52 protein-coding genes and 1 tRNA gene (2 of these 53 cut by a window edge) are annotated in these 57,671 nt (G+C 31.9%); 23 read left to right on the top strand and 30 right to left on the bottom strand.

The window, feature by feature from the left end:
• The 4 genes from EAH69_RS04620 to EAH69_RS04605 form a co-directional block, all read left to right on the top strand.
• Window positions 1-187, top strand: partial view of a DUF3857 domain-containing protein gene (locus EAH69_RS04620; protein WP_121934016.1) — the 3' end only. 1,706 nt of this gene lie to the left of the window's left edge; only the last 187 of its 1,893 coding nucleotides appear in the window; its start codon lies off the left edge, out of view; the stop codon is at window positions 185-187.
• Window positions 188-191: 4 nt separating this feature from the next.
• A complete protein-coding gene (locus EAH69_RS04615) occupies window positions 192-2,216 on the top strand; it encodes a DUF3857 domain-containing protein (protein ID WP_121934015.1) in 2,025 nt (674 codons plus the stop codon).
• A gap of 95 nt (window positions 2,217-2,311) precedes the next feature.
• Window positions 2,312-2,638, top strand: coding sequence for a nucleotide pyrophosphohydrolase (locus tag EAH69_RS04610; RefSeq protein WP_121934014.1), 327 nt, complete (start codon window positions 2,312-2,314; stop codon window positions 2,636-2,638).
• A gap of 1 nt (window position 2,639) precedes the next feature.
• The gene (locus tag EAH69_RS04605) at window positions 2,640-3,869 is read left to right on the top strand and encodes a 3-phosphoshikimate 1-carboxyvinyltransferase (RefSeq protein ID WP_121934013.1); all 1,230 of its coding nucleotides are present in this window, start codon (window positions 2,640-2,642) and stop codon (window positions 3,867-3,869) included.
• Window positions 3,870-3,924: 55 nt separating this feature from the next.
• Here the strand turns inward: EAH69_RS04605 and EAH69_RS04600 are convergent, their stop codons facing one another.
• Window positions 3,925-5,760: an ABC transporter ATP-binding protein gene (locus EAH69_RS04600; protein WP_121934012.1), complete on the bottom strand. Its 1,836-nt coding sequence runs from the start codon at window positions 5,758-5,760 to the stop codon at window positions 3,925-3,927.
• Between the two features lie 143 nt (window positions 5,761-5,903).
• The gene (locus EAH69_RS04595; RefSeq protein ID WP_121934011.1) at window positions 5,904-6,329 is read right to left on the bottom strand and encodes a DUF2147 domain-containing protein; all 426 of its coding nucleotides are present in this window, start codon (window positions 6,327-6,329) and stop codon (window positions 5,904-5,906) included.
• A 300-nt stretch (window positions 6,330-6,629) separates the two neighbouring features.
• Between EAH69_RS04595 and epsC the strand changes: the two genes are divergently transcribed.
• The 6 genes from epsC (at window position 6,630) to eco (ending at window position 12,990) form a co-directional block, all read left to right on the top strand.
• Entirely contained in the window at window positions 6,630-7,406 is a 777-nt protein-coding gene (epsC, locus tag EAH69_RS04590) for a serine O-acetyltransferase EpsC (protein WP_121934010.1), read from the top strand.
• Window positions 7,407-7,421: 15 nt separating this feature from the next.
• Window positions 7,422-8,330, top strand: a complete 909-nt coding sequence (cysK, locus tag EAH69_RS04585) for a cysteine synthase A (RefSeq protein WP_121934009.1) — start codon at window positions 7,422-7,424, stop codon at window positions 8,328-8,330.
• Window positions 8,331-8,812: 482 nt separating this feature from the next.
• The gene (clpB, locus tag EAH69_RS04580) at window positions 8,813-11,425 is read left to right on the top strand and encodes an ATP-dependent chaperone ClpB (protein WP_121934008.1); all 2,613 of its coding nucleotides are present in this window, start codon (window positions 8,813-8,815) and stop codon (window positions 11,423-11,425) included.
• Window positions 11,426-11,529: 104 nt separating this feature from the next.
• A complete protein-coding gene (locus EAH69_RS04575; protein ID WP_121934007.1) occupies window positions 11,530-12,204 on the top strand; it encodes a TIGR02117 family protein in 675 nt (224 codons plus the stop codon).
• A 137-nt stretch (window positions 12,205-12,341) separates the two neighbouring features.
• Window positions 12,342-12,415, top strand: a tRNA-Asn gene (locus EAH69_RS04570).
• A 113-nt stretch (window positions 12,416-12,528) separates the two neighbouring features.
• Complete coding sequence (gene eco, locus EAH69_RS04565; RefSeq protein WP_121934006.1) at window positions 12,529-12,990, top strand: serine protease inhibitor ecotin; 462 nt, start codon at window positions 12,529-12,531, stop codon at window positions 12,988-12,990.
• 48 nt (window positions 12,991-13,038) lie between these two features.
• Here the strand turns inward: eco and EAH69_RS04560 are convergent, their stop codons facing one another.
• From EAH69_RS04560 to era, 3 genes are all read right to left on the bottom strand, one after another.
• Window positions 13,039-14,283, bottom strand: a complete 1,245-nt coding sequence (locus tag EAH69_RS04560) for a DUF445 domain-containing protein (RefSeq protein ID WP_121934005.1) — start codon at window positions 14,281-14,283, stop codon at window positions 13,039-13,041.
• Between the two features lie 87 nt (window positions 14,284-14,370).
• Window positions 14,371-15,159 (bottom strand): universal stress protein, encoded by a 789-nt coding sequence (locus EAH69_RS04555; RefSeq protein WP_121934004.1) that lies wholly within the window; start codon window positions 15,157-15,159, stop codon window positions 14,371-14,373.
• A 114-nt stretch (window positions 15,160-15,273) separates the two neighbouring features.
• Window positions 15,274-16,161 (bottom strand): GTPase Era, encoded by an 888-nt coding sequence (gene era / locus EAH69_RS04550; protein ID WP_121934003.1) that lies wholly within the window; start codon window positions 16,159-16,161, stop codon window positions 15,274-15,276.
• Between the two features lie 211 nt (window positions 16,162-16,372).
• Between era and EAH69_RS04545 the strand changes: the two genes are divergently transcribed.
• Complete coding sequence (locus tag EAH69_RS04545; RefSeq protein ID WP_121934002.1) at window positions 16,373-16,642, top strand: hypothetical protein; 270 nt, start codon at window positions 16,373-16,375, stop codon at window positions 16,640-16,642.
• Between the two features lie 40 nt (window positions 16,643-16,682).
• On the opposite strand, the gene EAH69_RS04540 is transcribed toward EAH69_RS04545, so the two are convergent.
• Window positions 16,683-17,717: an acyl-CoA synthetase family protein gene (locus EAH69_RS04540; protein WP_121934001.1), complete on the bottom strand. Its 1,035-nt coding sequence runs from the start codon at window positions 17,715-17,717 to the stop codon at window positions 16,683-16,685.
• 130 nt (window positions 17,718-17,847) lie between these two features.
• On the opposite strand from EAH69_RS04540, the gene scpA reads away from it, so the two are divergent.
• The 3 genes from scpA to EAH69_RS04525 all read left to right on the top strand — a co-directional run bounded on the left by scpA (window position 17,848) and on the right by EAH69_RS04525 (window position 23,374).
• Window positions 17,848-19,980: a methylmalonyl-CoA mutase gene (gene scpA, locus EAH69_RS04535; RefSeq protein WP_121934000.1), complete on the top strand. Its 2,133-nt coding sequence runs from the start codon at window positions 17,848-17,850 to the stop codon at window positions 19,978-19,980.
• Window positions 19,981-20,060: 80 nt separating this feature from the next.
• Complete coding sequence (locus EAH69_RS04530; RefSeq protein ID WP_121933999.1) at window positions 20,061-20,579, top strand: hypothetical protein; 519 nt, start codon at window positions 20,061-20,063, stop codon at window positions 20,577-20,579.
• 53 nt (window positions 20,580-20,632) lie between these two features.
• Window positions 20,633-23,374 carry an outer membrane beta-barrel protein gene (locus EAH69_RS04525; RefSeq protein WP_121933998.1) on the top strand — a complete coding sequence of 914 codons (2,742 nt, stop codon included), beginning with the start codon at window positions 20,633-20,635 and terminating at the stop codon, window positions 23,372-23,374.
• Window positions 23,375-23,419: 45 nt separating this feature from the next.
• Here the strand turns inward: EAH69_RS04525 and EAH69_RS04520 are convergent, their stop codons facing one another.
• A complete protein-coding gene (locus EAH69_RS04520) occupies window positions 23,420-23,932 on the bottom strand; it encodes a DUF2480 family protein (RefSeq protein WP_121933997.1) in 513 nt (170 codons plus the stop codon).
• 130 nt (window positions 23,933-24,062) lie between these two features.
• Between EAH69_RS04520 and lpxB the strand changes: the two genes are divergently transcribed.
• From lpxB to EAH69_RS04500, 4 genes are all read left to right on the top strand, one after another.
• Window positions 24,063-25,178 carry a lipid-A-disaccharide synthase gene (lpxB, locus tag EAH69_RS04515; protein ID WP_121933996.1) on the top strand — a complete coding sequence of 372 codons (1,116 nt, stop codon included), beginning with the start codon at window positions 24,063-24,065 and terminating at the stop codon, window positions 25,176-25,178.
• A 123-nt stretch (window positions 25,179-25,301) separates the two neighbouring features.
• Window positions 25,302-25,745, top strand: coding sequence for a hypothetical protein (locus EAH69_RS04510; RefSeq protein WP_147439086.1), 444 nt, complete (start codon window positions 25,302-25,304; stop codon window positions 25,743-25,745).
• A gap of 18 nt (window positions 25,746-25,763) precedes the next feature.
• Entirely contained in the window at window positions 25,764-26,330 is a 567-nt protein-coding gene (locus EAH69_RS04505) for an RNA polymerase sigma factor (RefSeq protein WP_121933994.1), read from the top strand.
• On the top strand, window positions 26,305-27,660 hold the full coding sequence (locus EAH69_RS04500; RefSeq protein WP_121933993.1) for a hypothetical protein: 1,356 nt from the start codon (window positions 26,305-26,307) through the stop codon (window positions 27,658-27,660). The genes EAH69_RS04505 and EAH69_RS04500 overlap by 26 nt, the downstream gene beginning before the upstream one ends.
• A gap of 16 nt (window positions 27,661-27,676) precedes the next feature.
• Here EAH69_RS04500 and EAH69_RS04495 read toward each other — a convergent pair whose 3' ends face one another.
• The gene (locus EAH69_RS04495) at window positions 27,677-28,114 is read right to left on the bottom strand and encodes a DUF2141 domain-containing protein (protein ID WP_230466703.1); all 438 of its coding nucleotides are present in this window, start codon (window positions 28,112-28,114) and stop codon (window positions 27,677-27,679) included.
• A 76-nt stretch (window positions 28,115-28,190) separates the two neighbouring features.
• Here EAH69_RS04495 and EAH69_RS04490 point away from each other — a divergent pair, with 76 nt between their 5' ends.
• A complete protein-coding gene (locus EAH69_RS04490; protein ID WP_121933992.1) occupies window positions 28,191-30,194 on the top strand; it encodes a ComEC/Rec2 family competence protein in 2,004 nt (667 codons plus the stop codon).
• Here the strand turns inward: EAH69_RS04490 and EAH69_RS04485 are convergent.
• The 5 genes from EAH69_RS04485 to EAH69_RS04465 form a co-directional block, all read right to left on the bottom strand.
• Window positions 30,184-30,627 carry a thioredoxin family protein gene (locus EAH69_RS04485; RefSeq protein WP_121933991.1) on the bottom strand — a complete coding sequence of 148 codons (444 nt, stop codon included), beginning with the start codon at window positions 30,625-30,627 and terminating at the stop codon, window positions 30,184-30,186. The two genes, EAH69_RS04490 and EAH69_RS04485, sit on opposite strands and share 11 nt — an antisense overlap.
• 16 nt (window positions 30,628-30,643) lie before the next feature.
• A complete protein-coding gene (locus tag EAH69_RS04480) occupies window positions 30,644-32,407 on the bottom strand; it encodes a peptide MFS transporter (RefSeq protein WP_121933990.1) in 1,764 nt (587 codons plus the stop codon).
• Window positions 32,408-32,439: 32 nt separating this feature from the next.
• Window positions 32,440-33,966 carry a peptide MFS transporter gene (locus EAH69_RS04475; RefSeq protein WP_121933989.1) on the bottom strand — a complete coding sequence of 509 codons (1,527 nt, stop codon included), beginning with the start codon at window positions 33,964-33,966 and terminating at the stop codon, window positions 32,440-32,442.
• 115 nt (window positions 33,967-34,081) lie between these two features.
• Entirely contained in the window at window positions 34,082-35,665 is a 1,584-nt protein-coding gene (locus EAH69_RS04470; protein ID WP_121933988.1) for a peptide MFS transporter, read from the bottom strand.
• Between the two features lie 16 nt (window positions 35,666-35,681).
• Window positions 35,682-37,844: a S9 family peptidase gene (locus EAH69_RS04465; protein WP_121933987.1), complete on the bottom strand. Its 2,163-nt coding sequence runs from the start codon at window positions 37,842-37,844 to the stop codon at window positions 35,682-35,684.
• A 180-nt stretch (window positions 37,845-38,024) separates the two neighbouring features.
• Here EAH69_RS04465 and EAH69_RS04460 point away from each other — a divergent pair, with 180 nt between their 5' ends.
• The 4 genes from EAH69_RS04460 to EAH69_RS04445 are packed head-to-tail and all read left to right on the top strand — an operon-like array spanning window position 38,025 to window position 40,634.
• Window positions 38,025-39,377, top strand: a complete 1,353-nt coding sequence (locus EAH69_RS04460; protein ID WP_121933986.1) for a hydroxymethylglutaryl-CoA reductase, degradative — start codon at window positions 38,025-38,027, stop codon at window positions 39,375-39,377.
• A gap of 1 nt (window position 39,378) precedes the next feature.
• Window positions 39,379-39,867: a YkgJ family cysteine cluster protein gene (locus EAH69_RS04455; protein WP_121933985.1), complete on the top strand. Its 489-nt coding sequence runs from the start codon at window positions 39,379-39,381 to the stop codon at window positions 39,865-39,867.
• Window positions 39,867-40,148 carry a hypothetical protein gene (locus EAH69_RS04450; RefSeq protein WP_121933984.1) on the top strand — a complete coding sequence of 94 codons (282 nt, stop codon included), beginning with the start codon at window positions 39,867-39,869 and terminating at the stop codon, window positions 40,146-40,148. Before EAH69_RS04455 ends, EAH69_RS04450 begins: the two co-directional genes overlap by 1 nt.
• A gap of 60 nt (window positions 40,149-40,208) precedes the next feature.
• Window positions 40,209-40,634, top strand: a complete 426-nt coding sequence (locus EAH69_RS04445; RefSeq protein WP_121933983.1) for a PH domain-containing protein — start codon at window positions 40,209-40,211, stop codon at window positions 40,632-40,634.
• A 137-nt stretch (window positions 40,635-40,771) separates the two neighbouring features.
• Here EAH69_RS04445 and EAH69_RS04440 read toward each other — a convergent pair whose 3' ends face one another.
• The 17 genes from EAH69_RS04440 to EAH69_RS04360 form a co-directional block, all read right to left on the bottom strand.
• A complete protein-coding gene (locus EAH69_RS04440; RefSeq protein ID WP_147439085.1) occupies window positions 40,772-41,812 on the bottom strand; it encodes a TonB-dependent receptor in 1,041 nt (346 codons plus the stop codon).
• Between the two features lie 27 nt (window positions 41,813-41,839).
• The gene (locus EAH69_RS04435; protein WP_121933981.1) at window positions 41,840-42,502 is read right to left on the bottom strand and encodes a hypothetical protein; all 663 of its coding nucleotides are present in this window, start codon (window positions 42,500-42,502) and stop codon (window positions 41,840-41,842) included.
• The gene (locus EAH69_RS04430; protein ID WP_121933980.1) at window positions 42,492-43,061 is read right to left on the bottom strand and encodes an RNA polymerase sigma factor; all 570 of its coding nucleotides are present in this window, start codon (window positions 43,059-43,061) and stop codon (window positions 42,492-42,494) included. Before EAH69_RS04430 ends, EAH69_RS04435 begins: the two co-directional genes overlap by 11 nt.
• Before the next feature lie 112 nt (window positions 43,062-43,173).
• Entirely contained in the window at window positions 43,174-44,217 is a 1,044-nt protein-coding gene (locus tag EAH69_RS04425; protein ID WP_121933979.1) for an acyltransferase family protein, read from the bottom strand.
• Window positions 44,217-44,990, bottom strand: a complete 774-nt coding sequence (locus tag EAH69_RS04420; protein WP_394338560.1) for a type III pantothenate kinase — start codon at window positions 44,988-44,990, stop codon at window positions 44,217-44,219. The genes EAH69_RS04425 and EAH69_RS04420 overlap by 1 nt, the downstream gene beginning before the upstream one ends.
• Window positions 44,990-46,846: a M1 family metallopeptidase gene (locus tag EAH69_RS04415; RefSeq protein ID WP_121933977.1), complete on the bottom strand. Its 1,857-nt coding sequence runs from the start codon at window positions 46,844-46,846 to the stop codon at window positions 44,990-44,992. Before EAH69_RS04415 ends, EAH69_RS04420 begins: the two co-directional genes overlap by 1 nt.
• Before the next feature lie 113 nt (window positions 46,847-46,959).
• A complete protein-coding gene (locus tag EAH69_RS04410; RefSeq protein ID WP_121934059.1) occupies window positions 46,960-48,348 on the bottom strand; it encodes an NADH-quinone oxidoreductase subunit N in 1,389 nt (462 codons plus the stop codon).
• A 19-nt stretch (window positions 48,349-48,367) separates the two neighbouring features.
• The gene (locus EAH69_RS04405; protein WP_121933976.1) at window positions 48,368-49,780 is read right to left on the bottom strand and encodes a complex I subunit 4 family protein; all 1,413 of its coding nucleotides are present in this window, start codon (window positions 49,778-49,780) and stop codon (window positions 48,368-48,370) included.
• Window positions 49,781-49,787: 7 nt separating this feature from the next.
• The gene (gene nuoL / locus EAH69_RS04400) at window positions 49,788-51,677 is read right to left on the bottom strand and encodes an NADH-quinone oxidoreductase subunit L (RefSeq protein ID WP_121933975.1); all 1,890 of its coding nucleotides are present in this window, start codon (window positions 51,675-51,677) and stop codon (window positions 49,788-49,790) included.
• Between the two features lie 4 nt (window positions 51,678-51,681).
• Entirely contained in the window at window positions 51,682-52,008 is a 327-nt protein-coding gene (gene nuoK / locus EAH69_RS04395) for an NADH-quinone oxidoreductase subunit NuoK (protein ID WP_121933974.1), read from the bottom strand.
• Between the two features lie 18 nt (window positions 52,009-52,026).
• Window positions 52,027-52,545 carry an NADH-quinone oxidoreductase subunit J family protein gene (locus tag EAH69_RS04390; protein WP_121933973.1) on the bottom strand — a complete coding sequence of 173 codons (519 nt, stop codon included), beginning with the start codon at window positions 52,543-52,545 and terminating at the stop codon, window positions 52,027-52,029.
• Complete coding sequence (gene nuoI / locus EAH69_RS04385; protein WP_121933972.1) at window positions 52,545-53,048, bottom strand: NADH-quinone oxidoreductase subunit NuoI; 504 nt, start codon at window positions 53,046-53,048, stop codon at window positions 52,545-52,547. The genes EAH69_RS04390 and nuoI overlap by 1 nt, the downstream gene beginning before the upstream one ends.
• A gap of 19 nt (window positions 53,049-53,067) precedes the next feature.
• Window positions 53,068-54,117 carry an NADH-quinone oxidoreductase subunit NuoH gene (gene nuoH / locus EAH69_RS04380; protein WP_121933971.1) on the bottom strand — a complete coding sequence of 350 codons (1,050 nt, stop codon included), beginning with the start codon at window positions 54,115-54,117 and terminating at the stop codon, window positions 53,068-53,070.
• Between the two features lie 26 nt (window positions 54,118-54,143).
• Window positions 54,144-55,229 carry a 2Fe-2S iron-sulfur cluster-binding protein gene (locus EAH69_RS04375; protein ID WP_121933970.1) on the bottom strand — a complete coding sequence of 362 codons (1,086 nt, stop codon included), beginning with the start codon at window positions 55,227-55,229 and terminating at the stop codon, window positions 54,144-54,146.
• A gap of 7 nt (window positions 55,230-55,236) precedes the next feature.
• The gene (gene nuoF / locus EAH69_RS04370) at window positions 55,237-56,592 is read right to left on the bottom strand and encodes an NADH-quinone oxidoreductase subunit NuoF (RefSeq protein WP_121933969.1); all 1,356 of its coding nucleotides are present in this window, start codon (window positions 56,590-56,592) and stop codon (window positions 55,237-55,239) included.
• On the bottom strand, window positions 56,592-57,083 hold the full coding sequence (locus EAH69_RS04365) for an NADH-quinone oxidoreductase subunit NuoE family protein (protein WP_121933968.1): 492 nt from the start codon (window positions 57,081-57,083) through the stop codon (window positions 56,592-56,594). Before EAH69_RS04365 ends, nuoF begins: the two co-directional genes overlap by 1 nt.
• Before the next feature lie 17 nt (window positions 57,084-57,100).
• On the bottom strand, window positions 57,101-57,671 hold the end of the coding sequence (locus EAH69_RS04360) for an NADH-quinone oxidoreductase subunit D (RefSeq protein WP_121933967.1). 677 nt of this gene lie beyond the right edge of the window; 571 of the gene's 1,248 nt are visible here — the last part of the coding sequence; the start codon falls outside the window, past its right edge; the stop codon is at window positions 57,101-57,103.

Here is a 57,671-nt window from a genome sequence, read left to right as displayed (position 1 = left end):
TTCAATTAAGTCTGAATTTGGTTCATATGATTTAACCGTTGAAAAAACAGCTAACAACAAATACATCTTAAAACGCACGTATCAACAAATTAAAGGAAGCTACGATAAAGAAAAATTCAACGATTATGTTGAATTTAGAAGACAAGTTTCTGCAAACGACAACATTAAAACTCTATTAGAATTCTAAATACATGAAACAATACTTTACTATAGGAATTGCAGCCATTACAGTTGTTTCTTCTCAAGCTCAGGAAATAAAATTTGGTAAATTTACGAACGAGGAAATAGCAAAAACAAAAAGTACAATTACACCTACTGCAGCTGCAGAAGTTTTATTTTCAAGTGCGAAACATAAAATTGATTGGGATCAAAGTACTGGTGATTTAATAAAAACATCAACAATTACCTATCGAATCAAAATTTATGATAAAGACAAAACTCCTGACCATTTACTAACTTTAGAAATTCCTTTAGGAAAAGGAAATTCTAAATCTGATATTGAAAAAATTCAATCTTTAAAAGCTTCAACTTTTACTCCGGAAGGAAATGGAATGAAAGAATTTAAAGTAGAAAAAAAGGATATTTTCACAAAAAATGTACACAATTACCTTGATGTACAAACCCTAACATTTCCTAATGTACAAAATGGCTCAATCATCGAATATACATACGAAATCAGATCACCATTTTACTACAATACAGATACATGGTATTTTCAAGAAAGTGTTCCTGTTGTAAAAAGCCAATTAACGTTAGAAACCAATGAAGTATTAAATTATAATGATGATTTTAGAGGTCAATATATTTTAAAACCAACAACATCAAACAGAAGACAATCTTTAAATTACACTACTGGAGGGCAAAAAAGTGGTGAGTTTATGCAAGGTTCATACGCACCTACAAAAGTACAACAACACACGGCAGAATACATAATGAATATAAAATCGTATTCTACCGAAAACTTACCTGGATACGAAAAAGAAGCTTACGTATTAAATCCACGTAATATTTTATCTTCTGTACGATTCGAGTTAGCTGCATACACACCAAAAAACGGAACTCCACAATATTTCTCTACTACGTGGGAAAAAATTGGAAAAGATTTAATGGATAGCGAAAGTTTTGGTCGTCAGTTAAACGGAAATTCATTTTTAGATGATAAAGTAAAAGAATTAATAACTGGCAAAACAAATGATTTAGAAAAAACTATTGCTATTTTTGACTTTGTAAAAACAAATTACAAATGGAATAATTACAGTGGTAAATCTACAGAATTAGGAATTCGTAAAACTTTCAATGACAAAACAGGAAATGTAGCAGATATCAACTTGATGTTAGTTTCTATGTTAGAGAAAGCTGGCCTTAAATCAAGTCCTGTAGTTTTAAGTACTGTTCAGAATGGGATGCTAAACTACGTTTTCCCTTCTATGGCAAAACTAAATTACGTTATTGCTTCTGTTAACATCAGCGGAAACGACATATTAATGGATGCTACAGAACCTAATTCTAAAGTAAATTTATTACCATTAAGAACATTAAATCACAGAGGAATTTTAATTTCGAAAAATGAGACTAGAGAAGTAAATCTTGTTAACACAATTATGTCAACAGACAAAACTCAAATTGTTGCGACTTTAACTGCTGACGGAAAAATTAACGGAACATTTAATAATTATCACGACAATTATTTCTACATCAACGATAAAAGTGAAATTCAACACGATCCAAAAGCATTCGAAAAAGAATTTATTGAAAATTACACGTTTGATATCGAAAATTTCAGATCAGTTGATAATAACGAAAATATGATTCGTCACTCGTTTAAATTTGCTGATTTACAAACTGATGTTGCAGGTAATAAAATCCTTTTAAATCCATTATTATTCACAGCTTTAGATAATCATAATCTAAACTACGAAACTAGAAATTATAACATCGAATTTGGAACACCAATGACGATTTCTAAAATCATCAAAATCAAAATTCCAGAAGGTTATAAAGTAGAAAGTTTACCGAAAGAATACCAAGAAAAGATTGTAAACGATGCTGCAGGTTTTGCTTATAAATACGAGGAAAAAGATGGATTTATCCAAATTACTTCTGCTCGTGTTTTACCATACAGTGTCTTACCTTCAGACTACTACAAACCATTCAAAGAATTCATGAATAAAGTTGTTGAAGCAGAGACACAGCAAATTGTTTTAGTTAAAATATAACTTACTCTATAAATTATTAATATTAGCCAATGGAATCTACCATTGGCTTTTTTATTTTGTACATTTACTATTCATAATATATAAAATCAGACGAAATGAGTTTAAAACAAGCACAACAAGACGTAGATAATTGGATCAATAACCACGGTGTTCGTTATTTTAACGAATTAACAAACATGGCTCAGTTAACAGAAGAAGTTGGAGAAGTTGCGCGTATAATCGCTCGTCGTTACGGTGAACAATCAGAAAAAGAATCAGATAAAAACAAAGATTTAGGTGAAGAATTAGCGGACGTTATCTTCGTTGCACTTTGTTTAGCGAACCAAACTGGTGTTGATTTAGAATCTGCATTCTACAAAAAATTAGACATCAAAACACAACGCGATCACGATCGTCATCAGAATAACGAAAAATTAAAATAAGATGATTTTAGTTTCGAAAGAAAACGCAATTATAAAAGATAACTTACAAATCACTGGTTCTAAAAGTGAGAGTAATCGCCTTTTATTATTAAATCAATTATTTCAAAACGCATTGACTTTAGAGAATGTTTCCAATTCAGAGGATTCTCAATTAATGCAAAAAGCATTGGCGAACACAACCGATTTAATCGACATTCATCACGCCGGAACTGCGATGCGTTTTTTAACGGCATATTACTCAATTCAAGAGGGCCGTTCAGTTACTTTAACGGGTTCTGATCGCATGAAACAACGTCCGATTGGTGTTTTAGTGGATGCTTTAAATCAATTAGGAGCTGATATTTCTTATCTTGAAAATGATGGTTTCCCTCCGTTAAAAATTAACGGAAAAAAGATAACAACATCTACAATTACAATTCCTGCAAATGTAAGTAGCCAATACATCACAGCATTGATGTTAATTGGTACACAATTAGAAAATGGTTTAACGATAACTTTAGAAGGAAAAATCATTTCGGTTCCATACATCCAAATGTCGATTCAATTATTGAACAGAATTGGTGTAAAAGCAGAAATGATTGGACAAGAAATAAAAGTTGAATATACGCCTACAATTTCATCAAAAACTTTGCAAGTTGAATCAGATTGGAGTTCTGCTTCTTACTATTATTCCTTAGTTGCATTAAGTCCAAATAGCGAAATTTCAATTTCAACCTATTTTGAAGATTCTTTACAAGGTGATTCTGCTTTGCAAACAATTTATAAAGATAATTTTGGTGTTGAATCCTCTTTCGATAATGGTAAATTAACGCTAAGAAATAATCCAGATTTCGATTATTCAGACGTGATCACTTTAAATTTAAACAACACTCCTGATATTGCGCAAACAATCGCTGCAACTTGTGTTGGATTAGGTTTAAAATGCCATTTAACAGGATTAGAAACTTTAAAAATTAAAGAAACAGATCGTTTACAAGCTTTACAAAACGAATTAACAAAATTCGGGGCAATCGTCGTAATTACGAATGACTCTTTAACGATTAAAGGATATAATATTTTTGAAGAAACGCCAATTTTAGCCACATACAACGACCACAGAATGGCGATGTGTATGGCACCATTAGCTGTAAAATTTCCGATTAAAATTGAAAACGAAATGGTAGTTGAAAAATCGTATCCTACTTTTTGGGAAGATTGGAGACAACTTGGTTTCGAAATTAAATCAATATAAATTAAAAAAGCATCGATTTAAAATCGATGCTTTTTTATTAAAATTTTAATCTGAATTATCCTCCAAAATTCTGCATGCTAACTAAACTTGCATACGCTCCTTTTTGAGCAATTAATTCTTCGTGATTTCCTTGTTCAATAATTTTCCCAGACTCCATCACAACAATTTTATCTGCATTCTGAATTGTTGATAAACGGTGCGCAATAACTAAAGAAGTTCTGTTTTGCATCATATTATTTAATGCTTTCTGAACTAACTTTTCAGATTTAGTATCTAATGCCGAAGTTGCCTCGTCTAACACCATAATCGGCGGATTTTTATACACAGCACGTGCAATTGATAAACGTTGTTTTTGCCCGCCAGATAGCTTGCTTCCTCCTTCTCCAACACCTTCGTTATATTGTTCAGGCTGCTTTACAATAAACTCTTCTGCATTGGCTATTTCAGCAGCTTTTTTAATTCCTTCTGTATTTGGATTTGCATCACCTAAGGCAATATTCTTTGCTATTGTATCATTAAATAAAATTGAATCTTGCGTAACTAAACCAAATAAATCGCGGTATTTCTTTAATTGAATGTCTTTAATATTAACACCATCAATTAAAATCTCACCTGATTTTACATCCCAAAAACGCGTCAATAAATTTGCTAATGTTGATTTTCCTGAACCAGATTGTCCTACTAATGCAACCGTTTCTCCTTTATTAATCGTTAAGTTGAAATTTTCAATTATTGACTCATCTCCGTAACCAAAAGTTACATTTTTAAACTCAATTTTATCTTCGAAAGCATCAATAGATTTTGCATTTTCGTTATCCTTAATTGAAACATCAGCATCTAAAACTTCAAATAAACGTTGTGCAGATACTTCACCTTTTTGTATATCTGATAACGCTTTAGAAAACTTTTTAATCGGATCTAATAACGTGTAGAAAGTTGCGATGTAAAAAATAAATTCAGAACCTGATAATCCATTACCTTCCAAAGACAATTTCCCACCAAAGAAAACGATTAAACCAATAGTAATTGCTCCTAAAAACTCACTTGTTGGCGATGCTAAAGCGCGTTTTTTCATTACTTTCTGAAGATATTTTCTATAACGATTGATCGATTGATTGAATCGTCCACTTACTTGTTCATCTGCGTTAAAAATCTTAATAATCTTTAAAGCTGATAAAGTTTCATCAACGTAAGTAATAATATTCGATAACTCTGACTGAGCATTTGCAGCAGATTTTTTTAAACTCTTACCAATTAAAGAAATTATTGTTCCCATAATTGGAAAAACCAAGATAGCGAACAACGTTAATTCCATACTTGTAACAAATAATACGGTTACAAACACAACAATCATAATTGGTCCACGAATAATCTCTACAATTGAATTTAAAATATTCGATTCAACTTCATTTACATCATTAGAAATACGAGTAATCATATCTCCTTTGCGCTTTTCTGTAAAGTAGGAAACTGGTAATTCTAAAATCTTATTGTGTAAATCGATACGTAAATCACGAGTAACACCCGAACGTAAATCGACTAAACATGTTTCTGATAAAAAACTAAAAATATTTCTAAAGAAAAATGCAATAATGAATAAAATACATGAAAATGCTAAAACATAAATTGGTCCTTCAGTTGCAGTAATTTCACTCATTAAATAAGATGAATATTCAGACAAATAAACTTTTAAATCTGCAATTTTTCCAGAAAATTCTGGTTTAGTGAATATTTTATCTTTTTCTTCTCCAAATAAAATACCCAAAACCGGCATTAAAAACGCAAGCGCTACAACATTAAAAATTGCATAAAGCACATTAAAAAATATTGCTGTACCGAACGAGGTTTTATATGGTTTGATGTATTGTAAAGCTCTTTTATTGAAACTCATTGAAATGAATAATTTATTAGTTGTTCAATTTATTTGAACATACAAATTTAGGCAAAAAATAATGACTATCTTCTAAATCGAAAATAGTCATTATTAAGAGTTTTGTTTTGAGTTTTTGTGGTTTGATTACTTGAGTAACCTTTTTATTTGACTTTATGCCAAGTTTGAGTTCTGCCGACTAATGAAATTCCGACATACCCTCTTACGTCTAATTTATCTTTTCCGTTTAATTTTAAAGATGCTTTATATTCTTTTCCACTGTTTGGATCGATGATTTTACCACCAGTCCATTCATTTCCGTCTTTTTTTAATCCATTTAAGATAACCATTCCATTGATTGGTTTTCCTTTTAAAGCTCCACTACATTTATCACATTTTGAGTCCTCTTTTCCCTTAGTTAAGATTTTAGCAACTTTACCATATAACTTTCCATCTTTTTCATAGATTTCAACATAAGATTTCTCTTTTCCTGTTTCATCATCTATTGTTTTCCAAGTTCCAATCGGAGATTGACCAAACGCGTATGTTCCTAAAAACATTAAGAATGTAAATAAAAATGACATTTTCATAAATAGTGATTTTGTTCTACTAAAATATAACATTTAAGTGTAAAAAAAACACCAGTAATAAAAAAAATAAATAATCACACAAAATTTAACATTTAAAACCATTTAAATTGAATATCAATTAAATAAATATTTCCGTTTTAAATAAATATATACTTATATTATTTTATCAAGAATTTAATAGTGTTCTAATTGTACTTAAATTTTTAGTCACTCAAATAAATTTCGCTTGATTTAAGTTTAATATTTAAAATTTATTAATTTTATCTATAAATATTATAGAGTTTATAGATTTAAATAAAAATGAGTCCATTTAGCAGATACAGTTTACCTTTTAACAAAAAGGAAGTAGAAAAAATAATAGAATCTATTGTTTATGATCTACTATTTAGTCAACCCAAAAAAAGATATACTCACGAAGAAGTTAAAACTTGTTTAAATGAAATATTAACTCGTATCGTACCTGATGAAAAAGCTAATTATATAACCAAAGAATTTTTTGAACGTTTAGAAGAAATCAAAACTGAATTAGAAAAATTAATATTTATTTTCTTTAATAATGATCCTGCTTCCAAATCAGAAATCGAAATTATAGTATCCTATCCTGGATTTTTTGCCATAGCAATTCATCGATTAGCAAATGTATTATTTCACTTAGATACTCCTATTCTACCACGTTTTTTTTCTGAATATGCGCATAAACAAACAGGGATAGACATTCATCCAGGAGCAACGATTGGTAAAAATTTCTATATCGATCACGGTACAGGAATTGTAATTGGAGAAACAACAACGATTGGTGATAATGTAAAAATTTATCAAGGAGTAACTCTTGGTGCGTTTTATGTATCTAAAGATTTAGCAGATCAAAAGCGTCATCCTACGATTGAAGATAATGTGACAATATATGCTGGAGCAACAATTTTAGGTGGAACTACTGTTATTGGTGCAAATTCAGTCATTGGAGGAAATGTATGGATTACGAAAAGTATTGAGTCTGACTCCATCGTATACCAAGAGTTTGAACCAACGATTAAACAAAAAAATAAAAACCAAACAGATGATTTTTACATCATCTAATCAAATATATACACAATGATTTTAAATAATATTTTAGAAGCAATCGGAAATACACCAATTGTTAGATTAAGTAAACTTTTCCCAAATAACGAAGTTTATATCAAATTAGAAAAACAAAATCCTGGAGGTTCTATTAAAGATCGTATTGCATTAGCGATGATAGAAGATGCTGAAAAAGCAGGAATTTTAAAACCTGGTGGAACTGTAATCGAACCAACTTCTGGAAATACCGGAATCGGATTATCATTTGTTGCTGCAGTTAAAGGCTATAAAATGATTATTACAATGCCAGAATCAATGTCGATTGAGCGTCGTAAAATTATGGAAGCATATGGAGCTGAATTTGTTTTAACTCCAAAAGAATTAGGAATGAAAGGTGCTATTACAAAAGCACAAGAATTAGCTGAAACGATTGAAGGTGCTTGGGTTCCTCAACAATTTGAGAATTCTTCTAATCCAACAATTCATTATAACACAACTGCTAAGGAAATTTTAGCCGATTTTCCTCAAGGTGTTGATTATTTAATTACAGGTGTAGGGACTGGTGGACATTTAACAGGAATCGGGAAAGCATTAAAAGAAGTAAAAGCTGATACAAAAGTATTAGCTGTAGAACCTTTAGATTCTCCAGTTATTTCGGGCGGAAATCCTGGACCACACGCGATTCAAGGAATTGGAGCTGGATTTATTCCAACAAATTTAGACACAACTATTGTTGACGAATCAATTCAAATTTCAAAAGAAGAAGCTTTTGAATATGCAAAGAAAGTAGCTAAAATTGAAGGTTTATTTGTCGGTATTTCAACAGGTGCATCATTAGCTGCAGTTGCTAAATCGTTAGAAAAAATTCCTACTGAAGCAAAAGTTTTAACCGTAAATTACGATACCGGAGAACGTTATTTATCAGTTGAGGGATTGTTTTAAAATTCTTGTTGTCAATACAATAATAATGCTACGTTAGCTGATTATATTTTTATTTTAGATATTTAATATAAATTTTATATAGTATAAATAAAACTACAAAAATTAAAACAATAGTTAAAGCTTGAAAAAGTAGTTCAATGTATTTTGGGTGTATAAAAAGTAAATTCATAATATTAGTAAGTTAAATAGTGATAGAAATTATTCAAATAAATATATTAATTTATCACTATATCAATTAAATTTTATTTTCATTCATTTTTATAATTTTTTAGTAACTATCTTTTTAAACATTATCAGCTAACACTCATGCTGGCGAAATTAAATTCTATTAATTATACAATCAAAGGAGATATTTGTCAAAATGTCTCTTTTTTTCGTTTTAAAACGACAAAAAGTCAGCATAACTAATTAATTTTCAGTTTGGAATTTAATTTGATTAATTAACCTCAAACAAACAAATCAACGAACAAAATAAAGAAAAAATGGATTTTAATCAGTTTACAATAAAAGGACGCGAAGCGATTCAGTCTGCACAACAAATTGCAGCTGGAAATCAAAATCAAGCAATCGAACCAAGCCATATTTTAAGCGGAATGTTCGACGTTGATGAAAACGTTATTTCATTATTATTAGAACAACAAGGTGCAAACCTTAATTATATCAAAATGGAATTGGATGCTGAAATTAAAAAGTATCCAAAAGTCCAAGGTCAACAAACGAATCATCTTTCAAATAGTGCAAATTCTGTTTTACAATCTGCGCAACAAATCGCAAAGGAAATGCAAGATGATTTCATTACGTTAGAGCACATTTTATTAGGAATTTTAAAGAATGTATCACCTACAAGTCAACTTCTAAAAGATCAAGGTGTAACATTCGAGAACACTAAAAATTTAACTTTAGAATTGAGAAAAGGAGAAAGAGTAACATCAGAAAATGCCGAAGGAACTTACAATTCCTTAAACAAATACGCGAAGAACTTAACTGAATTAGCCAAAGAAGGAAAATTAGATCCTGTAATTGGTCGTGATGAAGAAATTAGACGTGTATTACAAATTTTATCGCGAAGAACTAAAAATAATCCAATTTTAATTGGTGAACCAGGTGTTGGTAAAACAGCTATTGCTGAAGGTATTTCGCACCGAATCATTAATGGAGATGTTCCTGAAAATCTATTAAACAAACAAATCTTCTCATTAGATATGGGAGCTTTGGTTGCTGGAGCAAAATACAAAGGTGAATTCGAGGAAAGATTAAAAGCAGTTGTGAAAGAAGTAACTTCTTCTAACGGAGAAATTATCTTATTCATCGACGAAATTCACACCTTAGTTGGTGCCGGAGGTGGCGGTGAAGGTGCCATGGATGCAGCAAATATTTTAAAACCTGCACTAGCTCGTGGCGAATTACGTTCAATCGGAGCTACAACTTTAAATGAGTATCAAAAATATTTTGAAAAAGATAAAGCGTTGGAACGTCGTTTCCAAAAAGTAATGGTCGAAGAACCAGATGAAGAATCTGCAATTTCTATCTTACGTGGGATTAAAGATAAATATGAACAGCATCACAAAATCGGAATCAAAGATGAGGCGATTATTGCAGCTGTAAAATTATCTACACGCTATATTTCAGATCGTTTCTTACCAGATAAAGCAATCGATTTAATGGATGAAGCTGCTTCTAAGTTGAGAATGGAAATGAATTCTAAACCTGAAGAGTTAGATAAATTAGACCGTAAAATTGTTCAATTAGAAATCGAAATCGAAGCAATAAAACGTGAAGATGATGAGAAAAAACTGAATCTTTTAAGAGAAGAATTATCAAATCTTCAGGACGAAAGAAATCAATTCAGTGCGAAATGGCAAGACGAAAAAAATAAAGCCGATGAAGTTCAGGATTTACGCAAGATTATAGAAAATATAAAATTCGAAATCGAAAAAGCAAAGCGTGAATACGATTATGCAAAAGCATCTAAATTAGAATTTGAAGATTTAGTGAATGCAAAAAATGCTTTAGAATATGCTGAACAAAAATTAGAAGAAAATAAGCACAACAAATTGGTAAAAGAGTTTGTTGATGCAGATGATATCGCAGAAGTTGTATCGAGATGGACGGGAGTTCCGGCTCAGAAAATGATGCAATCAGAACGCGAAAAATTATTACACTTAGAAGACGAATTACACAAACGTGTACTTGGACAAGAAGAAGCGATTACTGCAGTTGCAGATTCTATTCGCCGTTCTCGTGCAGGATTAAGTGACGAAGGAAAACCTATCGGTTCATTCTTATTTTTAGGATCTACGGGTGTTGGTAAAACTGAACTAGCAAAAGCATTAGCCGAATTCTTATTCGATGATGAAAATGCTATGACGCGTATCGACATGTCCGAATATCAAGAACGTCACGCAGTTTCTCGTTTAGTTGGAGCACCTCCGGGCTACGTTGGTTACGACGAAGGTGGGCAATTAACAGAAGCGGTTCGTCGTCGTCCATATTCGGTGATTTTATTAGATGAGATAGAGAAAGCGCATCCAGATGTTTTCAACATTTTGTTACAAGTTTTAGATGATGGACGTTTAACAGACAATAAAGGTCGTGTAGTCAACTTTAAGAATACGATTATCATTATGACTTCTAATTTTGGATCGCATACGATATTAGAGAAGTTTGCTGATATTGATGAAAACAATGTTGCAGAAGTTTATGACGATACAAAAGCTGAAGTTTTTGATGAATTAAAACTAAACTTCCGCCCAGAGTTCTTAAATCGTATTGATGAAATTATCTTATTCCGTCCGTTAAGCCAAAATCAAATTGGTGGAATTGTAGGAATCTATTTAAATGCAGTTGCAAAAAAATTAGCGCAACGCGATATTACATTAGATATTACGCCAGAAGCATCAGCTTACTTAGCGCATAAAGGATATGATCCTCAATTTGGAGCAAGACCATTAAAACGAGTGATTCAGCAAGATATATTAAACGAATTATCAAAAGAAATTCTGAAAGGAAACATTAATGATAACGATGCAGTCTTAATCGATTACTTGGAAGAAAAACCAGGAACTAACAAATTAGTTTTTAGAACGAATGCTTAACATATAATCCAATTATGAAGTCGATTTCATATTAAATATTTTAGTTAATTGTGAATCCCGTCACGTGTGACGGGATTTTTTTATCTTTATGAAAATCAATCGCTATGAAAAGAATCTTCAAATACATCCTAAAATCAATTGGTTTATTGTTTTGCATCCTTTTATTATATCTTTTAGCAGTAATCATATTACCATTAATCCCTGTAAATAAAACAACCTCATCATCAGATGATTGGGTAGAAATATACATCCTAACAAATGGAATGCATACTGATATCGTCGTTCCTGTTGAAACAGATGTGATTAATTGGTCAGAAATCATCCCGTTTGATGATACAAAAGCGAAACAACCGATGAAGTATATTGCGTTTGGATGGGGAGACAAAGGTTTCTATTTAGATACACCAGAATGGAAAGATTTAAAGTTCTCAACAGCTTTTAAAGCTGCTTTTTGGTTAGGAGATTCTGCAATGCATACTACATTTTACAATTCAATATCAGAAAGTGAAGATTGTAAAAAAATGACCATCAGTAAAAATGAATATATTAAGATGGTTAATTACATTAAAAACTCATTTGAATTTGGTACCATCGGTAAAGTACAACTTATACCAACAGAAATGGTGTACGGAGATAATGACTCTTTTTACGAAGCAAGAGGAACGTACAATATTTTTTTTACGTGTAATGCATGGGCTAGTGATGCTTTAAAAGAAGCAAAACAGACCGCTCCGCTATGGACAGCAACTCAACAAGGGATTTTTTATCATTACAAATAAAAAAAGTTTAAAATTTTTCTAATTCATTTTCAATTAGTTGCCCTATTTAAGCGACTTTCAGTTAAAAAAAAGTTTTAAAAAGATTTGGAGATATAAAAATTCGCTCTATATTTGCAACACAATATCGATAACGATACTCCTCCTTAGCTCAGTTGGTTAGAGCATCTGACTGTTAATCAGAGGGTCCTTGGTTCGAGCCCAAGAGGAGGAGCAAAAAAGACATTCAAATTTTGAATGTCTTTTTTTTTGGCTATATTTTAACAAACTTCACACAACCATTGGCACTCCTTTTTCATCTTATTAGTATAATTCAAAATCTAAAAAATGAAAAAGATCTTATTATTTAGTATATTATCATTCAGTTCAATAACAAGTTTTGCACAGATGAAAGAAGATATCAAAATGTTTCCTAAACCAGAAAATGGTCAAGTTCAAAAAGTAATTCGTGTTGAACCTCGTGAAAACGAAAATGATTACATGGTTGAAATTTTTGTGGGTAAAAAAACAACTGTAGACGCTTGTAACAACCATTTTTTATTAGGTAAAGTTGAAGCCAAAGATCTACAAGGTTGGGGATATACGTATTACGATTTCACATCTGATGGAAATATCGCGGGAACTTTAAAAGCTTGTATAGATAATAAACAAGTTGAAAAAGTAGTTTATGCACAATCGGAAAAATTAAGATACAATAGCAGATTACCAATCGTAATTTACACGCCAGAAGGATATGAAGTAAATTACAGAATATGGTCTGCATCTACAGAAGTTAAAACAGCCGAATAACGATATTAAATAAAAAAGTACAACTTAGTAAGTTGTACTTTTTTATTTTTAATGAAAGAATAATTGAGTTACTGTATAAATTATCAATCCTACTATTCCACCTACTATTGTTCCGTTAATTCTAATAAATTGTAGATCTTTACCAACTTCTAATTCTAATTTATCACTTAATTCTTTTCCTTCCCAATCTCCTACTGTTTTACTAATTAAAGTTTCAACTTCTGTTACATTTCGTAAAATCATTCGGTAAAGAAAATGACGAATCCATCCATTTATTTTAAGAATCATATCCTCATTTTCATTCAAATTTTGTGATAGTTTCTCTATGTTTTTCTTAATATATTTCTGTAAAGTAGAATCGTCTTGATCAAAACTTTCAGTTAAATTCATTTTCAAAGATTGCCATAAATCCGAAGCATACTCTTCAATACGATCTGTTGTGACAAATTCATCTCGCATCGAATTAATTCTCTCTTCCCAATATGGATCTGTCTTCGCTTTTTCGGCAATTTTAAGTAATGAATCTTGTATATTTTTTCGAATCGGATGTTCTTTGTCTTCTTCTATCTCTTCAATAAAACTAATCACTCCACTTACAACTCCTTTCGATATTTTTTTCCCTGCAAAAAAAGAAATCACAGGATGTTTTTCATTAATTTTATCTTCGATTAAAACATCACTTTCTTCTATATATGCTTTTGCTTTTGGCAAAATAACATCTAAAATTTCACTGTGTTTATCTTTTTCAACCAAATATGTTACCGCAGTTGAGGCTAAATCTTTTAAATCAAATTGTTTAATAATCTCATCACCTTTATCGGATAAAAAATCTACAACTTCTTTGTCGTCTAAGTCTTTTATAATCTTTTTTACAAAACCTATAATCTCTTCTTGTAAAACCTCTTGATTTGATTTCTTATGCAACCATTCTGCTACAAATTTCACCACATCTAGTTTTTCTATATAGGGACGAATGTTAGACGGAGTTAAAAAATTATTTGTTACAAAACTGCCTAAGTTATCACCGATTGAATTTTTACTTTGTTCAATCAAATTAGTATGCGGAATTTTTAATCCCAAAGGATAACTAAATAATGCGGTAACTGCGAACCAATCAGCCAAAGCCCCAACCATTGCGGCTTCTGAGAAAGCTTCTACGTAACCAATCCATTTATCTTCAGACTTTGTACCTAAATAAACCATGACAGCATAAACGATCGCCATCAATACAAATAATCCTGTTGCTATGGTTTTATGTTTTCTAAGACTTTGTTTTTTTTGTTCTTCAGTCATTTGATCAAATTGTATTATAAATTTCGCAAAAATTTAGCCAATAAAAAAGCGATGTCAAACATCGCTTTAAAATCGAATAATTTGGAATTAATTTCGTCCTTTTAATACTAATATTGCAAAATTTGCACTTGTTAATAATTGTCGGCTGTGACTTTCTGTAAATAATCTTTGAAAAGGATTTAATTCACGATACAACATACCTAAAACATCTATATGATACATCTCGCAATAATCTAATAATGCAGTTTCTACATCTTTACTTTTAAGCACTGCAACTTTAGCTTCTGGATAATTTACTTCCAATTCACGCTTATTCATAATCATATCAATCGACATTGCCTTCTTCTCTACATGGACAATATCTAACGTTGAATTATGTTTTTTAGCAAAGCCTATCATTTTTTCAATTGCAGGTTTTTCTTTTGGATCGAACATTGATGCATAAGCAAACTTTCGATTTTCTTGAAAAACAACATTATGAGGAACTGCCAGAACCGGAATTGGCGAATTATTAATAACGGCTAAAGTTTGAGATCCGAAGAATTTTTGTCCAAAACTATTTTCTCCATTTGTACCCATTACGATATAATCGATATTTTCTTTTTGTACAATATCAAGTACAGTAATTAATAAGTCTCCGATTTCTAAAGAACTTTTAATTTTTACATCTTCTAATTCGTTGTCTTTGGCAATTGCCAGTAATTCATTCACCTTAATCTCAAACTCATCTTCTTGCATGTTTAAGTATTCTTTTAGATGAGTTTTTAGCGTAATCATTCTGATGTCCGCGTTGATTGCTTTCGCAAGGTTTAATGCATAAATAAATGCATTGTTAGCTGTGTTAGAAAAATCTGTTGGGAATAATATTGTAGCCATAAGGTTTTGTTTTAGAATGGTTTTTATCTCTATCTAAAATTACAAATTTTCAGAATTTAAAGCACAAAAAAAGCGTTGAAATATCAACGCTTAACTATTATTTAAAATGATTATTTAATAACCAAAACGACGTAAATCATTTTCTTTTTTACGCCAATCTTTTTTCACCTTTACAAACAGCTTTAAGAAAACCTTTTTATCAAAGAATTTTTCTAATTCTTCTCTGGCTTCTTTCCCTACTTTTGATAAAGATTCACCTTTATGCCCAATGATAATTCCTTTTTGAGAATCACGTTCAACAAAAATTTCAGCATCAATAGAAATTAAATTCATTTCTTCTTTGAAACGCTCTGTTACAACTTCAACAGAATAAGGAATCTCTTTTGTATAGTTTAATAAAATTTTCTCACGAATTACCTCATTCACAATAAAACGTTCCGAGCGATCTGTTAATTGCTCTTCTGGATAATATTGAGGTCCTTCTGGTAACATCTCTTTAATTTTATTCACTAACATATCAACATTTACATTTTCTTTTGCAGAAATAGGTAAAATTTGTGCATTAGGTAATAATTCGTGCCAATACTCAACAGCTTCATTCAGACGATCAGGCGTAGCTGTATCAATTTTATTTAATAATAAAATAATTGGAGTTGATGTTTTTTGAAGACGAGTAAATACTTCTTCATTTTTCAAACGTTTTTCTCCGATTTCTACAACATAAAGAATCACATCAGCATCAACCAAAGATTCGTTTACTGCTTCCATCATTTTTGCTTGCAATTCGTACGCAGGATCTAAAACTCCTGGAGTATCAGAAAATACAATCTGATAATCTTCCGTAGTTAAAATTCCTTTAATACGATGACGCGTAGTTTGTGCCTTGTGTGTTGCAATAACTAAACGCTCTTTCATCATTAAATTCATTAACGTTGATTTTCCTACGTTAGGATTACCAATGATGTTAACAAAACCGGATTTAAATTTCTTTTCGTCTGACATGGTGCAAAATTACGAAATTCAGATGAATATATTAGAATAAATAAATCTTGGTCAACTTTTTGAATACATATACACCACAGTGAAAACTCAAAATTAGACGGAAAATTTTTATTAAAATTTTAATGACTTTTGTTAGTTTTTTATTTACCGAATTTGTACATTCGGTAACGTGTGAAAGAACAAATATAATAAACCAAAAAAAGAGAGAACGATGATTAAAGCTGAATTAATTGAGAAGGAAGAAGTTCAAAACTATAAATTCTTAGATGCGCCAATAGATGAAGTTCACGTACAGAAAGAAAAATTGATAGGAGCTGTACGATTAGGAAATGAGTTTAAATCAAAAGCATATATTACTTTCCAAACAGATCAAGGACCAAAGAAAATTGAGACAACTGTTTGGACAGTTACTGAAAAATATTTACAAATTAAAAATGGCATATTAATCCCATTAACTTCATTAATAGATATTCAATATTAAAAAAAAAGAGCCGACTTAATTATTAAGTCGGCTCTTTTTTTTAACTCGTTGTTAGTAATCTCTTTACTTCTTTACGAATTGCTGCTTTGTCGTTATTTTCAGGGAATTCTCCTAAAAAATACGTTTGCTTAGGGACTTCATGTTCTTTTAAACCGTCAGTTAGATAACTAAATTCTTCCATATAACGTCTTTCAACAATCAAAGTAACCACATCTTGTCCTGTTCCTTTTTCTGGAAAATTTATTACTACAAATCGCGTATCGATAAAAGGCTTTAAAACTTCTTCGATATGATCAAAATTTATAATTGTATTACTATCATCATCTAAATATTCTCCAGATGTCAGCCATCTAAAAGTATTATCTTCATTAATTATAACTGCTTTTTGAGTATTAATTTGCTCTTGAAAATTAGGTGAATCTACAAGTAATTGTCCGTCATTTGATTGACTAATATTTACATTACCAATGAGTGAATAATTTTCTTCATTTAATCTTCTTACAGCAATCGGAAATGATTTTACACTAAAAACCTCGTAGACTGTTTGCTGCTGATTGTTATTAAATAACAATTCTTTAGTTTCATCTTTAATTCCATTAGTTTCAACAGCAATTTTTTCTATTCGATGCAGTACATCTTCCGATTGTTGTACTTGCGCCTCGGTTAAATATACATAATTCAATCCCCAGTGAATAGAATTTTGATCTTGTCCAGTGTACGGAATTTTAATATCATTCGTTGGCTCAACACAATACGCTTCCATTTTTCCTTCAATCGCTTGTGCTAATGCAATAACACCATCTTTCATAGTAATCGAATTTGCAATCAAAGTCGTATCTCCTTGCTCAACATTCGTGTATTTATTCAATTCTTTAACTGTGTTCTGAATATTTTCACGTTTCATTGCAATCGTAAAGATATTTTCACCTTGCATTTCATTGATTTTAATTTCGCTGTGTTGTTCTTGATATTTCCTCAAAAAATTTAAAATATCAATCTGCCATTCCATAGCTTTATTCTCATCAATAGATGCAATAATTTCATTAATTGTCTGATTATTAAAGTCTAATTTCATGTTGGTTGATTTTATGATTTGATTTAAAACTTCAATAATCCTACCAAAAAGCTCTTTATCATATAGTTGTAATATTCATTTTACATGAAAATTTGAAAATATATCTGTCGATATTTTTTATATTAGCGTTATGAATCACAAAACAAATTTTTCGAATCTTAGATTTGAAAGAAGATTAAGTTCAGTTCAACCAGAAATGGAAGAATTTGAATTAGATAGTTTACAAGTAAAAAACAATTATACTTTTGACGATATAAAAAATCTAAAACAAACAGATTTTTTACCAGGAGTTGCACCTTTTTTAAGAGGTCCGTACAGTACAATGTATGTTCGTCAACCTTGGACAATTCGTCAATATGCTGGTTTTTCGACTGCCGAAGAATCAAATGCTTTTTATAAAAGAAACTTAGCTGCTGGTCAAAAAGGACTTTCAGTTGCCTTCGATTTAGCAACACACCGTGGATATGATTCGGATCACGAACGTGTAGTTGGCGATGTAGGTAAAGCTGGTGTTGCTATTGATTCTGTTGAAGATATGAAGATTTTATTTAATGAAATTCCATTAGATAAAATATCAGTTTCTATGACAATGAACGGAGCTGTTTTACCAATCTTAGCATTTTATATTGTTGCTGCAGAAGAACAAGGTGTTACACAAGAGCAATTATCAGGTACAATTCAAAACGATATTTTAAAGGAATTTATGGTACGTAATACGTACATCTATCCTCCTACGCCATCGATGAAAATCATTGCAGATATCTTTGAATATACTTCTAAAAATATTCCACGTTTCAATTCTATCTCTATTTCTGGTTACCATATGCAAGAAGCAGGTGCTACGCCAGTTTTAGAAATGGCTTACACTTTAGCTGATGGATACGAATATGTAAAAACTGGTTTAGAAGCTGGATTAAAAGTAGACGATTTCGCTCCACGTTTATCATTCTTTTGGGCAATTGGAATGAATTTTACGCAAGAAATTGCAAAAATGCGTGCTGCACGTATGCTTTGGGCTAAATTGATGCAAGAATTCGAACCAAAAAATAAAAAATCATTAATGTTACGTACGCACTGTCAAACTTCTGGATGGAGTTTAACAGAGCAAGAACCTTACAATAATATTGGTCGTACAGCAATTGAGGCTTTAGCTGCTGCTTTAGGTGGAACACAATCGTTACACACAAATGCCTTAGACGAGGCTATTGCTTTACCAACAGATTTCTCGGCTCGTATTGCACGTAATACACAGATTATTTTACAAGAAGAAACTCAAATTTGCCGAACTGCCGATCCAATGGGTGGAAGTTTTATGATTGAAGCTTTAACTAATGAGATGGCAAATCAAGCTTGGGAATATATCCAAGAAGTACGTGAATTAGGCGGAATGACTAAGGCCATTGAAGCTGGAATTCCCAAAATGCGCATTGAAGAAGCTGCTGCTAAAAAGCAAGCTAAAATTGATTCTGGTGAAGATGCAATTATTGGTGTTAATGCTTATCAATCTAAATTAGATCAACAAGAATTCGATATTTTAGATATTGATAATACAGCAGTTCGTCAAAAACAAATTGATCGATTAGAGCAAATTCGCGAGACACGTGATCAAGTTAAAGTTGAAGAAATCTTAGCTCAAATTACTGAAGCTGCTAAATCTGGAAACGGAAACTTATTAGAATTATCTATTGAAGCAGCTCGTCGTCGAGTAACTTTAGGAGAAATTTCTGATGCTTTAGAAGCAATTTACGGAAGACACAAAGCGATTACAAGAGGAATACAAGGAGTTTATGCTATGGATGCAGGAAAAATGGAAAGCTTTGAAACAGCAAGAAAATTAGCAGATGAATTTGCTGAATTAGAAGGTCGACGCCCTCGTATTATGGTTGCAAAAATGGGACAAGATGGACACGATCGTGGAGCAAAAGTTGTAGCAACATCTTATGCAGATATGGGATTTGATGTGGATATTGCACCATTATTCCAAACACCTGCCGAAGTTGCAAAACAAGCCATTGAAAATGATGTTCATATTCTGGGAGTATCTTCTTTAGCAGCTGGGCACAAAACTTTGGTTCCAGAAGTAGTTAAAGAATTAAAAACTTTAGGACGCGAAGATGTATATATTGTAGTTGGAGGAGTTATTCCAAGACAAGACTATGATTTCCTTTTAGCTAACGGAGCTCATTCTATTTTTGGACCAGGAACTAACTTAGCAGAATCCGCTATTGAAGTTTTAGAAAATTTAATTAAAGAATATAAATAATAATAAACTGATTGATTCCTGTTAATTCCTTTTGATTAGCAGGAATTAATCTTTAATTTTACAGAAGCAAAAATCAGAACATGAACAGATCTCTACGATTAACCTTAAAAACTACCTTTATCCTTATTATTGTATGGTTTATCAGTTATTTCGTTTTTGGGGAACACATTAGTTTAGAGTTTTCTGATTATCGTTTTGCTCAAATATTCCCTAAAATTTTAACGTTCGCTACTGGTGCAAGTATTTACTTCTTATTTATGCTTAGCATCAAAAAAGCAGATGGTTGGAACATAAAAAATATCTTAAAATTTGTATTTGGAATCATCATCGGAATCATTCCATTCTTTCTTTTTAAGTATTATTCTTCTGTCGGAAATTGTCAAAATTGGGAAGTAACTAAAAAAGTAAAATCTACTTTATACGAATCCGTTTCATCTTCTTCTGAAACTATAAAATCTATCGAAACTTATTGTTTAGAAATGGATCTAAGAGAAGAAAAAACATATAGAGTAATGGCAATTACACCATTATTTAATACAATTTCTCCTATTGATACTTTAAAAATCAATGAGACAAGCTGGAAAAAAGTTACGAAGTAATTAAACTTTAGGTAAGATTTTTGGTCTAAATAAATAGACTATAAAATCAATTTATGCCAAAGATACTCTCGTTTCTACTTTTTACTTTATTTACATCTTATGCTTTTGCACAAGATAAAATCAGTTTAAAAGGAAAAATCCAAGATCAAATCCAACTTCCTTTAGTTGATGCGTCAATTATTATTGGTAATACTGCCGATTCTTTACAAATTGCTTCAACTTACAGTGATGAGAATGGAAATTTCAATATAGATATTCCCATTCAGGATAAACCTGTTTATGTTATCATCGAAGATCCTATTGAAGGAATTTACAAAAAAAGCTTCGAAAAATTAACTACGCCATATGATTTCGGAACAGTAGAATTAAGTATTCAACGTTACGAATTAAAAGAAGTTTTATTAACTGTTGATCCTGTAGTTGTTAAAAATGATACTATTGAATACAATGCAAGTTCTTATGCCGTAAAACCAAATGCAAATTTAGAAGCACTTTTACGCGAATTGCCAGGTGTTGATGTTGATGATGATGGAAAAATTACTGTAAACGGTAAAGAAGTTAACGAAATTTTGATTGATGGTGAACCATTTTTTGGTACAGATGGCAAAGTTGCTTTAGAAAATATTCCGGCTGATATCATCAAAAAAGTACAAGTTTCGGACTTCAAAACTCGTAATGAAAAATTCTCTGGAGAACGTTCTCGCTCAGATAAATCTTCGATCAATGTAACTTTGAAAGAAGACAAAAAACAAGGCTACATGGCTGAAGCTACAGTTGGTTACGGAACGGACAATCGTTACGAAGCAAATCTGATGGCAAATTATTTTAAAGGAAATAAAAAGTTCAGTTTAATTGGTTCTTCTAACGATATTGCAAGCACAGGATTATCAAACGGCGCAGGATCATTTGGGCGTGGTCGAATGGGACGTCGTGGTGGAAATGGTATAACAAACAGTTCGAATATCGGATTTAATTACAACGATAAATTAAACGAAAAACTTTCTGTTGGTGCTAATTACAACTTCAATCATACCTACAATAAAAACGAAAATTACACGCGTCAAGAGAATTTATTACCAGATAATATTTATACGACTGAATCTAATTCGTTATCAAAATCAGAAAATTTTGCACATAATTTTGGAGGAACTTTAGAATGGAATAACAACTTGACTAAAATATTTTTTGCTCCAAAATATACGCACACTGTAAACAATGCTTCAACATTAAGCGATAGCAAATCGATTGATGAAAATGGGCAATTACGAAATGAAAGTTTAGCAAATAATAGAAACGAATCAAAATCGGATAATATTGGTTCGGAAATAACTTTATACCAAGGTTTCAAAGACAAATCATACCTTAATGCAACGGCAGATTTATCTTTCGCTCAATCAAAACAGAATAACAGAATTAACTCGAGTACTGTTTTCTATAACAGCAATAATCCTGATGATATTCGTAATCAATTAGAGAATAATAATTCGAAGAATAACAACTTTAATTTTGATCTGAATTATACACGACCAATCAGTGATTCTTTAAAACTTGCAGTTGGTTCTCGATACAATTATAACTTTATCGAAAACGATGAAATTACGTGGGATTATGATGAAATAACAGGACAATTTGTAACTCAAAACGATTTATTTACACGTTTTACAGAAACAAATCTGAACAAAATTACACCGTATGCTGAATTACAATTAACGAAAAATAAAATTTCGGGTACGTTAAAAGCAGGTACAGATTTTTACAATCAAAGAAACTTTGGTTTATACAGAGGTGATAATTATAACCTAACTGTACAAGAGACTTTACCGATGATTGAAGCTAATATTCGATACAAATTAGACAATAATAATTTGTCTTTCAATTACCGTTACAATACAAGTTTAGCCTCTACAAATCAATTATTAGCCATTGAAAATTTATCAAATCCTTTAAATATTTTCGTGGGTAATCCTGATTTAGATCCAAATCGTGCGCACCGTTTATCATTAAATTTCTCGAATTTTGATCGTAAAACAAAGCAAGGATTTAATGTTAACTTAGGATATAATTACAATGAATCTAGCATTGTTAATTATTCTTCGGTTGATGAAAACTTAATTACACGTTCGACTTACACGAATATTGAAGGTAATTATAACGTAAATGCTGGTTTCTTTTATAGCAAACAATTAAGTAAAGCTGGAAACAAATTAAACCTTAATGCTGGTGTACAAACAAGCTATGCGAGACAACAAGCTTACAGAAACTCTAGATTATACACAGCATACAACTCAAGTATTTCACCAAACGTACGATTAACATATAAATGGAACGAATATTTAACCTTATCGCCATCGTATAATTTAAGATTCTCAAACTCGAATTATGAAAATTACACAATTGATCAACAATCAAACACAGTTCATAATTTTAGTTTAAGAACAATAACAACTTGGCCTAAAAATTTAACTTGGACAAACGAATTTTCTTACAACAACAATTCAAGAATGGCAGCTGGTTTCAAAAGAGATTTCTTCTTATGGAATATGCAAATGATGTATTCTTTCTTCAATAATAAATTAGAAGCCGGAGTTAAAGTATATGATTTATTAAACCAAAATAACAGTTATACAAGAACAATTTCTGATGAATATATTCGTGATGAAAGAAACAGTATTTTAACTCGTTTCGTGATGTTCTCAGTTACGTTTAACTTGAATCAATTTGGCGGAAAATCAAACAACAATCAAAACTTCGACCAACCTCGCGGTGGAGGAATGAGAAATCAAAGAGGATTTTAATTCGAAATATATAACTAAGAAAGCCACTCGATCGAGTGGCTTTTTTTATGCTTTTTTCTTTTTATAAAGTGGAACTGTACTACACGCCTCGCCAAACATAATAGAATTGGCAACAGGTTGTAATTTTTCTACTAACTGAATGTAAGCCGAATCTGGAACCGGTTTTTTAGAACATCCTTTTACGATAATACGTCCATCTACATACTCATCTGTCGGTAATGCATTAATTATTTCTGTATATAAAATCTGATCCAAATCTTGCAAACTTCCATGAATTACACGCTTTGCAATTGGCTGCAAATAAGTCGCAACTAATATATATGCCCACGACGGAACAATGGCATCAGCCGTATTTGTCATTGCAACATATTTCCCTTCGTATTGCGACCAATCGTGGTCTTTTAAATTCTGACGGAAGTCTTTTTCTCTCAAAATTAACTCCTCGTAAAGCCAATCTTTTAAATCAAAAACAACACGAGGACCTTCTGGATAAAAATCCTCTAAATCCAAATTGATTAAGCCACTATTGGCAATTTTATTTATTATTTCGTCTGACATTTTGTTCAAATTTGATTACGTAAAATTACAAATATTAATCAACATCTTGGATCTCGAAATTAGTGTTTCGATAATAACTAAATTCTTATTTGTAATTAATTATCTTTGTATCTAAGAAAAATATATTCCTTTGAAATATTATATCATTGCAGGTGAAGCTTCGGGCGATTTACACGCTTCGAACTTAATGAAAGAAATCAAAATCAAAGACCCAAACGCTGAATTTCGTTGTTGGGGTGGCGATTTAATGGAAGCTCAAGGAGGTGAAATTGTTAAACATTATCGCGATTTAGCTTTTATGGGATTTGCAGAAGTGATTATGAATCTTCGTACAATCACAAAAAACCTTTCATTCTGTAAAAAAGATATACAAGCGTATCAACCTGATTGTGTAATTATGGTTGATTATCCAGGCTTCAACTTACAAGTTGCGCCTTTTATCAAGTCTTTAGGAATTAAAATTTACTATTATATTTCTCCTCAGATTTGGGCTTGGAAAACTGGACGTGTACACAAAATCAAAAAATTAGTTGATAAGATGTTCGTTATTCTTCCATTCGAAGAAGAATTTTACCAACGTTACGATTATAAAGTAGATTTTGTAGGAAATCCATTATTAGATTCTTTGAATAATTTACCTAAGGTGAATAAAGAAGAAATTAAGGCTAAATATGGATTAGATGATCGACCGATTATTGCGGTTTTACCAGGAAGTAGAACGCAAGAAATTAAGGTTAAATTACCTTTGATGTTATCGGTAGAAAAAGATTTTTCGGACTTTCAGTTTGTTGTTGCAGGCGCGCCTTCACAACCAACTGAAAATTACAAAACCATCGCTGGAAATGATTTAAGAATTGTTGAAAACAGAACCTACGATTTACTACGAATTTCTCATGCTGCCTTGGTTACATCAGGAACTGCTACTTTAGAAACAGCTTTATTAAAAGTACCAGAAGTTGTTTGTTATAAAGGAAATGCGTTGTCTTACGAAATAGGAAAACGTGTCGTTAAAAATATTCGATTTATCTCTTTAGTGAATTTGATTATGGATCGTGAAGTGGTAAAAGAATTGATTCAATACGATTTAACGTACGAAACGATCAAACACGAATTGAATTTAATTTTAAATACACCTAAACGTGATCAAATCTTAAAAGATTACGAAGAATTGTATCACAAACTTGGTGGTGTTGGCGCTTCGGAACGAACTGCTAAATTAATTACAGACGATTTAAACTCTAAATAATATCAATCCTCTTACTTCTTGTAAGGGGATTTTTTCATGTCTAAATGTTAAAATTTAAATACTTACGCAACCTTTTCAATTTTATACATCTTATCTTTAAATAACTTTAAAAAAATTATGACTATGAAGATGACAAAATTATTCAGCTACTTATTAGCTTTAGTATTTGTTGGTTTAACAACAATCAGCTGTTTAGATGACGACTCAAACGAACCTTTCTACACTTATGGTTTTATACCAGCTACTGCAATTGATGTCAACTTAGATTCAATTCAACCTGTATCACAAACAACAAATGTAAAAGTAACATTTAATTTAGCGGGAAGCTGTCAAGAATTCGTAGAATTCAGAAGAATTTTACCAGCTGAAGTAAATGAACTTAAGGTAGGAATATTTGGATCACAAGAGAATAACGTTAGTTGTACTAATGATATTCGTCCAACAGTAAAAACATTAAAATTTACTCCAACTACTTCTGGTGAACAAACAATTAGAGTTTGGGCTGGTAAAGATCCAGGAGGTGCAGATATTTACATCTCAAAAACAATTACAATTCCAGCAGAATAAAATACGTTTATATAAGTTTTGGGAAACCCAATAGAAAAAATTGTACTGCTATGCAAAAAAAAGGATAGGAAGGCACAAGAACTACTATACAGTCAGTTCTCTCCTATTCTTTTTTCTATTTGTCTACGTTATTCAGACAACTACGAAGATGCGCAGGATACTTTTCAGGAGGGTTTCATCTTAATTTTTAATAAGATTGATCAATACAATTTTGAAGGTTCATTTGAAGGTTGGATGAAGAAAATTATGGTTAATCTTTCGTTAGAAAAATACCGCAAAAAACTTAAGTTTTTAAACGATGAAGTAGATCAAATTCCTGATATAACCGATATAGAAGATAACGACGAATTTGATTATGAATACGATGAAATTCTAACCATCATTCAGACTCTACCCACCCAATACCGACAGGTTTTTAATCTTTATGTTATTGAAGATTATTCGCATCAAGAGATTGCAGAATTACTCAAAATTTCTGTAGGCACATCTAAATCTAATCTCTCACGTGCACGAAGTATTTTAAAACAAAAATTACATCATCTAAAATCTCCAGTAGTAAATGAACAAATTCGATCAGCATATTAAAAAGAAACTCTCTCAACAACAAGCCCCACCACTTGATGCATGGAAAAACATTGAAGAAAAATTAGACGATAAGAAGAAAAAAAGAGCTGTTCCTTTTATCTTTTGGATTTCTTCTTCTGCCGCATGTATTGGAATTGCGAGTGTTTTTTACTTTTTAAACACAAAAGAAATAAACACCATTGATAATAATATAGTTAAAACAAAAACTATTGATAAATCATCACAAAAAAATAATATAATTTCTAAATCGAATACCCTATTTAAACCTGAGTCAACAGATACTAACAATGTTATTAACATTGTTAACAACACAAATAAATACTACAAATCAAATAGTTACACTCAATCAAATGATGATAACTTAGATCATAATACAGATATAATCTTTATTGAAGCTGAAAATAACATTTCTTTTTCTTCAATTCAATTACTTGATGAAAACAATAAATCAACACAAAATCAACAAGTTGAAGATAAACAGCATTTAACAGAGCAATATATCGCTAAAAATCAAACTGTTAAAAAAGAGGAAGTTATTGATGAGAAATCTATCGAAGAAATTATAAAAGAGGATGAAGAAAAAGTAAAAATTGAACCTAAACTTGATCCACAAATGAAGTTTGCAGTTTCTACTTTTGTTTCACCTACGATATTTTTTAAAGATGAATCTATACTTTCTAATTCATTTGATTCACACGAAATCGAAAATAAAATATCGATGGCTTATGGTGCTAAAATTGCTTACCAAGTAAACGATAAACTGAAAGTAAGAACTGGAATTTCTAAATTAGATTTTGATCAAAATACAAAAGATATTGTAACATCAAGGATTTCGACAACTCAAAATTCGTCTATAGAGCCGTTATCATCAGCTGTTAAATTGAATAAAAATAATATTAAATACAACGGGAATTTGCAAGTATTACCGAATCATGAAGCTTATCCGATTTCATTTTACGCTACGGAGGAAAATATAATGAATCAAAAAGTAGAATTCGTTGAAATTCCTTTAGAGATAGAATATCGATTAATAAATAATTCTCGTTTCAACTTCTCTGTTATTGGAGGTGGTAGCTATATGATTTTAACAAAAAATGATATTTATATTGACAATAATACATTTGGTAGAAATAAACTTGGAAAAGCTGAAAACTTAAATGATTTTAGTTATTCGGCTAATGCGAGTTTAAAATTTGAGTATTTACTTTCGCAGAAAGCAGGAATTAATCTTGAACCAAATTATAAATTTCTAATCAATCCTTTAAAAGATTTTTCAAATAAAGACAATTCTTTACTCGGAATTGGACTTGGATTTTCCTATAAATTTTAAATAATAAAGGCGAAGATTATTCTTCGCCTTTATTGTTATTTAACTCAATAATGATGTTATTATTCTGTTTAGTTGCGTATACTTTTGCTTCTTCAAAAGTAGGTTCTCGTAGGAAAGGTTCTGAATCTCCAGAGTAACCATAAGGCTCCTTACGAACACCAAGAAAACTCCTATCTAACGTTTTATTTCCGTTAGTATCTACAAATACTTTTACCGCATAATATGTTTCTTCAATGTTTTTAAAAGTTGTCTCATACTGATTCAAATCTTTTATCGGAACATATAATTTCTTAAATGCGTTTTGTCCTTTCGTATAATTTTCTACATTTCTATAGAACTCGATAGACAAATTTCCTTCAACTGATCTAAGGTTTTTAATTGTAAGTTTTACATCTGTTTGAGCCATAGATAACTGCGAAACAAACAATGTAATAAACAATAAAAAATTCTTCATATACATTTAATTTTAAATAAATGAATTTCAAATAGTTAAAACCTATTATTAGAGATTCATTTTGTAAATTATTAGCATGAAAAAATACTTATTTTCATATCTAGTAATTTGTTTTAGTCTAGGAATTTACTTTTCTGAAAATTTAATTCCTGCTGCAAATTTACGAATTTATTTTATCATTCTTTTCTTTTGCTTGTTTTTCAGCCAATTAATCAATAGCACAATATTAAAAACTTTAGGATTTTGTATTCAATTTATGATTGTAGGATTTCTTATCAATACGACTAACAAAACCACTCATACAAACACTTTCGAATTAGATGAGACAGCTAAAGTCTATCAAGTAATTTTAGATAATAAATACAAAACAACTCACAAATACTATAAATTTAAAACGAAAAATTTAACAAATAATCACACTGGTTTAATTCATATTCCTATAGATTCAACTAACTATTATCCAAAAGATACTTTGATTATTTATGGTAAAACTTACCCATTAACAACGCCTAAAAATCCTTATCAATTTGATTATTCTGCCTATTTAAATCGTCAAAATATTGATCATATGATTTATGCAGAACACGTTTTAAAACACAGTTCTAATCATAATCATTGGAAAAAGTTTACCGTAAAATCGAAAGATAATATCAGAGAAAAGATGAAAGAATTTGGCTATTCGACCGAAACAAGATCTATCATTTCCTCTATGCTTTTGGGTGATAGAAGCGAAATTACACAAGAGTTAAACGATAGTTATGTAGCAACAGGAGTTGTTCATATCTTATCCATTTCTGGACTACATGTCGTGATGATTTATATAATCTTACAATACATTTTAAAGCCAATTTTATGGTTGAAAAACGGAAAATATATACGAATAATCTTATCATTAATCATAATTTGGATCTTCGCTTTTTATGTAGATATGCAACCTCCGGTATTTCGTTCAGCATTAATGATATCTATTTATTACATATCAGAATTAATTAAACGACCAAAAAATATCTATCATACAATTGCGTTAAGTGCATTTATAATCTTAATATTTCAGCCTCAATATTTGTTTGATGTTGGATTTCAATTGAGCTTTTCTGCTGTATTTTTTATCGTTTGGTTGAATCCAATTTACAAGAAAATCTATCAACCAAAACATAAAATTAGTCGATATTTTTACGATTTATCTACTACAAGTATTAGTGCTCAATTAGGCACAATGCCTTTTGCAACTTACTATTTCAATCAATTTTCGGGGTTGTTTTTATTAGGAAATTTAGTCCTTATACCGGCTTCATTTTTCATGATTGTAGGTTCAATAATTGCCATTTTATTACTTAGTTTAGATGTCAATTTTTCATTATTTACTACCATTTTTAACTTCTATATCGAGGCGTGTAACTCATATATTAAATGGCTCTCAAATTTTGATTCATTTGTCTTAAAACAACTTTATATTAGTTCATTAACTGCTATCTTAATCTTAGTTATTTTACATCAATTAAGACCGCTTGTTCTCAAGAATTCAAAGATTTCCATTTTACTGATTTTGGGTTCTATATTGCTTATTCAAGCTTATCGATTTGTAGATTTAAATCGAATTAGAAAAAGTAAAGAAATCGTAATTTTTCAGCAATTTAAAGAGAGTTTAATCGGTGTTAGAAATGGACAAAATCTAAAGATTTTTAGTTCCGAAAACTTGGATTCAAGTCTAACAAAACAATATACAATTCGTCCTTTTGAAGTTCGAAATCGAATTATAAATACAGAATATTTTCATATTGATTCGGCTATCATTCATCCTGAATTGTATAAATCAAAATCGATTTTAAGAATAGAAAACATGTCCTTTTTTGTAGGTCAAGATTTGAATCAAATTCCAGAAAAAACAGATTATATTTTAGTTAGAAATTCAAGTTTTAAACCCGAAAATTTGGATAAATTACCCCAAATAAAAAGGGTAATTGCTGATGGAAGCAACTACCCTAGTTATGTTTTAGAATTAGAATCTATCTTGAAAACAGAATCCGATTCTTTATTATTTAAAACCTCTGAACAAGGTTATTTTCAGATTAAATTTTAATATCAGAACCAAAATCTGAAGGAGAACGATAACCAAATATTAGTTTTTCTGCATTTCCTTTGTTATCCATAATTACTGTAGCTGGGTAACTTAATCTTCCGTTTGTCATTACATAAGCCAAATAATTAGCTTTTGCAGCAGAAATATATGTAAAATTAATACCTAAAAACGATACCATTTCTTTTGTTTCTGCATTAAATTTAACCGGAATGTAGTTCTCATTTACATATTTTGCAACTGTTGGATCAACGAAAGTTTCTTTATCTAACTTTTTACAGTAACCACACCAAGACGTATAGATATTGAAAAGAATAGGCTTTTCTGGATTAGCATTACTCACTTTAGTAGCCTCATCCAAAGACAACCATTTTATCTCTTGTGCTAACGAAAAAGAAGATAAAAAGATAGTTAATACAGTGATTAAAATTCTCATATTAGTTCTATTAAAATTATTTAACTCCGTGCATTAATTTCTTCATTACTGGATTTAAACCAATAACGATTACACCTGCTACAATTGGTACAATTGTAAAAATTAAGAAGAATGTTGATAATGAATATGCTTCTGTAATTTTCTCAATTTGTCCTCCAATAATTGCTGCTAATTTATTACCAATTGCAATTGCTAAATACCACATACCGAACATGAATGCAATCATACGCGCTGGTACTAATTTAGAAACGTAAGATAAACCTACTGGTGATAAACATAACTCTCCTAATGTGTGGAATAGGTACGCTAAAATTAACCAAATCATTGACACTTTAACTCCTTCTTGAATTCCGTGAGATCCGAAAGCTAATAAACCGAAACCGATTGCCATAATGATTAAACCTAATCCGTATTTTACAGCTGCTGGTGGATTTAATTTAGAATCCCAAATCTTAGAAACAGATGATGCAAAAGCAATGATAAAGAATGAATTTAAGATAGAGAACCAAGATACTGTAATCTCAGAAGACTCTGCAGTAAACTCGCGGTATAACATCCATAATGCAATCCCCCATATACCAATGAAACAAATCATTTGAACAATATTCGTTAATGGTGCTTTGCCAAACGTTTGTTTGGTTAACATCGCTACTACATAAGTAATAATTGCTAATGGGATAATTGTTAAACCAGCATTTACGATATTGAAAATTGTTAACGAAGTTCCTTCTAATGTTCTATCTACATTATCACGAGCAAAAATAACTAATGATGATGCTCCTTGTTCAAAAGACATCCAGAAGAAGATTACGAAGAAAGCGAAAATAATTACTGCAATCATACGATCACGAACGATTTTCGTATAACGAGTTAAACGTGAAATTACAACGAATAAGAATAAAATTAAAGCTAATAAAATAGCGAAATCTTGCCCTTTTAATGGTCCAACTTCAAAGTTGAATAAGTTCATGTTACCCACTTTAGATAATGGATCATTAAATGCATATCCTAAACCTAAAACTGTCATTACTCCAATTAACACTTTGTCAATCATTGTAAATGGATTTGGTTTATCATTTGGATCCATTGATTCTTTAGCTGCTTTAGCTATTGCTTCTTTTTGTTCTGCAGTTGGAGGATCTCCAATTGTTCCAAAAATTGGTTTAGCAAACCAGAATTGTAAAGTTCCTAATAACATAAAGATACCAGCTAAACCGAATCCCCAGTGCCATCCAACTTTTTCGGCTAAATAACCACATAACATCATACCAAAGAACGCTCCTGCATTAACCCCCATGTAGAAGATTGTAAATGCACCATCCTTTTTCTCTGGATATTTCTTATACATTTCTGATAAAATAGACGTCATATTTGGTTTAAAGAAACCTGTCCCAATTACTAAACAGGCTAAACCAATGTACATAAAAATATGTCCATCTAAAGCCATCGAAGCGTGACCTAATGTCATAATTAAAGCTCCGATTACAACTGCCCATCTATATCCAATGTATTTATCGGCAATGATACCTCCAAAGATTGGTGTGATGTATAATAACATCGCGTAAGTACCATATAAAGCACCTGCTTGCTCAGCATTCCAACCCCAACCAGAGAACGGACTACCATTAATGATAGCTGATGTTAAAAAGTTAATTAATAATACACGCATCCCATAAAAAGAGAAACGCTCCCACATCTCTGTAAAGAAAAGGACAAATAACCCAGAAGGGTGTCCTAATACTTTCGAGTCGAAAAAGTCTTGTTCTTTAACCGCTCTCATTTTGTTTGTTTTATATTTATTTTTCGTTTTTATTATTTTACGTCTTGCATTAGTTTTCTAACCAATGGCGAGATAGCAATTAAAATCACACCTGCTACAATAGCATATAATGCAATGTCTTTATACCCTTCTGTATAAGACATTAATTTGTCTAAATTAGTTCCTCCTTCAACAACAGAATTCGACATATTAGAACCAATTATTCCGGCAACATATTGTCCATAAGCCGAAGCTAAAAACCACATTCCCATCATTACTCCTTGTAAATTATCAGTTGATAATTTCGTCATAATTGATAATCCAATAGGCGATAAACAAAGCTCTCCAAATGTAATAACTAATAACGCTAATGTAAAGAAGTCTAATGAAGTCATACCAGCTGCATCAGCAAATAATCTGGTTCCGAATAACACGTAATAACCTAATCCTAAAAAGATAAATCCTAAACCGAATTTGATTACTGTATTAGGATTTAACTTACGTTTTGCTAACCAAATCCATAACGCTCCGAATACAGGTGCTAGGAAAATAATGAATAATGCTCCACCTGAATTATTAACTCCATTAGGATCTAAATTAAAACCTAATAAGCTTGAATGAAGGTTGTTTGCTGCGAAAATAGTTAATGAACCTCCTGCTTGTTCGTAGATTCCCCAGAATAAAATAGAGAAGAATATAAATACTAAAGCTGCATATAATTTTTTACGTTCAGCGTTAGTAACTTTCGTCATTTCGTAGAATAAATACAATAATGTTAATGGTCCGATTGTATACATGAAGTAATCTGTATAATCTGTGTTCTGAACCATTGCCATGATTAACGGAATTGATAATAAAGACCCACCATATACAGCAATTTCTTTCCATAATGGCTTCTTAACTGATTCTCCATTTGCATTTACATCTTCTGGTTGTAAACCAATTGGACCTAAATTTTTCTTCGTGAAATGGAAGTTAATTAAACTCACCAACATCACAAAAGCAGCTAATCCAAAAGCAACATTCCAACGATGTGCAACATCGATAATATCACTAAAAATATGCCCTTTCCCTATTGCGATACACAAGTAACCACCAATAAAAGCACCAATGTTAATTCCTGCATAGAATAAAGAAAATCCAGCATCTGTTCTTTCGTCCCCTTTCTTATACAACTCACCTACCATTGTTGAGATATTTGGCTTAAAGAAACCTGTACCAACAACCGTAAAAGCAATTCCTAAGAAAAAGAGTGAATGTGGATCTGCAGAAAGTAAAATACTTCCTAAAATCATTAAAGAACCTCCCCAAAATAGTGATTTCCTGAATCCTAATATTTTATCAGCGAATAATCCTCCAACAAAAGTAAAAGCGTATACAAAAGCCTGTATCGCTGCGTATTGTAGCTGAGATTGTCCTTCTCCAAATTTTAATTGATCAATCATGAAGAAAACCAACATTCCTCGCATTCCGTAAAAACAGAAGCGTTCCCACATTTCAGAAAAGAAAAGACTCCAAATTTGCTTTGGATATTTTCCTTTAAAATTCTGAATTTCCTCTAAAGTTAATTGTTGACTCATTTGAATAAAATTAGCTAACAAATTTTTAAGATTTTGTTAGCAATCAACGAAAATAAAAAAAACCTCTGATAAAGCAGAGGTTTTTTTTATTTAATATCTTTTTTTTGAAGAATCATTAATTAATTCCATGCATCATACGTTTTAATATCGGATTTAATCCGATTAATATTAACGCTGTAACTGCTGGTATAATTGCAAAGATCATAAAGAAATAAGACATCGAATGTGTTTCTACGATTTGATCGATATATGATCCCAAGAAACCTCCAATGAAATTGGCGATAGCAGAAGCACAGAACCAAAATCCAAATAATAATCCGATAAATTTCTTTGGAGAAAGTTTAGATACATAAGATAATCCTACTGGTGATAAACATAATTCTCCTGTTGTATGGAAGAAATAAGCAATTACTAACCAAACCATACTTACAGATGCCGTTTTTGCTCCTTGTGGAATTTCCATTGCTCCATAAGCTAAAGCTGCGAATCCTAATCCAACTAAAATTAATCCTAAAGCAAATTTAACTGGTCCTGATGGATTCCATATTTTTTCCCAGAATTTACTGAATGATGAAGCTAATGCAATAATGAAAAATGAATTTAAAATTTGGAACCATGAAGCCGCAACTTCTGTTTCTACAGAATTAAACTCTCTAAAAATTTTCCATAATCCTAATCCCCAAATGATAACAAAAGAAATCGCTGTACAAATAATTGTTAAAGGATATTGCTTATAAATCTGTTTCGCTAACGCATATAAAACTACTGTTACAATTGCAATCGGAACTATTGTTAAAATCGTATCAATCCATTTAAAAGTTGTTGCTGCATTTCCTTCTAATACACGCTGTGTATAATCTTTCGCAAAAATTGACATTGAACCTCCTGCTTGTTCAAAGGCTAAGAAAAATACGACACTCGCTAACATTAGAACTCCAACTACAATTAAACGATCTCTTACCACGTTTGCAGGAATAACTTCTTCCTCTTCTTCATGATTCGCTACTTTTTTATCGTGGTATGCTTGAACATCTTTTGGAGATTCACCAATGATTCCGAAAATCTTTTCAGCAAAGTAAAATTGTAACATTCCAAAGAACATAAAAACTCCAGCTAATCCAAAACCATAATGCCATCCTACTTTTTCACCGATGTATCCACACAATAACATTCCTAAGAATGCACCTGCGTTAATTCCCATGTAAAAAATCGTATAACCTGCATCTTTTTTAGAACTTGTATCTGGATATAAATTTCCTACCATCGACGAAATATTTGGTTTAAACATTCCGTTTCCAAGGATCATTAAACCTAATCCTAAATAAAAGAACCAAGGAGCAAAGCCTTCAAAAGCCATGGATAAATGCCCTAAAGTCATAATCAAAGCTCCTATTAAAATCGCTTTTTTATAACCTGTGATTTTATCTGCAATTATACCTCCTAATAACGGTGTTAAATAAACTAAACCTGTGTAAGTTCCGTATAATTTCATCGCTTCAGAATTTGTCCAACCCCAACCACCATCAGCAATTGTACTAATTAAGAATAACGTTAATAATGCACGCATTCCGTAATAACTAAAACGTTCCCACATTTCTGTAAAGAACAAAACAAACAATCCAGCAGGATGTCCATTTACCATTTTGTCATCCATCCCCAAACTATGTAGATGGCTAACTAAACTTTTGTCTTGGCTCATATCTTGTGTAATTTTTTTATAAATTATCTTTTAAGAATTTCGTCATCTGACGGTATAAATGCACTCGTGTGTTACCTCCGTAAATTCCGTGATCTTTATCTGTGTAATACAACATTTGGAAATCTTTGTTCGCTTGGATTAAAGCTTCAGATAATTCGTACGCATTTTGTGCATGTACATTATCGTCTGCCGTTCCGTGAACCAATAAGAAACTTCCTTTATTGAATTTATCAACGTGATTAATTGGCGAATTATCATCATATCCAGAAGCATTTTCTTGTGGAGTTCTCATGAAACGTTCTGTATAAACCGTATCGTAAAAACGCCAATTTGTTACTGGTGCCACTGCAATTGCAGCTTTAAACACATCATTTCCTTTAAACAGAGCATTTGACGACATATAACCACCAAAAGACCATCCCCAAATTCCGATTCGGGCAGCGTCAACGTAAGGTAATTTTCCGATTTCGATAGCAGCAGCTATCTGATCTTCAACTTCGTATTTACCTAATTGCATATACGTAGTTTTCTTAAACGCTTCTCCTTTGTAACCTGTTCCACGACCATCAACACAGAAAACTAAATATCCTTCTTGTGCTAACATTTGGTGCCAATAATCGTTTGTAGATTGCCATGTGTTATTTACATTTTGAGAACCTGGACCAGAATATTGGTACATTAAAACTGGGTACTTTTTAGTCGGATCAAAATCTTTTGGTTTGATTACATAGGCATTCAATTCGTTTCCTGCAGCAGTTGTAATCGTGAATAATTCTTTCGTCCCGATATTATCTGCTTTTACACGTTCTTTTGTTTGCTCGTTGTTAATAATCACACCTAAATCTTTGCCAGATTTTGCATCAACCAAACTAATTGTTCGTGGCGTTTCGATATTCGAAAACGTATTGATGAAATAAGTAAAGTTTTTAGAAAATGCTGCATTGTTAGTTCCAGCATGTTTAGTTAACTGATTTGATTTTTTTCCGTCTAATGAAATTGCCGAAATTTGACGTTCTGTCGAAACTCGTTTTCCATTATTCGAATTCGATTGAATGTAGATTGTTTTGTTCACTGGATTATATCCGTAATATCTTGTAACCTCCCAATCTCCTTTTGTAATTTGACGAATTAATTTTCCATTTTCAGCATAATGGTAAATGTGGTTATTTCCGTCACGTTCAGAAGTCCATAAAAACGAATTATCGTTTAAGAATTCTAATGTAAAACTATCTGTTTCTATCCACGCTTTATTCGTTTCAGTAAATAACTTGTTTACTTTTTTTGAATTGATATCGTAAAAAGAAACATCTACATTATTGTGATGACGATTTGATGTGATAACTGTTAATAAATTCGATTTATTAGAGAATTTGATTTTCGGAATGTAATAATTCTGAACTCCACTTAAATCTACTTTATTTGTCGATTTAGTTTTTACATCAAAAACATTTAAAGTTACTTCAGAATTATCTTCACCTGCTTTAGGATATTTAAAACGTAATTCTTCTGGATATAAATTATTGTAGTAAATCGGAATATTGATTTCTTTTACTTTAGATTCATCAAAACGAACAAAAGCTAAAGCTGATCCGTCTGCATTCCAATCAAAGTGACGAACAAATCCAAATTCTTCTTCATAAACCCAATCACAAATTCCGTTGATGATTTCGTTTTTCTTCCCATCTTTTGTTACTTGTGTAACTTGATTTGATTTTAAGTCTTGGATATATAAATTGTTCTCGAAAGCAAAAGCTACTTTTGAAGCATCTGGAGAAAATAAAGGTTCTTGAATTGGTTTCCCATCAAATACTTTTACTTTAGATTTTGTTTGTGTATCGTACACTTCAAACGTTGCGGTATGCGAGTGACGATAAATACTATTGGTGTTGTTTTGTAATAATACATAACGCTCGTCCGACGAAAACTCATATCCTTCAAAACGACCAGGAACTAAAACTACATCTTTATCTATCGATTTATTTAATGTTGATTGGTATGTTTTTTTCACCAATCCTTGTTCATTAAGTATCGTATAATTTTCACCATCATTCATAGAGTTTACGCCGCGTAAAGATCGCTCACCGTATTTTCCTCCATAAATATTCTCTAAAGTAATTTTCTGCGCATAAGTATACATACTTACTGTACAAACCAGAAAACTTAATAAAGTCTTTTTCATAATCTTATCCTAAAACATGTGTATAAACTATCAAATATAATAAAAAAACTTCCTTATAAATGGTAAATCATTAGGTAGAGCTCAATTCAATGTTAAATAAATAGGCTTTTTAGGAATTTTTATACACCTTTATATATGAAACCTTATTAATTTTGCAATAAATAAACTTTAATCTCCAATATGAAACATCAACCCGTTGAAGGATTTTCGAAATTATCGAAAGAAGGAAAAATTGAATGGTTAGTTAATGAATACCTTAATGGTGATGAAAAAGCCATCCAAACTTTAAAACAATATTGGAACGACGATGCAGATTTACAAAAACTGCACGATGAATTCTCTGAAAATACAATTTCAAATTTCTATATGCCATTTGGTCTGGCGCCAAACTTTTTAATTAACGACGAATTATACACAATCCCTATGGCGGTTGAAGAATCTTCTGTTGTTGCTGCTGCTTCTAAAGCTGCTAAGTTTTGGTTAGATCGTGGAGGATTTAAAACAACAGTTATTTCAACAACTAAATTAGGTCACGTTCATTTTATGTACGAAGGTGATGTTGAGAAACTAAGAAATGCATTTGAAGCTACAATCAAAGCGAAATTAATTGAAGAAACTAACGATATCACAAAAAACATGCGTGCGCGTAATGGTGGTATTTTAAATCTTGAATTAATTGATAAAACTGCCGATTTAGAAAATTACTTCCAAATCAAAGGATCTTTTGAAACAGTAGATTCGATGGGTGCAAACTTTATCAATTCTTGTTTAGAGCAATTTGCTAAAACTTTAAAAAATGAAATTGATGCTGATGCAACTTTCAGTACTGAAGAAAAAGACTCTTTACAAATTGTAATGTGTATCTTATCTAACTTTACTCCAGATTGTATTGTTAGAGCTGAAGTTTCTTGTCCGGTTGAACAATTAGCGGAAGGAAATGTTTCAGCTGAAGAATTTGTAGAGAAATTCTCTCGCGCAGTTCGTATTGCTGAAATCGAACCATATCGTGCAACGACGCATAACAAAGGAATTATGAACGGAATTGATTCGGTTGTAATCGCAACTGGAAACGATTTCCGTGCAGTTGAAGCTTGTGCACATAGTTACGCGGCAAAAGATGGACAATATTCTTCTTTGACACATTGCGAAGTAAAAGATGGAATTTTCCGTTTTTGGATTGATTTACCAACTGCATTAGGTACAATTGGAGGTTTAACTTCTTTACACCCAATCGTAAAATTAGCGTTAGGAATTTTAGGAAAACCTTCTGCTGGCGAATTGATGGGAATTGTCGCAGTTGCAGGTTTAGCTCAGAATTTTGCAGCTTTACGTTCTTTAGTTACAACAGGAATTCAGAAAGGTCACATGAAAATGCACTTAATGAATATCTTGAATCAATTAGAAGCGACAGAAGATGAGAAGAAATATTTTGTAAACTTCTTTAAAGATAAAACGGTTACTCACCATTTTGTTATTGAAGAGTTCTGTAAATTAAGAGGTGTAAAATCTGTAGAAGAAATTAAAAAAGACTAGGTTGAATTTAGAAGAATATTTCAAAAAAGCGCGCGAAAAACAAAAAGAACATAAAGCGTTTTTAGCGAAGCTGAAGAAAAAACCACCTAAAAATTTAGACCAGCAAATGGAGGGAATTCACGAAGAAGTTTTCGATCGTATCGATTGTCTATCGTGTGCGAATTGTTGCAAAACAACTGGCCCTTTATTTACAAATAAAGATATTGAACGTTTGGCGCATGTATTTCGTTTGAAACCAAGTCAATTTATAGAGAAATATCTGCGTATTGATGAAGATAACGATTACGTTTTACAACAAACACCTTGTCCTTTTTTAGATTCGGATAATTATTGTTTAGTTTACGAAGATCGTCCAAAAGCTTGTCGCGAATATCCACATACGGATCGCAAAAAGTTTTATCAAATCAATCATCTCACAATTAAGAATACATTAATTTGTCCGGCAACTTACGAAGTGGTTGAACAAATGCAAAAAGAAATAAAATTGTAATGGTTTTAACATACACATTAATCGCGTTTTTTTGTCTTTTGATTCCAACAATTCATCAATTGATTTTTGGATTCTTGGCAAAAGATCGTTGGTCTATTAATAAAGTCGGAATTAGAAGTGCAACCATGCAGCTAGCAGGAACTGCAATTGCTTACATACTATTTATGAAAATGGAAGGTGCAAATCCTAGTTTGGCTTTTCAGACCGGAATTACATTCCTAATATCAGTTGGATTAGTTGTTGTAATTCAGCATTTATTAATGACGATTAGACAGAAATAAAACAAAAAACGCTATCCAAATTGGGTAGCGTTTTTTATCTTTATAGAAAATAAATGTATTATGACCACAAAATATTCCTCTAAAATTGGAATTGATCTTATTCTTATCGCTTATATCCCATTTATCTCTTTATTTTATTTTGTCTATAAAGAATTTAATCTTGTTGGAACAATCGTCATTGGGGTATTATTCATTTTCATAACTTACTTACTATTTTCGACCATATATACCATTGACTCCAATTCAAAAAAATTAGTGGTTCAATCTGGTTTTATATTTCATAAAAAAATTGAAATTGAGAAGATAAAAGAAATTAAATCATCTAAAAGCTTAATAAGTTCTCCTGCATTATCAATTCATCGAATCGAAATCTTATATAATACTTATGATTCTGTCCTGATTTCACCTAAAGATTTAGAGAAATTCATTCAAGAATTACAACAAATAAATCCCAATATCATTTACCTACAAAAAACGCGAAACTAAAAAGCTTCGCGTTTTTTAATGTTATAAAATTAGATTCTTCGAAAAGCTTAGAATGACAAATCATTATAGTCATCCTGAATTTATTTCAGGATCACATCATTAATTGATGAGATGTTGAAACGAGTTCAAAATGACGATTAGAATCCAAAATTGATTCCGAATTGAAACATCTTACGGTCATCAAATGTATTTTTATCAAAATAGTTCGAGAACTCTTTACGTGCGTAAATATTAACAGAATTTATCTTAAATGTTAATTGAGCACCGTAAACAAAAGGATTTAAATTATAATCTTTTTTGTCTCTTTGGCTAATATCATCCCCTTTTACAATGTTATTGTTCGATAACTTCACACCTCCATACACATTTGCAGTAATCGCCAAATCTTTCTCTTTGTAATATGTAAAATCATCAACTGTTACTTTGTTTCCAAAAGTATATTGCAAACCTAAAGGAACAATCAAATAAGAACCTCTTAATTTACTTTTATCTAAAGATGTTTCACTGTGCGCTAATGTTGTATTTCCGTTCGTATCTCTTACAAATTTATAATCATCATCTAAACGAGTCGTACGCCAAGAAAAAATCATTCCCGATTTTAAGGACCACGGACTAGCTGCATTAAATTGCTTTGTATACGTTAATCCTAGTTCAAAATTATTTGCAAATCCTAAACGATCATCTAAATTATCATCTGTTTTATCAGAGAATCCCATAAATCCATAACCAATGTATCCAGTTAAATTATGCGTTGCACGATGTTTCTTTTTTAAATCTTCTAATGTTGGAACTGCATCCGCATCGTTTCCGTTCAGAATCGCAAAAGCAACTTGTTTTTTAATCAAATCATCCAAATCAAAGTTAACTTTTTGGATCCTTTCATTGATAATTTCCGATGAAGCTTCAGCCAGTTGAACTTTCGTTTCTTCTGCCTCTTCTTTAGTAATTTTACCTTCAGCTACATCTTTATCTAATTTTTGAATTGATTCATCAAGCTTTGCTTTCTCTTCGTTGACAATTCCACGAATTTGCAATTGAAATTCGTCCATTTTCTCACGAACTTTTGGACTTACTTTATCTTGATCGCCCATTTTATTGAAATCAATTCCGATGCTTTGAGCGAAAGTTGGTGTAGCGAAAAGACACAGCATTCCTGCTACGATAATTCTCTTTATCATATGTAGTATTTTATTAATGGATGATGATTATTTTTTGTTCAGATCTATAACTGCGACTTTAGATTTCTGGTTATTCGATTCTTTCAAAGATTCTTTATTCTCTATAGAATACAATAACATGTTAGGATCTACGTAATTTCCTTTCTTCTTCGAATTCACTTTCACTGTATCTAAATTCGTTGCAATTTGAGTTTGATTTTGTTTAAAACCATTCGCCAAACTTGGAGTTGGAATAGGATTTGAAACTTTTGGTTTTTCTTGTTCTATTTCCTTAGTCGATTGAACAGCTATTTCTAATTGAGCTTCTGAATTTTCAGATTTTAAAGGTTCAACTTTAATATCTTCTTTTTCCTTTGAAGTTGATTTTTCTACCAACTGAACTTCATTTTCTATTTCAATTTTAGATTGATCTTCTATCGATTCTTTAGAAGTAATTGCATCATTTTTAGTTTCCACTTCTGTTGAAACAATTTCAGTATTCTGAGTTTTATTTTGAGTGAAAAATAAAGTTGTACAAACTGCTAAACCAACAATTGTTGCAGCAATAGCATACCATTTTTTAGTCGAAGATTTTTCAACTACAATTTCAGGTTGATTATTTAATCGAGCTTGAATACGATCGAAAGCATCGTGCGATGGCTCGACTTCCTTTTGATTAACTTCGGATTGTATGTATTCTTTAAATTTCATTTTGAACTCTTTTTTTAGTTAGGATGATTTCTTTTAGTTTGGCTTTTGCTCGAAACAATTGCGTCTTACTAGACGAAACCGAAATGTTTAAAGCTTCGGCAATTTCTTGATGCGAATAATCTTCCAAAATATGAAGATTAAAAACCAATCGATATGTTTCTGGTAATTGTTGCAACATTTCTTCAACATTAAACGTGAATTCTAATTCTTCTAATTCGTCATCAATATCATCGTAATTTGTAACTTTTGTATCGTCCAAATAAATCAATGTTTTGTTAGATCGAAGAAACGTTAAACATTCATTCACCATAATTCGTCTTATCCATCCTTCAAAGCTTCCTTTACTCTCGAATTTATTAATATGATTAAATACTTTACAGAATCCATTAATCATACAATCTTCTGCATAATGCGAATCTGCAATGTAACTTCTACAAACCGATAGCATCTTTTTTGCCGATAGATCGTAAATCTCTCGCTGTGCTTTTTGCTCTCCTTTTTTTAGTCTTTCGACTAAGAGATCTTCAGCTGATTTTTTGGTTCTGATAAATAAACTCATGTGTGTAATTATGGTTGCTTTAATAATAAGATGCAGCTTTCTAAAAAAGGTTACACTTAATAATGAAATATATTTAAAAATAAAAAAATCGTTCAATTGAACGATTTTTTTATTAATGTTTTAATCTTAAAAAATAACTCTCAAAATATTTATAAGAGAGAATTGAAATTATAATTGTTAATCCTATTACTGAAAAATAAAATAAGAATATAAATAAGATTTCATTTAAAAATGTAAGTTTTAAAAATACAAATCCGACAATTTGAAAAACTATCGCGTGATACATATATATACCATAAGATACGTTTCCTAAATAATTAAAAATTGGATTATCTAAACATTTTATAGGTTTTTTAGATAAACAATAAATAGTTGTAGAGAAAACAATGGTGTAAAGTAAATGCAATAAATACGAATCTAGATTATCCGAAAATATATTCGTAAAAAAGATTAAAATGAACAATAAAAATGATAAATACCTTAAGTGATATATTATTCTTGGAGCTTTTATTAATGAACAATAAGCTAAAATTCCTCCCGCAGAAAAGTAATAAAAATACATTTTATATTTAGCTAATAAATCAATAACATCTAAATGAAAGATCAAAAAATATAGTCCTGTAAATAGAATCAGAAACCGAAAAATATATTTCGTTTTAATCATGAAAAATAATGGAGCAATCAAAAGATAAAATTGTTCTTCAATTCCTATAGACCATAAAACTTCTAAAATTCCACCTGGCTGATATGTTGCTAAAACATTAGGGAAGAAAAATACACCTAACAAAAAACCATTTATAAGATTATATGAACTCTCGTAATCAAACCCAAAAAACTGTAAAATAAAGTTGTAATAAATAAATCCAAATATTAAAACGAGATAATACAAAGGAAAAATTCTGACAACTCTATTATTATAAAATTTGCGCAGATTTATCGTATTCGTTTTCTTTTTTTCTGAAATTAAATTCCGAATTATCAAAAAACCACTTAAAGTAAAAAAAACATAAACAGCTTCTGTTCCTTTAAAAAATAATGGCAAACCTTTATAAAAAGGAAAACCTCTATTTTCTGCAAATTCTGGCAAATGAAAAAGTAAAACAAATAGCGCTAGAAAGAATCTTAAAGGTGTTAAGTTTGGTAAGATCTTTTTCATTACTTTTCGAAAGAATCTTTATTCAATTCATAAAGAATTTTTAATCCCTTGATTGTATGTAAACGATCATCAAACTGGATTTTATCCGTCAATGGTTTATAAATCCCACCTAAACCACCAGTTGAAATTACAGTACAATCTTCATTTAATTCTTTATTGATTCGATCAATCATACCCTCAACCATCGAAATATAACCGAACACCATTCCCGATTGCATACAAGTAACCGTATCACGACCTAAAACTGTTTTTGGTGCTTTCAATTCGATTTCTGGTAACTGAGCAGTTTCACCGACCAACGAGTTTAAAGCTGTATTAATTCCAGGCGCAATAATTACACCTGTCACTTCTCCTACCTCATCAATCGCTAAGAATGTTAAAGCCGTTCCGAAATCTATGACAATCTTCTTTCCTTCGTAACCTAAATGATGTGCCGAAACTGCATTTGCATACAAATCGGTTCCCATTTGTTTCGAATACTGCACGATTCCTCCTGGCGTATCACGATCTACAATCATTGGATTGAAACCATGAATTTTCTTCATTGCTATTTTAACATTCATTGTTAAAGGTGGAACAACCGAACCAATTACAATATCTGTAATATCATCTTTGTTGATCCCGAATGGTTCGTACATATTACTAAACTTTGCAAAGAATTCATATTCTGTACGCGCTGGTTTAGAATTTATCGTCCATGTAACTACTGAATCGTCTGATTTAAAAACGGCAAAACGAATATTCGAATTGCCGATATTTACTGCTAATAACATTATTTGTTGTATACGTTATTTTTGTAATCTACGTCCGCTAAACGCTTAGTAGGATCTATTACAATAGTTTTAACTGTTTTAGAAGTTTTTACTTCATAAACTGGATTTGTCCAGAAAGCATCTGTTAAAACTGTGCGTTTAACTCCTTGGTATTCTACTAAGTTTTCTGCTGGTTTTTCTCCACGCATTTCTCGTAATGGAATATAGAATAACTCTTTAGTTCCGTCTGTATATTCAACTAAAACATCTAATGGCATTGCAAAATCTGATTTATTTACAACAGAGAAAGCATTTCCTTGAACATTTTCAATTGCATAATCGATCTTACGAGTTGTATTGATGAATAAGTTGAAATACCATTTTAAATTCACTCCAGAAACTTCCTCTGCTACACGCTTAAAATCGTTTGGCGTTGGGTGTTTAAACTTCCATTGTTTGTAAAATTCTTGGAAAGTTTTATCTAAATTTTCGTTTCCGATAATGTATCCTAATTGGATTGCTAAAACTTGTCCTTTGTAGTAAGCCTCTAAAGAATAAGCGTAGTTTGTATTATAATAATCTGCTAATAAACTTGCTGGTTCTTCTTTCCCTGATAATGCTAAATTAACGTAACCTTTGTAAGCTCCTAAATTTGGGTTTGAAGGTAAAGTCGCTTGTTTTTCGAATACTTGTAAAGATGCTAAATTTTCTACATAAGATGTAAATCCTTCATCGAACCATTCGTCAACTGTTTCGTTAATTCCGAATAAATGTTGATACCAAGAGTGCGCTGCTTCGTGGTAAATAACCCCAACTAAAGAAGATAAACTTCTTTCTCCTGTGATTAACGTAACTGTTCCGTATTCCATACCACCGTCACCACCTTGTACTACTGTATAAGTTGGCCAAGGATATGCTCCGAATTTGTTTGCTGCATAATCAAAAAACTCAGTTGTGTAAGGCATTGCCTCTTTCCAAACTTTCGTTGTTTTTTCACCAGGAATGTAAACTAAATAAACTTTAACTCCAGCTTTTGATGTTCCTTCGTCTACCACAAAGTTTTTGTCGGCTGCCCAAGCAAAATCGTGAATATTATTTGCTTTAAAATTCCAAGAAGCACGTCCGTTTTTCTCAACAATTTTCGCATTTTTATCGTATCCTTTTACTTCTTTCGCGTTTTGTAAAACTCCAGAAGCTCCGATTACGTAATCTTTTCCGATGTTAATTGTTACATCAAAATTTCCGAAAGGTGCAATAAACTCACGACCAACATATTCATCTAAATGCCATCCGAACTCATCAAACTGAGCCATTTTTGGATACCATTGTGTCATCGAATATGCAACTCCTTCTTTTGAGTTACGTCCTGAACGACGAATTTGTTCTGGAACTTGAGCTTCCCAAACCATATCAAATGTTGTTGATTTTCCTGGCTTGATTGGATTAGCTAATGTTACCTCTAAGATTGTTCCGTCAACTTTGTAAGAAGTAGCTTTTCCGTTCTGAGTTAAAGATTTAATTTTTTGGTAACCCATATTATCTTCACTCAAAGTAGCAATACGTGATTGCATCTTCGGATTTTCTTTTGTTCCAATGTTTGAAACCATACGCTTATCAGGATCAGCGATATTTGCTAAACGATAATCCATCATCGATTGTGGTTGGAATGCGTTGAAGTATAAATGAAAGTACACTTTATTCAAGTTTTGACCTGAATTATTAGTGTATTTCAACTTCATTTTTCCGTCGTATTGATATAAATCGTCTTTTACATCAATCGTCATTTTGTAATCTACCTTTTGTTGCCAATATCCTTTTCTTTGTCCAAATACGAACTGAACTAAGAATACACACAGCAGTAGTGCAAATTTCTTCATGTTAACTTTATATAAACTTTAGTATTTCAAACATACAAAAAAAGCCCGATTTCCTCTTTCGATTCAACCGAGCTTTTTCACTTTATAGGTGAGAATTTAGTGTTTTTCAGTTTTTACCACATTGGAGTTGGTAAGAATGATGGTAAAATGCCAGGAAAAATTCCCATCACAATTAAGACAATCACTCCTATAACTAACAATGCTGTTGTTAATCCGTCTTGAGATTTTATTGTTGAATTCCCATAACGGAAATACATCTGTACAATTACTTTAAAATAGTAGTACATTGATAATACTGCCATTACTAAAGCAATAACAATGATGATTAAGTTTTCTGAAATGGAACCTCCTATACTTAAAGCCATAAATTTTGCAATGAAACCACCTGTTAATGGAATACCAGCTAACGAAATTAAGGCTACAGATGTGGCTGCTGCTAATGTCGGATTTGATTTTCCTAATCCTACAAAATCATCATATTTTTCAGCTTGAGTTTGCTGAATCGTATAGAAAATAATAAAGTTAGCTACCGAATAAACTATCGTGTAGAACAATAAAGCTTCTTTTGATACAGAATTGATTTGGAATAAAACAAATAACATAAATCCAGCTTGAGCGATTGATGAATAAGCCATCATTTTCTTCACTGATTTTTGAGTTAATGCTCCAAAATTTCCAAGTACTAATGTTAATAAAATGATAGCACTTAATAGTACTCTTAGATAACCACTATATTCTATATCGGCAGGAAAATGTTGCATGATTAAGATAAATCCTAAAAATGAACCTCCTTTAATTACTGTAGACATGTATGATGTAAATACTGTAGGCGTACCTGCATATACATCTGGCGTCCACATATGAAATGGTGCCGCACCCACTTTAAAACAAAATGAGAAGATGATGAAAATCCAACCTAAGTAATAAATCATTTCAAAATTAGGATCAAATTTATCTAAGTTTTCAACCAAGAAAGTTCCAGTTGCACCGTATAAGAATGTGATTCCTAATAATAAGATTCCTGTAGAGAAAGCACCCATTAAAAAGTATTTGACAGAAGCTTCTGTACTTTTCATGCTTTCTTTATTTGTTCCAGCAATAATGTACATCGGAATTGACATTAATTCGATTCCTAAAAACATTAAAACTAAATTATTGAATTGCGCTAAAACTGCAATACCACAAAACGAGAAGAATATTAATGCAAAATATTCGGCCACGTGGTTTCCGACTTTCCCGAATTGATCTTTATTCATCAATAAATAGAAAACTCCTAAACTTGCTAACGCAATTAAAAACGAAACACCATACAGAGATTCACCAATCATATTTGGGAATCTACCATCTAACATTTTACATCCGTTTAATTCGAAAACTCCTCCTACAATGATTGCGATAAACATTAAGACGGATAAGAAAGTTAACGCACGACTGTTTTTGATGTAGAAACCACTAAACATTAAGATGATTCCTGAAAGTGCTGAGATTATAATCGTATTCATACTGTTTAATTCAAAATGTTTAACGTGCGATAATTTCAAAAACTGGAGTTGGATAAATACCTAAGAAAATAACTAATAATGCTACAAGAGCGATAATTATAGTTACTCCCGAAGTATCTTTCGAACGGTAGTTTAAGTCGATATTCGTAACTTCTCCAAAAAGGATTGCTCCTCCTAATCTAAGCGTATAAACTGCAGATAAGATAACTCCTAAACATGCAAATACTGCTAATACTGGATTATAGATGAATAAGGCATTCAACATCATAAACTCGCCAATAAAAGAACTTGTTAATGGTAAAGCCATATTTGCTAAAGCAAAAACCATAAATAAGATTGCTAATGTTGGATTTACAGTTGCTAATCCTTTGATCGAATTGATGTCTGTTACTTTGTATTCACGTTCTAAAACATCAACGATTAACCATAATCCTAAAACTACTAAACCGTGAGAGAACATTTGGAAATAAGCTCCTTCTGTTCCGATTTCGTTTCTTGTAAATAAAGCAACAAAAATTAACGCCAAGTGAGCAATAGAACTATAAGCAACAATTTTCTTGATATTAGTTGTGCTTAATGCAATTAATGAAGCATAGATTAATCCGAAAACTGCGATGTATAAAAAGTAATCGAATAATTCTGAAATCGCGGGAAATAATCCCAAGAACCATTGTACAATTGCAAATAATCCCATTTTTGCCATCAACGCACTTAATACTACAGTTACTGGAGTTGGCGATGTTTTGTAGGCTGTTGGTTGCCATGTATGGAACGGGAAAATTGGAATTTTAATTACAAAAGCAATCAAGAATAATAATCCTAAGAATGTATTAGTCGAGAAATATTCTGTTGTTACTTGCTGTACATCTGAAAGTAAGAATGAAATCGGTTTCAGATTAAAACCAATGTAAATAATTCCTGCTAACATAAACATCGATCCAAAAATTGTGTAAAGGAAGAATGTCATATTCGCTTGGATTTTTTCTTCACCTTTTCCCCAAACTCCAATTAAGAAGTAAATAGGAATCAAGACGATTTCCCAAAAGAAATAGAATAAGATTAAATCTTGCGCTAAGAAAACTCCATTTAAACCAGCTAATGCGATTAATAGTAAACCGTAAAAACTGTTAGAATATTTTTGATCTGATGATCCGATGTAAATAAATAAACCAGCATAAACTAAATTGGCTAATAATAACATTAATCCGCCTAAACCTGTTCCGTCTAAAGCAAAAAATGTTTTAATTCCGTTGAATGAAAACCAATCTATTTGGTACGACATTTCTTTTTGACCACATGTCAAATAGAAAAATAAACCAACTAAAATGCTACTTACAACTGCCCCAAACCACTTTTGTGGTTTTTGGTTATTCATTAATAGCATGAAAATACCGACTATTAATGGTAATATGATAAATAAAGGTAAAAGCATTTTGAATCTATTTTATAAAATAATCAATGAAAAATATCCCGATTCCTAACGTTACTCCAACGATAATCATTAGAATATAGAAACCAACATTTCCGTTTTGTAAAGAGCGAACACGTTCTGAAGCACGAGCAGAGAAAATTCCGATTCCTCCAACCAATGCAGCAATACCAGCATTCTCTACATATTTCTTTAAAACATCACCAATTTCTACGATTGGTTTCACAATTGCTCCATCATATACCTCATCGATATACCATTTATTCGCAAAGAATTTTGCAATTCCTGTTGGTTCTCCGTCTGTTGCTCCGCTGTATTTTTTGATTGCGAAGAAAATCGCTCCGATAACACAAGCAAATAAAGCAATCATCATAATCCATTCAGTCGAATGAGAAATGTGATGCGCTTCACCTAGATTAACAACTCCACTTAAAAAGGTTTGTAATTTATGTCCATCTTGCATAAATAAAGCTGGAATTCCGATGTAACCTGCAAAAACAGATAAAACTGCTAAGATGATTAATGGAATTGTCATTGGTGCTGGACTTTCGTGTGGATGAGCTTCTTTGTCTCTTAAATCTCCTAAGAACGTCATTGCATATAAACGGAACATATAGAAAGCTGTCATAACTGAAACAACAAATCCGATTCCGTAGATAATTGGATTAGAAATGAACATTCCTAATAACATTTCGTCTTTCGAGAAGAAACCTGATAAACCAGGAATTCCGGAAATTGCTAAACATCCAATTAACATGGTTAAATGTGTAATTGGCATATATTTTTTCAATCCACCCATCTTCGTCATATCTTGTTCGTGGTGCATTCCATGAATCACAGAACCTGCTCCTAAGAATAATAAAGCTTTGAAGAAAGCGTGCGTCATTACGTGGAAAACTGCTGCGATATAAGCTCCAGATCCGATTGCTGCGAACATTAAACCTAACTGAGAAACTGTTGAATAAGCTAACACTTTCTTGATATCGTTTTGTTGCATTGCAATTGTTGCTGTGATGAAAGCTGTGATGATTCCTACATACTGAATTACTTCTAATGTAAATGGAGCCATTTGGAATAATTCATTACAACGTGTAATCATAAAAATACCTGCTGTTACCATTGTAGCTGCATGGATTAATGCTGAAACTGGTGTTGGTCCAGCCATCGCATCTGGTAACCAAGTAAATAAAGGTAACTGTGCTGATTTTCCTGTTGCTGCTAAGAATAACAATAACGTGATTCCTACGATTATTCCAGAAGCGATTGCTTTCGTTGAATCTGATAATTGAGCAAAAACAACTTCGTATTCTAATGTTCCAAATTCGTTAAAAATCCAAAACATAGCTAATAAGAATCCAACATCACCAATACGGTTCATGATGAATGCTTTCTTAGCTGCTTTTACATAATCTGGATTGGTGTACCAGAATCCAATCAATAAGAATGAACATAAACCTACACCTTCCCAACCGATAAACATAATGAAGAAGTTATTCCCCATTACTAATAACAACATAAAGAAGATGAACAAGTTTAAGTAAGCAAAGAATTTACCGAATCCTTTGTCTTCGCTCATATACGCTGTACTGTATAAGTGGATTAAGAATCCAACTCCAGTAATAATTAACAAGAATAAACTTGTTAATCCGTCAATTTGGAATGCAAATGGAATTTTGATTGATGGTAAATTGATGATATCAAAATACTTTACAATAATTGGTTCTGCATCTGCTCCTGTAGGTACATTGAAGAATACGACAAGCGATAAAACAAAACTTGTTAAAACGGCTGCGCTTCCTATAAATCCTACTAAATTATTTGATAAAACTTTTCGTCCTAAACCGTTAATTAAAAATCCAATGAATGGAATTAACGGGATTAACCATAAATAACTTTCCATTCTATTATCCTTTTAAACGATTTAATACATTAATATCTACACTATAAAGTTTACGGAACAATAAGATAATTACAGATAAACCTACTGCAACCTCTGCTGCTGCTACAACCATAATAAAGAAAACTAAAAGTTGCGCATCTGTTCCGTTTTGTAACTCAGGATTTTTCATGTAGTGCATTTTAGAAAAAGCTACTAACAATAAATTGACTGAGTTTAACATTAATTCGATACACATAAAAATGATGATGGCATTACGACGAATCGCAACTCCAGTCATTCCTATCGCGAAAAGAACTAATGAGAAAATTATATAATAACTAATTGGTAACATGTCTTAATTTTTTAATTATTAACCTTCTAATTCTTCGTCCTTTTTCGATAAGATTACCGCTCCAATCATCGCAGAAATAAATAGAATACTACTTAATTCGAATGGTAACACATACTCTGAATACAACAACTGACCAAGGTTATTGATTAACCCAATCTCGCCTTCGTACAATTGTACTGCTTGCGTTGTTGCTTCTTTCTGTCCGAACATAATTCCTACCGTTAATGCAATAAATAAAGCACAGACTAAAGTCGCGGCTAATAATTTAGCAGGTGTCCCAAACGACTTTTTCTCGTGGTTTAAATTCATCAACATCACAACAAAAAGGAATAAAACCATAATTGCTCCTGCATACACGATTATATTTACGATTGCTAAAAATTGAGCATTCAATAAAATATAATGTCCACTTATGCAGAAGAATGTAATAATCAAAAATAAAATAGAATGAACAGCACTTTTACTGAACACCATTAGTAACGCACTCAACACCGTTAAGGCTGATAAAACGTAAAATAAAATTTCTGTTATCTCCATTATTCAGCAGATTTTGGGTGAGGAATTAATAAATCTTCTTTTGTATAAATGAAGTTTTTACGGTTAAAACTTGCTGGTGCTACCGTTTGCGATAAATAAACTGCATCCTTTGGACAAGCTTCTTCACAGAAACCACAGAAAATACATCTCAACATATTGATTTCGTATTTCGCTGCATACTTCTCTTCGCGGTATTTATTTTCTTCGCCAGGTAAACGTTCAGCCGCTTCCATCGTAATCGCTTCTGCTGGACAAGCTAAGGCACAGAGTCCACAAGCTGTACAGTTTTCACGACCTTCTTCATCTCTATTTAAAACGTGTAATCCTCTAAAAACAGGACTAAACGGTCTTTTTTCTTCTGGATAATTAATTGTCGCTTTCTTCATAAAGAAGTGCTTCAACGTAATCATCAATCCTTTTACGATTGCAACTAAGTAGATACTTTCCAAGAAAGTCATTGGCTTACGTTCTACTTGTTTTGCTCTATTTGTAATTCTTTCCATCTTTTTGAGGTTTTGATGATTAATTGTTCATTAATAAAATTACTAGTCCAGTGATCAACATATTAATTAATGCTAATGGCAATAACTTTTTCCAACCTAAATCCATTAACTGATCGTAACGGAAACGAGGCAATGTCCATCTTACCCACATGTAGAAAAAGATAAAGAAACATGCTTTTCCGAATAATGTAAAGAAGTGTAAAATTGCTAACCAATTTGCACCAATAGATTCTCCTAATGCTACATCATTTACAAAAGGAATATCATATCCTCCAAAATAAATTGTTGCGATAATTGTTGAACTGATGAACATGTTGATGTACTCTGCAAATAAGAAGAATCCCATTTTCATCGAAGAGTACTCAGAGTGGTATCCTCCAATTAATTCGTTCTCTGCTTCAGGTAAATCGAATGGTGTACGATTAGTTTCGGCAAACGAACAGATTAAAAAGATTAAGAATCCTATTGGTTGTAAAATCACAAACCAAAAATTATCTTGTTGTTGAGCAACGATATCACTTAATTTTAATGAACCTGTCATCATTAAGATTGTGATTAACGCTAATCCCATCGGTAATTCGTAAGAGATAATTTGTGACGCTGCACGTAAACCTCCCATTAACGAATATTTGTTATTCGAAGCCCAAGCTCCAATCATAATCCCATAAACACCTAAACTTAAAACACCTAAAATGTATAAGAATCCGATATTGATATCTGCGATTTGTGGAACGATTACACGATCTCCAATCTCAAAAGCTGTTGACCAAGGAATTACTGCTCCTGTCATACAAGCAACAATCATTGCCAAAGCTGGACCTAAGATGAATAAAAATTTATTGGCATCTTTTGGTGTGATTTCCTCTTTCGAGAATAATTTTAAACCATCGGCAAGTGGTTGTAATAAACCAAAAATACCTGCACGGTTCGGACCTAAACGATCCTGTAAAAAAGCAGCAACTTTACGTTCTGCCCAAGTTGAATAAGCAGCAACTGCAAGCGAAAAACCAATCATTACGCCTACTAAAGCTAACTTTTCTAAAACAAAAGCGATATTTTCTTCCGTCATGTTGTGTTAATTTTATTTACGAATGATTAATCTTTTTTATAATCTTGACTTGTTGCTGGACCATCTATTTTAGATAAATCTCTGTTTGGATCATTGACCTCAGAAACCGAATGAATGTCTAATAAGATTTTTGGCTCTCGTTTAACAACTTTCGGGAATGTTTCTTCTGGTTGAATTTTATTTTCAAAATAATGTCCTTGTCTAATTACAGATGATTTAGATACTTCAGCTGGTTTTTCTAACGTCCAATCGTTGATATCTTTCTTATCAAAACGACATGTGTTACAAATCCAATCTTCCACCTCGTTCCATTCATTTTTACGAGCAGTTACACGGAAAACTTCGTTTCCACGGAACCAAATCTGCGCTTTACCAGAACAAGTAGGACAATCGCGATGTGCATCAACTGGTTTTAAAAACCACACACGATTCTTGAAACGGAACGTCTTATCTGTTAATGCGCCAACTGGGCAAACATCAATTACATTTCCGATGAATTCGTTGTCTAATGCTTTATTGATATGAGTTGAAATTTCTGCGTGATCTCCTCTGTACATTACACCATGCTCACGACAACCTGTAATTTGGTCTGCCGTTTTTACACAACGATAACAAAGAATACAACGATTCATATTCAACTCGATGTTTGGACCTAAATCTTCTTTTGGGAATGTACGACGATCAAATTCGTATCGTGTAGCTTCAGCACCATGTTCGTATCCTAAATCTTGTAATTTACATTCACCTGCCTGATCACAAACTGGGCAATCTAACGGGTGATTAATCAACAACATTTCAACAATACCTTTACGAGCTTCAACAGCTTTTTCAGACGATTTATTTCCGACAACCATTCCGTCCATCACTGTTGTACGACAAGATGGAACTAACTTAGGCATCGGACGTGGATCAGCCTCGCTTCCTTTCGAAACCTCAACCAAACACGTTCTACAGTTTCCACCAGTGTTTTCTAATTTTTCGTAGTAACACATCGCTGGCGGAGCAATTTCTTTACCAAGCATACGAGCGGCCTGAAGGATCGTTGTCCCCGCAGGAACTTCGACCGTTTGGTCATCTATGGTAACTTTAAATAATGGAGTTTCTTCTGCCATCTTCGTATTAATTTGTGGTTTGAATTATTTCTCTTGGCTTCGCATAATCTGCTAAACCATAATTACGAACTAAACATTCAGGATTATCAATGTGCCATTCGAACTCGTCACGGAAATGACGAATAGCTGCTGCAACTGGCCATGCCGCTGCATCACCTAATGGACAAATTGTATTTCCTTCAATCTTACGTTGTACATCCCATAATAAATCAATGTCAGACGATTTTCCTTGCCCTTCGTGAATACGTTTTAGGATTTTTTCCATCCAACCTGTTCCTTCGCGACAAGGCGAACATTGTCCACATGATTCATGGCGATAGAAACGCGCTAATGTATAAGTATGATAAACAATATCTTGATCTTCATCTAAAACAATAAATCCTCCAGAACCTAACATAGTTCCGGTTTGGAATCCACCTTCTGATAAACTTTCGTAATTCATCAATCGAGGTGATCCATCAGAAGTCGTTAACAATAAGTTTGCTGGTACAACTGGTACAGAACTTCCTCCAGGAATACACGCTTTTAATCGTTTTCCATCAGCAATTCCGCCACAATATTCTTCAGAGAAAATGAATTCTTCAACTGATAAATCAAAGTCAATTTCATACACGCCTGGTTTATTAATATTCCCACAAGCTGAAATTAATTTTGTTCCTGTTGAACGACCAACTCCTCTTTCTGAATAAGCTTTTCCTCCTATTTCAATAATTGGAACAACTGCTGCAATTGTTTCAACATTATTTACAACTGTTGGTCTTCCCCATAAACCTTTTACGGCTGGGAAAGGTGGTTTAAGACGAGGATTTCCACGTTTACCTTCTAACGATTCCAATAATGCAGTTTCTTCACCACAGATGTAAGCTCCACCTCCACGTTGAACTACGATGTCTAAATCGTAACCCGAACCTTGGATGTTTTGCCCTAACCAACCTGCTTCTTTTGCTTCGGCAATTGCTTCTTCTAAAATTTCAGCAACCCAAGCATATTCTCCACGGATATAAATAAATGAAGTGTTTGAACCTAAACAGTACGATGAAATTAAAATTCCTTCAATCAATAAATGAGGAATATATTCCATCAAGAAACGATCTTTGAAAGTTCCTGGTTCCGATTCGTCCGCATTAACCACTAAGTGTCTTGGAACACCTTCTGGTTTAGCAAGGAAACTCCACTTCATACCTGTTGGGAAACCAGCGCCTCCACGTCCACGTAATCCAGAAGTTTTTACTTCTTCTAAGATTTCGTCGGTTGTCATTTTTAATGCTTTTGCCGCATTATCATAACCACCATTATCGAAGTAAGTTTTAAAATATCGAATCCCTGGAACATCAATATTTTTCAATAGTAATTTTTGTCCCATTAGGCTAATTTTTTCAATTCTTCTATTAATTCATCAACCTTCTCTATCGTTAAATTCTCACGATAAGTTTTACCTAATTGCATCATTGGCGCATATCCACAAGCGCCTAAACATTCTGCTGGCTTTAATGTGAATAATCCATCGGCAGATGTTCCGCCTTCTTTAATATCTAACTTCGTCTTAATGTGCTCGATAATTTTGTCCGAACCACGTAACATACAAGGTCCCGTTTGACAAACTTCTAACACAAATTTTCCGACAGGTTTTAAATTAAACATCGTGTAAAACGATGCTACTTCGTACACCTCTACTGGTAAAATATTTAAAACTTGAGCGACATGATCTAAATGAGGCGTATCTAACCAACCGCCAAACTCTTCTTGTGCAACGTGTAAAATTGGAAGTAATGCACTCTTTTGTTTTCCTTCTGGATAACGAGCGATAATTTCTTCTACTTTACGTTGTGTTTTCTCTGAAAACTGAATACTCATTTTCTTTGTAGTTTTAGTTATGCATCAAGTTCTCCTGCGATTAAATTTAAACTACTCATTGTGATGATTGCATCTGAAATCATCGAACCAGTAATTAATTCAGGATAAGCTTGATAATATATGAAACAAGGACGACGGAAATGTAAACGATATGGTGAACGACCTCCATCAGAAACTAAATAGAAACCTAATTCTCCATTTGCTGCTTCGATTGAGTTATAAATTTCGCCCACTGGCATTTCTACCTCTCCCATAATAATTTTGAAGTGATAGATTAACGCTTCCATTTTAGTATAAACGTCCTTTTTCTGTGGTAAATAATATTCTGGAGCATCAGCATGATGAACTTTTGCTTCATCACCTTCTAATGCGTTAATTTTTTCAATTGCTTGATTGATGATACTTAACGATTGCCACATTTCTTGATCACGAACCATGAAACGATCGTAACAATCACCTGTTGTTCCAACCGGAATCTCAAAATCAAATTCTTCGTATCGGCAATATGGTTTTGCTACACGTAAATCGTAATCTACACCAGCTGCACGTAAATTTGGACCTGTAAATCCATAGCTTAATGCACGTTCT

The sequence above is a fragment of the Faecalibacter macacae genome (genome assembly GCF_003687725.1).
GTDB lineage: Bacteria > Bacteroidota > Bacteroidia > Flavobacteriales > Weeksellaceae > Empedobacter > Empedobacter macacae.
The sequence above is the reverse complement of the archived record's forward strand: the minus strand, read 5'-3'. Positions and strand labels throughout refer to the sequence as shown.

Coding starts and splice junctions, on each gene's coding strand:
- EAH69_RS04470 (WP_121933988.1), bottom strand. CDS start 35,665: ATGAGCCAAGACAAAAGTTTAGTTAGCCATCTACATAGTTTGGGGATG.
- EAH69_RS04390 (WP_121933973.1), bottom strand. CDS start 52,545: ATGGAGATAACAGAAATTTTATTTTACGTTTTATCAGCCTTAACGGTG.
- EAH69_RS04480 (WP_121933990.1), bottom strand. CDS start 32,407: ATGAGAGCGGTTAAAGAACAAGACTTTTTCGACTCGAAAGTATTAGGA.
- EAH69_RS04575 (WP_121934007.1), top strand. CDS start 11,530: ATGAAAAGAATCTTCAAATACATCCTAAAATCAATTGGTTTATTGTTT.
- EAH69_RS04525 (WP_121933998.1), top strand. CDS start 20,633: ATGCCAAAGATACTCTCGTTTCTACTTTTTACTTTATTTACATCTTAT.
- EAH69_RS04595 (WP_121934011.1), bottom strand. CDS start 6,329: ATGAAAATGTCATTTTTATTTACATTCTTAATGTTTTTAGGAACATAC.
- EAH69_RS04560 (WP_121934005.1), bottom strand. CDS start 14,283: ATGACTGAAGAACAAAAAAAACAAAGTCTTAGAAAACATAAAACCATA.
- EAH69_RS04430 (WP_121933980.1), bottom strand. CDS start 43,061: ATGAGTTTATTTATCAGAACCAAAAAATCAGCTGAAGATCTCTTAGTC.
- EAH69_RS04615 (WP_121934015.1), top strand. CDS start 192: ATGAAACAATACTTTACTATAGGAATTGCAGCCATTACAGTTGTTTCT.
- EAH69_RS04495 (WP_230466703.1), bottom strand. CDS start 28,114: ATGAAGAATTTTTTATTGTTTATTACATTGTTTGTTTCGCAGTTATCT.
- EAH69_RS04610 (WP_121934014.1), top strand. CDS start 2,312: ATGAGTTTAAAACAAGCACAACAAGACGTAGATAATTGGATCAATAAC.
- clpB (WP_121934008.1), top strand. CDS start 8,813: ATGGATTTTAATCAGTTTACAATAAAAGGACGCGAAGCGATTCAGTCT.
- EAH69_RS04445 (WP_121933983.1), top strand. CDS start 40,209: ATGACCACAAAATATTCCTCTAAAATTGGAATTGATCTTATTCTTATC.
- era (WP_121934003.1), bottom strand. CDS start 16,161: ATGTCAGACGAAAAGAAATTTAAATCCGGTTTTGTTAACATCATTGGT.
- EAH69_RS04415 (WP_121933977.1), bottom strand. CDS start 46,846: ATGAAGAAATTTGCACTACTGCTGTGTGTATTCTTAGTTCAGTTCGTA.
- EAH69_RS04365 (WP_121933968.1), bottom strand. CDS start 57,083: ATGAGTATTCAGTTTTCAGAGAAAACACAACGTAAAGTAGAAGAAATT.
- EAH69_RS04520 (WP_121933997.1), bottom strand. CDS start 23,932: ATGTCAGACGAAATAATAAATAAAATTGCCAATAGTGGCTTAATCAAT.
- EAH69_RS04545 (WP_121934002.1), top strand. CDS start 16,373: ATGATTAAAGCTGAATTAATTGAGAAGGAAGAAGTTCAAAACTATAAA.
- EAH69_RS04460 (WP_121933986.1), top strand. CDS start 38,025: ATGAAACATCAACCCGTTGAAGGATTTTCGAAATTATCGAAAGAAGGA.
- nuoH (WP_121933971.1), bottom strand. CDS start 54,117: ATGACGGAAGAAAATATCGCTTTTGTTTTAGAAAAGTTAGCTTTAGTA.
- nuoF (WP_121933969.1), bottom strand. CDS start 56,592: ATGGGACAAAAATTACTATTGAAAAATATTGATGTTCCAGGGATTCGA.
- EAH69_RS04375 (WP_121933970.1), bottom strand. CDS start 55,229: ATGGCAGAAGAAACTCCATTATTTAAAGTTACCATAGATGACCAAACG.
- EAH69_RS04555 (WP_121934004.1), bottom strand. CDS start 15,159: ATGGCTACAATATTATTCCCAACAGATTTTTCTAACACAGCTAACAAT.
- EAH69_RS04485 (WP_121933991.1), bottom strand. CDS start 30,627: ATGAGAATTTTAATCACTGTATTAACTATCTTTTTATCTTCTTTTTCG.
- EAH69_RS04420 (WP_394338560.1), bottom strand. CDS start 44,990: ATGTTATTAGCAGTAAATATCGGCAATTCGAATATTCGTTTTGCCGTT.
- EAH69_RS04405 (WP_121933976.1), bottom strand. CDS start 49,780: ATGCTTTTACCTTTATTTATCATATTACCATTAATAGTCGGTATTTTC.
- EAH69_RS04530 (WP_121933999.1), top strand. CDS start 20,061: ATGAACAGATCTCTACGATTAACCTTAAAAACTACCTTTATCCTTATT.
- EAH69_RS04500 (WP_121933993.1), top strand. CDS start 26,305: ATGAACAAATTCGATCAGCATATTAAAAAGAAACTCTCTCAACAACAA.
- EAH69_RS04490 (WP_121933992.1), top strand. CDS start 28,191: ATGAAAAAATACTTATTTTCATATCTAGTAATTTGTTTTAGTCTAGGA.
- EAH69_RS04605 (WP_121934013.1), top strand. CDS start 2,640: ATGATTTTAGTTTCGAAAGAAAACGCAATTATAAAAGATAACTTACAA.
- EAH69_RS04440 (WP_147439085.1), bottom strand. CDS start 41,812: ATGATAAAGAGAATTATCGTAGCAGGAATGCTGTGTCTTTTCGCTACA.
- EAH69_RS04475 (WP_121933989.1), bottom strand. CDS start 33,966: ATGAGTCAACAATTAACTTTAGAGGAAATTCAGAATTTTAAAGGAAAA.
- EAH69_RS04540 (WP_121934001.1), bottom strand. CDS start 17,717: ATGAAATTAGACTTTAATAATCAGACAATTAATGAAATTATTGCATCT.
- cysK (WP_121934009.1), top strand. CDS start 7,422: ATGATTTTAAATAATATTTTAGAAGCAATCGGAAATACACCAATTGTT.
- EAH69_RS04425 (WP_121933979.1), bottom strand. CDS start 44,217: ATGAAAAAGATCTTACCAAACTTAACACCTTTAAGATTCTTTCTAGCG.
- EAH69_RS04410 (WP_121934059.1), bottom strand. CDS start 48,348: ATGAATACGATTATAATCTCAGCACTTTCAGGAATCATCTTAATGTTT.
- EAH69_RS04465 (WP_121933987.1), bottom strand. CDS start 37,844: ATGAAAAAGACTTTATTAAGTTTTCTGGTTTGTACAGTAAGTATGTAT.
- EAH69_RS04600 (WP_121934012.1), bottom strand. CDS start 5,760: ATGAGTTTCAATAAAAGAGCTTTACAATACATCAAACCATATAAAACC.
- EAH69_RS04435 (WP_121933981.1), bottom strand. CDS start 42,502: ATGAAATTTAAAGAATACATACAATCCGAAGTTAATCAAAAGGAAGTC.
- eco (WP_121934006.1), top strand. CDS start 12,529: ATGAAAAAGATCTTATTATTTAGTATATTATCATTCAGTTCAATAACA.
- nuoI (WP_121933972.1), bottom strand. CDS start 53,048: ATGGAAAGAATTACAAATAGAGCAAAACAAGTAGAACGTAAGCCAATG.
- EAH69_RS04510 (WP_147439086.1), top strand. CDS start 25,302: ATGAAGATGACAAAATTATTCAGCTACTTATTAGCTTTAGTATTTGTT.
- scpA (WP_121934000.1), top strand. CDS start 17,848: ATGAATCACAAAACAAATTTTTCGAATCTTAGATTTGAAAGAAGATTA.
- epsC (WP_121934010.1), top strand. CDS start 6,630: ATGAGTCCATTTAGCAGATACAGTTTACCTTTTAACAAAAAGGAAGTA.
- EAH69_RS04450 (WP_121933984.1), top strand. CDS start 39,867: ATGGTTTTAACATACACATTAATCGCGTTTTTTTGTCTTTTGATTCCA.
- nuoK (WP_121933974.1), bottom strand. CDS start 52,008: ATGTTACCAATTAGTTATTATATAATTTTCTCATTAGTTCTTTTCGCG.
- nuoL (WP_121933975.1), bottom strand. CDS start 51,677: ATGGAAAGTTATTTATGGTTAATCCCGTTAATTCCATTCATTGGATTT.